Source organism: Bradyrhizobium sp. TM233 (genome assembly GCF_036247965.1).
GTDB lineage: Bacteria > Pseudomonadota > Alphaproteobacteria > Rhizobiales > Xanthobacteraceae > Bradyrhizobium > Bradyrhizobium ottawaense.
Genome location: NZ_BTIG01000007.1, coordinates 683,753 through 739,618 on the forward strand (window position 1 = coordinate 683,753; position 55,866 = coordinate 739,618).

A 55,866-nucleotide genomic window follows, 5' to 3' on the forward strand; every position below is an offset into this window, starting at 1 on the left:
GCCGCTCGGCATAGGTCAATTCGCGGGAATAGATCGCAAGGTCGATCAGCGCACCGTCGGCCTTGACGTGCTTCCAGGTGCGGCCGGCCTGCTCCTCGCCGGTCGGATCGGCGGTCCAGGGCGGCTCGCTGTCGAAGGCCTGCAGGGAGCGGATCTTCAGTCGCTCGAACTCGGCGCGGCTGTAGCCGTAATGCGCGATCGCGGCGTCGTTGACGCCGAGGATGCACTCGTCGTCCAGCGCGCAGACGATCATGGGCACGGGATTGCCATCGAACAGCAGGCGGAAAGAGGCCTCGCGCTGCTTCAGCTCGGTGATGTCGACGCGCAGGCCGACGACGCCACCATCGTCGGTCAGGCGCTCGTCGATCAGGATGACGCGGCCGTCCGACAGCTTCTGCTCGTGGCGGGCGCCGGGCTGATAGAGCCTTTGCAGCCGCTCGGCGATCCACTCGTCCTCGTGGCCCAGGGCTTCCGGATAGTCGCCGCGCGCAACGCCGATGCGCAGCGTGTCTTCGAGACGCGCGCCCTCTTCGAACAGATCGGCGGTCTTGCTGTAGATCTCGGCGTATTTCTTGTTCCAGAGGACGTAGCGGCCCTCGGCATCGAGAAACACGATGCCCTGCGGCAGGATGTCGACGGCCTGGCGCAGACGCTCATGGGATTTGCGCGCGTCCGCGATCGCAGCCTCCGCCTCGGCGCGGCTGCGCAGGACTTCATCGCGTTCCGAAAGAGCTCGCTGCGCGCGCGCGAAGCGTGGCTTGCGCGGCGATTGGCCAGCCCGGGCAAGCACGCTTTGCTTTCGTTTTCTTGTTTTTCGAGACCCCAAACCCAACTTCACTCGTCCCAGTCGCGCTCAACGACGCAAGTTTTGGGGCAAGTGTCTGAAAAAAAAGTAATCTTGAGTGCCCGCGCCTGCCAAGGCGCCGCCTCGCGAGCACCGAGAGCCCGGCTCTGATGCCTGTTTACGAGGCGCAAGCAGGCCGAGTGGCGCACCAGACCTGCGTCTTCGTCGCAATCGAAGAGAGCGGTGGTGCAAAAACGCGCGCTCTCCATGAATCAATTCCGGGCGCGGGTCCGATTGCATACGGGATGGAAACGAACCCGGTTCCGCGCACGAATTTTGGTCAATGCAGGATACGGTTATTGCACCATTAAGAATCCGGCTGGCCCCGCGAAAAAACTACGACTTTTGGACAACCTTGTTGGCTATGAGATCGTCATGCCCGGACGCGCCTTCGCGCGGGGGCTGCGGCCGTCAAGACGCCGTGAGGTCGTCCGCCGCAGCACAGCCCGATTCTTACCCCCGACGCCGTGTTGGGTTATAAGGGCTGCGCATGAGTCCCCGCCGCTTCGCCCCTCTCCTGCTCGTCATGACGCTCCTGGCCGCCGGCGGCGCGCTGGCCCAGGACAAGGGCAGCGTCAACCCGAAGCCGCTGCCGCCGCTCGCCAATCCGAACGACCCCGATCTCGCCGCCAAGGAGCTGTTCGCGCGAAAACTGCTGCCGGCGAAGGGGGCGGCCCATGTCATCGGCTCCTACACCAAGGGCTGCATCGGCGGCGCCGAGCAGATGCCGCTCAATGGCGACAATTGGCAGGTGATGCGGCTGTCGCGCAACCGCAGCTATGGCCACCCCGAGATGATCGCGCTGATCAAGCGGCTCGCGGCCAGGGCGCACAAGGACGCGGGATGGCCGGGCATCCTGGTCGGCGACATCGCCCAGCCGCGCGGCGGCCCGGCGCTGTCAGGCCATGCCAGTCACCAGATCGGCCTCGATGCCGACATCTGGCTGACGCCGATGCCGGACCGCCGCCTCTCGCGCGATGAGCGCGAGGACATGTCGGCGGTGATGATGGTGCGTCACGACCGGCTCGACATCGATCCGAAGGTGTTCACATCAGGCCATGTGCTGGTGCTGCGCGATGCGGCGCGGGAGCCGGCGGTGCAGCGCATCTTCGTCAATGCCGCGATCAAGAAGGCGCTGTGCCGCGAAGCCAAGGGCGACCGCGCCTGGCTGTCGAAGATCCGCCCCTGGTGGGGCCACGACTACCACTTCCACATCCGCATGAGCTGCCCGGCGGGCGCCGGGGAATGCGAGGGCCAGCCGTCACAGGCCGAGGACGAAGGCTGCAAGCCCGCCGATCTCGCCTATTGGTTCTCCGACGCGGTGCTGCACCCCAAGCCGCCGCCGGAGCCGCCAAAACCAAAGCCGCCGATGACGCTGGCGCAGATGCCTGCGGCGTGCAAGGCGGTGCTGCACGCGGCGGATGCGAAGCCGTAAGGTACGCCGTCGCCCCAGCCACCACTGTCGTCCCGGGGCGCGAAGCGAGCCCGGGATCCATAACCACAGGCCGTGGTTATAGCGGGAGATTGTCACTCCGAGTCTTCGCCAAATGCAATCCTGTGGCTATGGATCCCGGGCTCGCGCTACGCGCGCCCCGGGATGACGAACTCGTTGGTTGGTTCGTGTCGCGACAATGCGCTACGGTCGCCTCGCCGCTCAGCCGTAAGCCGCGGCATCCCGGGACGCGCCTCCCTTATCAACAAGACCTGACCGCAAGCCTCGCACTGGTCGCGTGGCCAATGATGGGATTTCACATGCGCGTCCTCGCCTTCCTTGCTGCGCTCTCGTTCAGCGCAACCTCCGCCCTCGCCGCTGAAGAGCCCAGCGGCTGCGACAAGTTCAAATGGCCGATCGAGCGGGAGCGCGCTGCGCTCACCGCGCCGGACCGCGCGACGCTCGCATCGGGCAGCGAGCAGGCGAGCTTGCCGTCCTCGGCCATCACGCTGGGGCTGGCGGCCTCGAGCGAGGCAAAACTGCCGACGCCGCCGGAGCGAGCGCCCAAGGACGGCACTTTTGCCGGCTTCACGAGCATCAAGTCCGCCAAGCCCGGGCTCTACACGATCAGCCTGTCCACCGGTGCCTGGATCGACGTGGTCCAGGATGGGCATGTCCTGAAGCCCTTGGCCTTCAGCGGCGCGACCGATTGCGGCGGCATTCGCAAGACCGTGAAATACGAGCTGTCGGCGCAGCCTTTCGTGCTCCAAATCAGCGGCGCCAAGGAGGATGCGGTCGCGATCGCGATCCTCCCGGTTCAATAGCGCTGTTTGCCGGACAAACGGCCACCCTTTGACCTCCGGCGCCAGCCTGCTATCTTCGCAATTGCGATATCCCTGCCGGCCGTAAGCCGCAGCCGGGCCCCGTGGAGCAGCGCTTCCACCCGTCGCGCTACCCCCACCAACGCCAGACCTGCGCGTACATCTTGTGCGCGCGGACTCGCACGGAGCGCTCCCATGTTACGCATTTCAGGACTTTTCACCGCCTTCGTGATTCTCGCGGGCGCAAGCCTTTCGCCGGCCGCCGCCGAGGACAAGACCATCACCGTGTTCGCCGCCGCGTCGATGAAGAACGCGCTCGACGAGATCGACGCCGCCTACACCGCCAAGACCGGCGTCAAGTTCTCGGTCAGCTATGCCGCGAGCTCGGTGCTCGCCAAGCAGATCGAGCAGGGCGCACCCGCCGACGTGTTCGTCTCGGCCGACACCGACTGGATGGACTATGCGATCTCCAGGAAGACCATCAACGAGCCTTCCAGAGTGAACCTGCTCGGCAACAGCATCGTGCTGATCGCGCCGAAGGATTCCAAAGTCGACAACGTCACGATCACGCAAGGTTTCGACCTCGCCAAGCTCGCCGGCGACGGCAGGATCGCGACCGGCGACGTCAAGTCGGTGCCCGTCGGCAAATACGCCAAGGCCGCGCTCGAGAAGCTCGGCGCGTGGCAAGCCGCAGAGCCGAAATTCGCGATGGCCGAGAGCGTGCGCGCGGCGCTGACGCTGGTGGCCCGCGGCGAGGCCAATCTCGGCATCGTCTATGCCACCGACGCCAAGGTCGAGCCCGGTGTCAAGATCGTCGGCACCTTCCCGGCGGAGTCGCATCCCGCGATCATCTATCCGGTCGCCGCGACCACGACGGCGAAGGACGGGACCAGCGACTATCTCGCCTTCCTGCGCTCCTCCGCCGCCAAGACCATTTTGGAAAAATACGGCTTCAAGTTCCTGGTCAGCCCGACAATCTGATATTCACCATTTGATGTTCGACATCTCTCCCGCCGAATGGACCGCGATCCTGCTCTCGCTCAGGGTCGCGATCATCGCAACGCTGGTCGCGACGCCGTTCGGCATCGCGCTGGCGTGGCTGCTGGCGCGGCGCGACTTCTGGGGCAAGTCGATGCTCGACGCGGTGGTGCACCTGCCGCTGGTGCTGCCGCCCGTCGTCACCGGCTATCTGCTCTTGCTGACGTTCGGCCGCCGCGGCCTCGTCGGCGGCTTCCTCGCCGACCATCTCGGCATCGTCTTCTCGTTCCGCTGGACCGGCGCGGCGCTGGCCTGCGGCGTGATGTCGTTTCCACTGCTGGTGCGGCCGATGCGGCTGTCGATCGAGGCGATCGACCGCCGGCTCGAGCAGGCCGCCGAGACGCTCGGCGCCGCGCCCTGGAAAGTGTTCTTCACGGTGACGCTGCCCCTGGCGCTGCCCGGCGTGCTCGCCGGCATGGTGCTCGGCTTTGCCAAGGCGATCGGCGAGTTCGGCGCCACCATCACCTTCGTCTCCAACATTCCCGGCGAGACCCAGACGATTTCCTCGGCGATCTATTCGCTGATCCAGACGCCGGACGGTGACGCCGCCGCCGGCCGCCTCGTGATCGTCTCAATCGTGCTGGCGCTGGGCGCACTGATCGCCGCCGAATGGTTCGCCCGCCGCGCTACGCAACGCCTGCACGGGAATTGACCATGCTGCGCGTCGATGTCGAAAAACAACTCGGTGAATTCTCGCTCTCCGCATCCTTCACGGGCGAAGGCCGCGTCATCGGCCTGTTCGGCGCCTCGGGCGCCGGCAAGACGTCACTGGTCAACATGATCGCGGGGCTGCTGCGGCCCGACCGCGGCACCATCGTGCTCGACGGCGAAACCGTCGACGACACCGCGGCCGGCATCCATGTCCCAGCCTGGCGCCGCCGCATCGGCTATGTGTTCCAGGATGCGCGGCTATTCCCGCATCTCAACGTCGCGCAGAATCTCGACTATGGACGGCAGATGAACCGCTTGGCGCCGGATCCGGCGCAGCACAAGCGCGTCATCGACCTGCTCGATATCGGCACCCTGCTCGGTCGCCGCCCCGGAAAACTCTCCGGCGGCGAGCGCCAGCGCGTCGCGCTCGGACGCGCGCTGCTGGCAAAACCGCGCCTGCTGCTGCTCGACGAGCCGCTCGGCGCGCTCGACGAGGGCCGCAAGCTCGAGATCCTGCCCTATCTGGTGCGGCTGCGCGACGAGGCCAACGTCCCCATGGTCTATGTCAGCCACGACGCCGCCGAGCTCCGCCAGCTCGCGACGCAGATCGTGATGCTGAAACAGGGGCGGGTGACGAGCTTTGGCGGGGTGAAGGTGCTGGCGTAGCGGATATGCAGCGCTTGTTTGGGCTGCGCTGGCGCAACACCCACCGCCGTCGTCCCGGCGAACGCCGGGACCCATACCGCGTGATCTGCCGAGGGAAAATACCGGCGAAGAAAGAGTAACTGCGAGCCTTCGCCAAATTCCTCCCTGTGGTTATGGGTCCCGGCGTTCGCCGGGACGACACGGGAGATTGTTGATCCGCCGGCAGCTCGCTTAGACCCCCGCCACCGACGTCCACACATCCGCGAGCTTCTTTCGCAACGCCTGCGCGCGCGTCGGCGTCGGCGGCGTCTCGTCTTCCTCCGGAAGGCGCAGGCCGACGACGTTGACGCGGCCGCCGGAGATGCTGCGCGCGACCAGCACGATCTCGTCCAGCGGCAGCTCAGCGCCCTCTTTCGGGGCGCGATCGAGATGGACGTCGAAATAATCGGCCAGCGTCAACTTGCTCTCGTCCTCGCCGACCTTGACGCCGTAGATCTCGGCGAGCTCGGCGAGCGTGTGCTCGCCGGAGACCATGAAGTCGCCGAGCAGGTGCGGATCGGGCGCCGAGCTCGGCTGCATGTCGACGAAGAAGCGATCGAGCGACTCGGCCTTTTCCGGCGGCGCCAGCAAATAGATGTAGTCGCCGGGCGCGATCGGGTCGGCCTCCGTCGGCGTCAAAATGTTCTCGTTGCGGATCACCAGCGTCGGCTTGGACCAGGACGGGATCAGGCCGCGGCGGAAATACAGGCTCTTGGGCCGCACCGGATAGCCGACCAGCTGCTGCTCGAGCTGCCCGGGCAGATCCAACTCGACACGGCGCGGACCGCGCTCGGCGCGCGGCAGAGCGACATGCAGCTTGCGCGCGGCGGGTGCCAGCGTCCAGCCTTGCAGCAACAGCGAGATGATGACGACGACGAAGGCGACGTCGAAATAGAGATAGGCCTTGGACAGGCCGACCAGCATCGGGATCGAGGCCAGGAAGATCGCAACCGCACCGCGCAGGCCAGTCCAGGCGATGAAGATCTTTTCGCGCCAGTTGAAGCGGAACGGCGCCAGGCACACGAATACCGCGATCGGCCGCGCCACCAGCATCAGCACGAAGGCGACCCCGACCGCCGGCAGCACGCTGGCCCCTAACCGGCTCGGCGAGACCAGGAGGCCGAGCAGCACGAACATCACGATCTGCGCCAGCCAGGTCGCCGCATCGAGGAAAGCCACTACCGAATTGTGCGCGCGGGTCGGCCGGTTGCCGATGATGATGCCGGCCAGATAGACCGCGAGGAAGCCGGAGGCGTGCATGATCTGCGAGCCGCCGAAGATCACCAGCGCAGCCGTGGTCACGAACGGCGCATGCAGGCCCTGCGGCAGCGCGACCTTGTTGAGCGCGACGACGACGAGCCGTCCGCCGAAGATGCCGACGACGGCGCCCAGCACCGCCTCCTGGATGAACTCCATCGCCACATGGCCCGCCGAGCTCGATCCCAGCGAGATGTATTCGACCAGCATCAGGGTCAGGAAGATCGCGAAAGGATCGTTGGTGCCGGATTCGGCCTCCAGCGTCGCACCGACGCGCGGGCGCAGGCGCAGGCCCTGGGTGTGCACCAGCAGGAACACCGCGGCGGCGTCGGTCGAAGCGACCACAGCGCCGACCAGCAGCGACTCCGTCCAGTTGAGGTCGAGCGCGTATTTGGCGAACGGCGCCGTGATCAGCGCGGTCAAGAGCACGCCGACGGTCGCGAGCACCACGGAGGGCGCAAGCACGGTGCGGATGCTGGCAAAGCGCGTCTTCAAGCCGCCGTCGAACAGGATCAGGGCCAGCGCGACAGAGCCGACCAGATAGGTGGTGCGGACGTCGTCGAACTGGAGCTGGCCGGGGCCGGAATCGCCGGCGAGCATGCCGATCAAAAGGAAGACGAGCAGCAAGGGCGCGCCGAAGCGCAGCGCAAGCAGGCTCGACAGGATACCGGCCATCACGAGGACGGCGCCGAGCAATATGGCGATGCTGACGGAGTCGAGAGAGGCCATCCACCTTCCGGTTCAAAACAGCTGGAATGGCATCCATATCGTCGCGGCACCGGCGCGCCAACTCATTTTCTCCGGCTCGCGGCAATCTGCCCGTATTTTGCGGGCTTAACGCACTTCACTTAGCGGTGTATCGATGGTCCGGCCGCGCCCTTTGTGGGATTCTGCGGCTCCCTCGAATCAATACCTCCCCCGCTTGCCGACGAGACCGATGGACATGGACCTCAAGGACTTCATGGAGTTCGTGCAGACCACCGCGCGCAGCGTCGGGGCGGAAGTCTCCTCGCCCTGGTTCTACCTGCAATTCGGTCTCATCCTGGCCGCGGCCGGCATCGCCTATGCCGCGGAGGCCGGCGTCCGCAACCGGGTCGACATGACCTCGCTGGCGATGCGCTGGCCGCTGCCGCTCCGGCACTTCGCCCGGGTGATGGTCTCCAGCGCCTCGACGGCGGTGTTCACGCTGCTCGTGATCGTCTCGCGTGTGGTGATGTACCATGCGACCTGGCCGAGCCGCTCCTATCTGCTGATGGTCGCCGCCAAGCTGGGCTTCGCCTGGCTCGTGATCCGGTTGGTGACCTCGGTGCTGCGCAATGCCTTCATCGTCCGCCTGGTGTCGATCACGGCGTGGTTCGTCGCCGCGCTCTCGATCCTCGGCCAGCTCGATACGACGGTCGACCTGCTCGATTCCTTCGCGATCGTGCTCGGTGGCCTCAGGCTGACCCCGCTGCTGGTCCTCAAGGCCGGCGCGCTGCTGCTGATCGCGCTGTGGCTCACCAACATCGCGAGCAATTTCGCCGAGAGCCGGATCAACGCAACCACCGATCTGACGCCGTCGGTGCAGGTGCTGCTGGTCAAGATCATCCGCATCGGGCTTCTTGCCGTCGCAATCGTCATTGCGCTCGGCGCGGTCGGCATCGACCTGTCGGCGCTCGCGGTGTTCTCCGGCGCGGTCGGCGTCGGCATCGGTATCGGCCTGCAGAAGATCGTGGCCAACTTCATTTCGGGCATCATCCTGCTCGCCGACAAATCGGTGAAGCCCGGCGACCTCGTCACCATCGGCGACAATACCGGCCGCATCAGCGCGATGAAGACGCGTTATATTTCCGTCGCCGCCGGCGACGGCCGCGAGTTTCTGGTGCCGAACGAGGATCTGGTGACGCAGAAGGTCGTCAACTGGACCTATACCGACAAGAACACGCTGGTGAAGATTCCCTTCGGCACCAATTACGACGCCGACCCCCGCCTGGTCACCAAGCTCGCCGCCGAGACCGCCGCCGCCCATCCGCGCGCAACCAAGGGCAAGCCGCCGAACGCCATCCTGACCGAGTTCGCAGAAGCCGGCATGAAGTTTTCGCTGACCTTCTGGATTGCGGACCCCGACGGCATGGACAACGTCAAGAGCGACGTGATGCTGGCGCTGTGGGACGCCTTCAAGCGCGAGGGCATCCGGGTTCCCTACCCCGTCCGCGAAATCCGGGTCCGCGGCGGCGCGCTGCCGGTGGAAACCACCGTAGAAGTCCCGAATTAGGCCCGCTTTCGGGCGCAAGAGGCGGTAAGATTCTTGTTTCGACGCGTTTTCCTCACACGAACCGGTAGCCACTTCGCTCGAAAACGCTCTGCCTTGGCTTGCACGAAGGCCCGCAATCCCTAAATTAGGGCCTGAAATCAAGCCTTTCCGCCGATATCGAGTTCAGCCCCGAAAAGACCTGACACGCATGAGCTACGTCGAAGCCACCGATACCTCGCTGCGCAAGACCGGACAGATCAAGCTGCATGGGCCGAGCGCCTTTGCCGGCATGCGCAAGGCGGGCGCGCTGGTAGCCAAGTGCCTCGACGAGCTTACCGACATCGTCGGGCCCGGCGTGCCGACCGAGCGCATCGACGAATTCGTCCGCGAATTCGCCTTCAGCAACAATGCCTTTCCGGCGACGCTGATGTATCGCGGCTATCGCTACTCGACCTGTACCTCGCTCAACCACGTGGTCTGCCACGGCATGCCCGGCGACCGTCCGCTGAAGGAAGGCGACATCGTCAACATCGACGTCACCTTCATCGTCGACGGCTGGTACGGCGATTCCAGCCGGATGTATGCGGTCGGCCCGATCGCCCGCAAGGCCGAGCGGCTGATCGAGGTGACCTATGAAGCGATGATGCGCGGCATCGCCGCGGTGAAGCCCGGCGCCACCACCGGCGACATCGGTCATGCCATCCAGAGCTTCGTCGAGCCGCAGGGCATGAGCGTGGTGCGCGATTTCTGCGGCCATGGCCTCGGGCGCATGTTCCACGACGAGCCGAACATCATCCATATCGGCCGGCCCGGCGAAGGCGTTCAGCTCAAGCCCGGCATGTTCTTCACCATCGAGCCGATGATCAATCTCGGCAAACCGCATGTGAAGATCCTCTCCGACGGCTGGACTGCCGTCACCCGCGACCGCTCGCTGTCGGCACAGTTCGAGCATTCCGTCGGCGTCACCGCTGATGGCGTCGAGATTTTCACGCTGTCGGAACGGCACGGCGAGAAGCAGATCGGGTGATTGCCGGTCGCGTCGCCTATCGCTTGCGGCGGAATGACGACGGCGCCCGCTTGTAGGTCGCAACGAAGGCGTCGTTGAAGCGGCGCACGCTGCCGAAGCCGGCAGCAAACGCAATCTCCGCCAAATTCATCCCGGTCTGGTCGATCAGGCGCTTGGCCTCCTGCACGCGCCGGGTTGCCGCGATCTCGCTGGGGCTGGCGCCGGCGTGGCGCATGAACAGGCGCAGCAGATGACGCGGCCCGACGCCAAGGGCCGCCGCAAGCTCCGTCATCGACGCCCGATCCAGGAAACCGTCATGGATCAGCCGCATGCCGCGCGCGACCGTCGTGGCCGTTCCCATCCAGGCCGGAGAGCCCGGCGCTGTCTCAGGCCGGCAGCGCAGGCACGGGCGAAAGCCGGCCCGCTCGGCGGCCGCCGCGGTTGCATAGAAGGTGACGTTCTCAGAGCGGGCGGGGCGAACCGGACAGACCGGCCGGCAATAGATCCGCGTCGAGCGCACCCCGGAGAAGAACAGCCCGTCGAAAGCGCGCGCACGCGCCAGACGCGCCCGATCGCAGGTGTCCCAGTCGAGATGCGGTGGCAGCGTTTGCCGGCGTGCCGAGCTTGTCGCCATGGCGGAAGACTAACGTTCGCATGGCGCGCCGAGTAGCTGAAATCGGACTCGACCGGGCGATGAGGTCCGAATTCAGCCAGCCTGCAGCGCCGCTCCGGATCATGGTGAGGATCGCTTCAGGAGCAGATGCATGAACACACCGGCGCAACAGACGACGTCACCGCAAACCGGTCTCGCCTTCGAGATCGGGCTCCTGCTGCTGCTCTCCCTGATCTGGGGCAGCTCGTTCACGCTCATCAAGATCGCGGTGCCGACGATCCCGCCCATCACGATGGTTGCCGTGCGGGTGACGATCGCGGCCGTTCTCCTGATCGTGATCGCAGCCTCGCAGGGACACGCCCTGCCCCGCCGCGGATCGGTCTGGGCCGCCCTCATCGTGCAAGGGCTGTTGCAGAGCGCGCTGCCCTTCGCCCTGATCAGTTGGGGCGAGGTGCATATCGCAAGCGGTCTCGCCGGCGTGCTCAATGCGACCCCGCCGATATTCGTGCTGATAATCGCGTTGACGACCGGGCGCGGACGTCAAGCGATCAGCGGCCGGAAGATCATCGGCGTTGCACTCGGCCTTGCCGGCGTTGCCGTGACGATGGGGGCCGACGCGCTATCGGAGATCGGCACCGCCGCCCCGCTGGCGCAGATGGCGGTGCTCGGCGCCAGCCTCTGCTACGCGCTTGCACCGATTTGGGGACAGCGGTTCGCGGGCCTCCCCGCGATCGTCACGGCGGCCGGGGCGATGAGCTGCGCGGCGCTTCTCATGCTCCCGACCGCCGCCGTTTTCGAACAGCCGTGGACGCTGGCACCGCCGCCCGCGCGGGCGATCGCGGCGGTGGTCGCTCTCGCGGTGGTCTGCACCGCCTTCGCGATGGTGATCTATTTCCGGCTGATCCACACGCTCGGCCCGCTCGGCACGACCAGCGGCAGCTATCTGCGCGCCGGCTTTGCCGTGGCGCTCGGCACCGCCATTCTCGGCGAGCACCTGACCTCGTCCAGTCTTGCCGGAATGGCGCTCATTCTCACCGGCGTGGTGGCGGTCACGGTGCCCGCTCTCAGGAAACCGACCGGCGCGCCGGCGCGCAATTGACGGTTGCAAAAACGTGGGTCCCCGGCAATGCTGGCGGCCGATGCCCGCCAAGCCGGACCACGACAAGAGCACGCCTGAGGACGCGCCGCACTATCACGGCCATCGCGAGCGGCTGCGCGAGCGCTTCTACAATGCCGGGGCGGATGCGCTGAGCGACTACGAACTCCTGGAGATGGCGCTGTTTCCGGCACTGCCGCGGCGCGACACCAAGCCGCTCGCGAAGGCACTGATCAAGACCTTCGGCTCGTTCGCCGAGGTCGTGCACGCGCCGGTGGCGCGCTTGCGCGAGGTTGACGGCATCGGCGAGGCCGCGATCAACCAGCTCAAGCTGATCGCGGCCGCCGCGAGCCGCGTGACCAAGGGCGAGGTCAACAGCCGCAACGCGCTGTCGTCCTGGAACGAGGTGATCGATTACTGCCGCTCCAGCATGGCCTTTGCCGACAAAGAGCAGTTTCGCCTGCTGTTTCTCGACAAGCGCAACCAGCTCATCGCCGACGAGGTGCAGCAGACCGGCACCGTGGACCACACCCCGGTCTATCCGCGCGAAGTGATCAAGCGCGCGCTGGAATTATCGGCGACCGCCTTGATCCTCGTGCACAACCATCCCTCCGGCGATCCCTCACCCTCGCAGGCCGACATCCAGATGACCAAAGCGATCATCGACATCGCAAAACCGCTGGGGATTGCCGTGCACGACCACATCATCGTCGGCAAGAGCGGCCACGCCAGCCTGCGCGGGATGCGGTTGATTTAGGGCAACGCGTGTCGAACCAGCCTGCACCGGCTCTCAAAACCTGACCGTCAATCCGCCGCCCGCATAATAGCTTGTCTCGGCCTGGTATTTGACCCCCGCTGGCGTGCTCGCGCCTCCAAAGCCGAACGGGAGCACGACAGCCGGGGCTGAAACGCCAGGGACCTTGTTATCGTAGTTGAGGCCGCCAAAGGCCCGCAACGCCCAGCTCGGCGCCAGCTTGATGTTGACGCTGGCTTCGGCATTGGCAACGAATGCGGTGGTCGTTGCACTGGACGTTGTGGCAGAGAAGGTCGGGGCGAAAAAGGGCACCCCGCCCACGAAGACGTTGACGGAGTCCGAGCCCGTCAGCGATACCCGCCGCACGGCGAGCCCGGCGTTGCCACCAGCCACAAATGTCAGCCAATCCGTCACAGGTACGGAACCAGACAAGCCGGCGCGGGCTCCCCAGTCCGTCCAATCGAGCTTGGTGTCCGCGTCATAGTGGACGGACGCAGTGCCGCCGAAAACGAGATTGGTTTCGGACAACGTCTGAGAGTTGCGGGACTTGCCGCCAAACACCGCAAGCGACGGTGTAATGATGACGCCGCTCACCTTGAAATCTGTCGCGTACCGCCCACTGACTTGCCAACTCGAATAGCTGGTACCGAGCGTGCTGGAAACGACACATGATGTTCCGGCGCCGCAAGCGACCGAGCCCGCGAAGTTTGTGATCCCGCCAACCTGCGGCAGCGAATATCCCGATCCCAACGTCGACACAGCCGTAGCGGCTTGCGAGGCGGTCGCGTTGACATAGGACCCGCTGAACTCGATCCGCCCATTGGTGCCGATATTCGACAGAGACACACCGGGAGGCAAAACGAAGCCCAATCCGCCGGAGATGCCATATCCGGTTGCCCGCGGGTCATATGTATTTGCCGCGGATATCCCCGATCCCGGGGCGACCGGCAACAGACGAGTGCCGATATCATAGGTCGGCAGGCGGATCGACTGCGCTGAGCCGTCAGCCCAGAAGTAGACTCCGCCAGCCGTGCTCGCGGTGGCCACCCCGGGCGCCTTGATCGGAATATCTGCGGCAAGTCCAGGCGCGGAAGTAGCCGCCACCAGTCCGGTTGCGATGATTGATAGCCGAATATGCCGATAAAGCACTGAAACCCCTCAGACGAACATGCCTTCGACGCCAAGGCATCATTTCGGCAAGATTCTAGGTGAGGTGCGGCGAGACTGTCGTCGCTTATGACGAACGGTGCTGTAGCGGTTTGCGTATTCTCGCCCCGCAATATCCATGAGCTGCACTGTTGAGGCTTCCGTGCAACATAACGGCGCGACACCGCACCGAAGTGCTCTTTTACGAACGGAATTGTTGCTTTTCGCGAATAGCGCTTGGCACCAAGTTCCAATATGCTCGATGTCGCCAGCCCTCACCGCGGACTCCCATGTAAAATGCAGAGAATCTCGTTTGACTCCGCCGATCTTCCCGGCGACGAGCGGCTGCGCAGAGAACGCTGGGTCGATTCACTGTCATCCGGTTATGTGCGTCTGCGCGCCGACGCCAGGCCCAACGTGCCCTTCGACGGCCAGCTCAAGATCATGCTGCTCGGCCAAGCCGCGATTGGTCGGATTTGCGGGACCGTGCAGACCATCTCGCGCGGAACGGCGGAAATCGCCATCGAGAACACCGACAACGCCGTGCTTCTGCTCAATAGCGGAACGGACGAAATGCTCGTTGAGCAAAGCGGCAAGAGCGTTGCCTGCACCGCCGGTGCTGCGGTGCTTATCGAACAGTGCGTGCCGTCGACCATCAATGTAAGTGCGCAGCATCTCTGCAATTTCATGGCAATTCAACTGCCGCGCCAGCAGCTGCGTGGCCAGACGTGCAACGTCGAAGATCGATTCATGACGCCGATTCCGGCATCAGCTTCGGCGCCGGCGCTGGCATACGCTTACGTCGAGACGCTGCTGAAACTATCCGGCGCGGCGGAGCAAGCCGACATCCCGCGTTTTGCCGCCGACCACATCGCCGATCTCGTCGTGGCTGCAGTGGCTCTCAAGACCTTGCATCAGGAGACGCAGGCGCCGAATTTGCGAGCGGCGCGGTTTGAGACCGTCCGGCGCGAGCTTGATCGCAATTTCATGATGCCCGGCTTTTCCTTGACGGCGCTCGCACGCCGCCTTCTGGTTTCGCCGCGCTATGTGCAGGCGCTCTTCTCCGAAGCCGGAACGTCGTTCACCGATGAACTGACCAATCGCCGGCTGATGCGGGCTCACGACATGCTGGCGTCGCCGCACTACGCACATATGAAGGTCATGGACGTCGCCTACGAGTGTGGATTCCCGACAGTATCGCACTTTCATCGCACTTTCCGGCGCCACTTCGATGCGACACCAGGCGAAGTGCGCGACAGAGCGATCAGATAAGTCGCGCTGGCCGGCTCAGTAGCAATAGCGCGGATCGACCGGGACGTAGCGGCCGTCGGGGCGTTGCATGTAGCAGCCGCGCTGATAGGCGTAGTAGCCGGAGCGGCGGCGCTCGCCTTCGGAGGCGATCGCGGCGCCCGTGCCGGCACCGACGACGGCACCGATGGCAGCCCCCCGGCCTCCGCCGAGCGCGCCACCGAGGATCGCCCCGCCGACGCCGCCGATGATCGCGCCGCCGATGGCATCCTGGGCCGCCGCCTCATGCACCGGCACCGCCATCGCAACCGTCAGACACACCGCCATTCCAACAGCTCGAAGCATCCCGAATCCTCCCGGTTGATGCCGCCAGTCATAGCGCTCGGAACGGCGCCGGACCAGACCAATTGTCGCAGCCAGCGCGGGGCCTCAGGCCGAAGGTTACGGTTCGACCCAGCGCTGCACGGCCTCGACGGTATCGGCGGGCGTGGTGTTGAAGCAGATCGCAGCGCCCGGCGCGAGGCGATGGACGAGGTTGAGCACCTTCTCAAACAGCACGAGGCGCTCCTTCGGCTCGCGCAGGCCGGCGCCGATCACGATGCAGTCGAAGCGCTCGTCGCCCAGCGCCGCCGTGACGCCGGCTTCCGCGGTGGCGTCGAGATCGATCAGGCAGCTCGTGACCTCGAAGCCGAGATCGCGCAGGCGCAACAGCTGCGCCTCGATGTAGGTTCGCACGAGCTCCGGCGTGAGCTGCGGGAATGCGCTGTAGTCGGCGCTGCCGGGTTCGATGCCGATCGCGAGGACGCGCTTGGCCATGCCGGATCTCCCAACGAAATCGCCTCTTCCGTCAACGAGATGCCCGGTCTGCAGGTTCCGCCTTCGCGTGGCGCCATTCGGCGGCAACGAATGTCGGGCCGCCTATTGCCGCAGCATGATCAGGGGATCGGCGGTATCGGGGACGCGCCGCCACTGCGCGTTGTCGTCGGCCTCGAACTGCCAGACGTTGCCCGATTTCGACATCAGGATGATCTGGCCGCGCTCCAGCCGCCATTGCGTCGGGTTGAACTGCGCGATGGCCGCGTCGCATTTCGGCTTGAGGAAGACCTGGAAATTGTCCTGGCCGGCTTCCGTGTTGGTCAGCGTGAGCCCGCAGACCGGCTGGCCGTTGCCGCGCACCATCGACCAGTCGCCGATCATCTGGTCCATCGACTTGGCCATCGAGCGGGCGGCGGCGAGATCCTGCAGGATGTAGACGCCCTCGCCCTGGCGCAGGCCTTCGAAGATGCCGGCCTCGACCTCGGTGAAGTCGATCACGGCTTCACCGGTCGCGTCCTGCAGGCGGACGATGTCGAGGCCCCTGACGCTCCAGGCGACGATGTCCTTGGTGAAGGGCAGCGCCGCCTTGCAGGCCGGCTCCAGCTCGAGCTTGAAGCCCTGCCCCGCGGCGTCGCCCTTCATCGTGACGACGCAGGTCTTGCTGCGTTCGGTGGTCGAGAGCTCCCACTGCCCGAGCATCTCCTTCTTCAGGGTCGTCGTATCCTGCGCATGCGCGATGCCGATCGCGGCCAAGGAGGCCGCGACGGCGCCGATCGCGGCCAAATGGGCCGCGACGGCGGATGCAACGACCCGAAGACTTCGCATCAGCGCCCCTTGAATGGCGTTTCGGCAACCGGCGTCAACGGCGCCTTGCCTGAGAACCATGACTTGAGGTTGTCGACCACGAGCTGGTCCATCGCGTTGCGCGTCACCACCGAGGCCGAGCCGATATGCGGCAGCAGCACGACGTTCTGCATGGCCTTGAGCTCGTCCGGCACGGTCGGCTCGGCCGCGAACACGTCGAGGCCGGCGGCAAGGATGGTGCCCGACTTGAGCGCCTGCACAAGCGCCGGTTCATCGACCACCGAGCCGCGCGCGACGTTGACCAGCACGCCGCGCGGGCCGAGCGCCTTGAACACCTCGGCATTGATCATCTTGTTGGTCGATGCGCCGCCGGGCACGATCACCATCAGCGTGTCCACCGCCTTCGCCATCTCGATCAGATCAGGATAGTGCTTGTAGGAGACGTCCTTGGACGGGTTGCGTGAGTGATAGACCACCGGCACCAGCGAGGCGTCGAGCCGGCGCGCGATGGCCTGGCCGATCCGGCCCATGCCGACGATGCCGACCTTGCGGTCGCGCAGCGAGCCGACGCTGAGCGGATAGTTCTGCGTCTGCCAGAGCCCGGAGCGCACGTAGCGGTCCGCCTTGATGAACTCGCGCAAGGTGGAGATCAGAAGGCCCATCGCGACGTCGGCGACCTCCTCGGTCAGCACGTCGGGCGTGTTGGTGACGATGATGTTGTGCTCGGCCGCGTATTTGGCGTCGATATGGTCGTAGCCGACGCCGAAGCTCGCCACCATCTCGATCTTGGGCAGCTGCGACAGCGACTCCTTGTCGGCACGGACGGTGTGATAGGTCACCGCGACGCCGCGGATTTTTTCGCGGATCGCCGGCGTCAGCCGTTCGAGGTCGCCGCGCGTCTCGGCCTTGTGCACGACGAAATGGTCGGAAAACCCGTTCTCGAGGATCGGCCGCACCGGCCCATAGATCAGAAGGTCGATCTTCTCGGACGAAATCGAACCGGCAGCCATCAGTTTTCCTTTCCAAGCGCGCTTTCATGCCAGCGCCGTAAAACAAGGTGGGAAACTACCGCCAGCACCCCATAGATGACAATCCCGGCGAGCGACAACAGCAGCAGCGCCGCGAACATGCGGGGTATGTTCAATCGATAGCCCGACTCGGCGATCCTGTAGGCAAGCCCGGAGCCGGCACCGGCCGTTCCGGCCGCGATCTCGGCCACGACCGCGCCGATCAGCGACAGGCCGCCGGCGATGCGCAGGCCCCCGAGAATGTAGGGCAGCGCCGCGGGCAGCTCGAGGAAGCGCAGCGTCTGCGGCTTTGAGGCGCCATAGAGCTGGAACAGGCCGGCAAGGTTGCGATCGACCGAGTTCAGCCCGAGCGTGGTGTTGGACAGCACCGGGAAGAAGGCGACGATGAAGGCACAAACTACGACCGCGGTCTGCTGCTCCAGATAGATCAGGAGCAGCGGCGCAATCGCGATCACCGGGGTCACCTGGAGCACGATGGCATAGGGGAACAGCGAATATTCCACCCATTTCGACTGGTTGAACAACAGCGCCAGCGCGATGCCGCCGATGCTGGCCGCGGCAAAGCCTTCGAGCGTGGTCAGAAGCGTGGTGGCGAGCGATTGTGACAGCACCGCCCAATCCCTGATCAGCGTCAGGACGATGACGGAGGGCGCCGGCAGCACGTAAGGCGGGATGTCCTTGATGCGGACCACGAGTTCCCAGGCGAGGATGCCGGCCGCGAACACGATGACGGGAAGCACGAAGCGCATCGCGCGTTGCGCGCCTGATGGTCTTTCGTTGACGGGCGCTTGCGCGTTCATAGCGTCGACTGCCCGGAATAGGATGGCGCCAGCGCGGCCGACACCTTCCGGCAGTAATCGGAATAGGCGGCGGAGGTGCGAAACGCCTCGCCGCGCGGCTCGACCGTCTCGATGCGGATGTCGGCCTGGATGCGACCGGGCCGTGCCGTCATCACCACCACGCGCTGCGACAGATAGACGGATTCGAACACCGAATGGGTGACGAAGATGACGGTCTTGCCGAGGCTGCGCCACAGCGCGAGCAGATCGTTGTTGAGGCGGAAGCGCGTGATCTCGTCGAGCGCGGCGAACGGCTCATCCATCAGAAGGATATCCGGATCGGTGACGAGCGCGCGCGCCAGCGACACCCGCATCTTCATGCCGCCGGAGAGCTCGCGCGGAAAGGCATCGGCGAAATCGGCGAGCCCGACGCTGGCCAGCGCCGCGTCGGCACGCCCGCGCGCCTCGGCCTTCGGCACGCCGGCGAGCTTGAGCGGCAACCGCACATTCTCGCGCACGCTGGTCCAGGGCATCAAGGTCGGCTCCTGGAACACGAAGCCGATACCGTGCCCCGGCTGTACCACGCCCTCGTGACGGGCCACCCGCACGATGCCTGACGACGGCGCGCTGAGCTCCGCGATCAACCGCAACACCGTCGACTTGCCGCAACCGGACGGACCCAGCAGCGAGATGAACTCGCCCTTGCGGACAGTGAGGTCGAACGGGCCGAGCGCCATGACGCCGTTGTCATAGGTCTTCGTCACGCCGCGCAGGCTGACGGCGAGATGCGTCAGGCCGGCGTCGGCCGCGGACGAGGTTTTGCCTGATGACATCGAGCTTGCGCTACGGCTTGCTCGGGCGCAGCTCGACGCCGACGCCCTTGTTGACGAAGCGCAGCGTGTAGGATTTGCGGAAGTCGAGTTCGGGCTTCACGACGCCGGCCTTGACCATCTTGTTGAAGAAGGAGGTGTAGCGCTCGTCGCTCATCGCGCCGATGCCGTTCTTCAGGCTGTCGCCGGAATCGACGATGCCATGCTCCTTCATCTTGGCGACGGAATAGGCGAGCAGATCGTCGGTCATTTCCGGATTGAGCTTCTTGATCATGGCGTTGCCGGCGGAATTGTCGCGGTAGATGTAGTTGTACCAGCCGACCATGGAGGCATCGACGAAACGCTGAACGAGGTCGGGCTTCTTCTCGACGACGTCGCGGCGCGTCTCGATCAGGGTCGAATAGGTGTTGAAGCCGTAATCGGCCAGCAGCAGCACGTTGGGCTTGAAGCCGGCGGCCTTCTCCACCGCAAACGGCTCGGAGGTGACGTAGCCCTGCATCGCGCTCTTGGGGTTGGCGATGAAGGGCTGCGGGTTGAAATTATAGGGCCGGACGTTCTTCTCGCTAAAACCGTATTCGGACTTCAGCCACTGGAAATAGCTGCCCATGCCCTCCTTGGAGACGAACAGCGTCAGCGGCTTGAGATCCTCGATCTTGCTGACCTTGGCGTCCGGCTGCGTCAGCATCACCTGCGGATCCTTCTGGAAGATCGCGGCGATGGTCACGACGGGAACGTTGTTGGCGACCGCGTCGAACGACATCAGCGTGTTCGCGGCCATGAAGAAGTCGATCTTGCCGGCGATCAGCAGCATCCGGTTGTTCTCGTTCGGGCCGCCGGGAACGATGGTGACGTCGAGGCCGTATTTCTTGTAGGTGCCATCAGCGACGGCCTGGAAGAAGCCGCCATGCTCGGCCTCGGCGACCCAATTGGTGCCGAAGGTAACCTTGTCCAGCGTCTCCGCCCGCACCGGGACGCTCCAGACCAGCGCGGTCATCAGGCCCGCAGTTAGCGCTCTGCGCAGATGAGAGGGGGTCATAATGGCACTCCGTCGATCGCTTCTGCGCCAATCGCTTCTGGCTCATGTGAACGCAACGCGATAAAACCGCATGACGTCAGGGGACGCGAGCCGGCCGGGCCCGCATCCCCTGATACCCCAAATTACGTGACAAATTCGGGCAATGAAACCTCCAAAGAAAACTCAATGATGCCACCCCGCGACTGGGCCGGGATCCGCTGGGCCGATGCGCCCCCCGGGGCGACGTCGCGCTGGATCGCGGTGCTGCCGCTGGCGGCAACGGAGCAGCACGGCCCGCATCTGCCGCTCACCACCGACGTGCTGATCGCGGACGCCTATCTCGCACGCGTGCGCGAGCTTCTGCCCGACAACGTTCCGGCCAGTTTTCTTCCCGTCGAACCGGTCGGGATTTCCACCGAGCATATCGACTATCCGGGCACGCAGACGCTGCCGACTGAAACCGCGCTGAAGCGGTGGACCGGGATCGGCGAGGAGGTCGCGCGGCGCGGCGTGAAGAAGCTCGTCATCATCACCAGCCATGGTGGCAACAGCGCGGCCATGATGCTGGTGGCGCAGGATCTGCGCGCGCATCAAAAACTGTTCGTGGTGACGACGTCGTGGTCGCGGCTGTCGGGCGCCGACACATTGTTCCCGGCCGACGAAGTGCGCCACGGCATTCATGGCGGCGCGGTCGAGACCTCGATCATGCTGGCGCGCTATCCCGATCAGGTGCGTAAGGATGCCGTCGCCGATTTTCCCGCGAGCAGCATCGCACTGGAACGGCAGTACCGCTGGCTGTCGACGCAGCGGCCCGCGCCGTTCGCCTGGCAGGCGCAGGATCTCAACGCCAGCGGCGCCGTCGGCAATGCGACATTGGCCGTGGCGGCGAAGGGCGAGCAGCTCGTCGATCAGGGCGCCCGTGCTTTTTGCGAACTGCTGAGCGAGGTCGATAACTTCGACGTGAACAGGCTCGCCAAGGGGCCTCTCGGCTAGCCAACATCCTCTTGGAATCATTCACGAAAACTTCCCGCTCCGGGAGCGGATTTGCCGCATTCGAACCGGACGCAGGGAGCCTCCGTCAAACTGGGCACGCGGGCCACAACGGACCGCCTCAACCCCGGATGGAGTTTCCCATGTCGATCAAGACCAAGATTGCCGCTCTCGCTCTCGCGACCCTCGCCGTCACCGGCAGCATCGTGTCCACCACCTCCTCGGCCGAAGCCAAGCAGCCCGGTTGGGTCTGGGGTGTCGGTGCCGGCATCGCCACCGCCGCCGTCGTCGGCTCCGCGATCGCCGCCAACAACGACCCCTATTACTACGGCTATCACCGCTGCGGCTGGGTCGCCCAGTACAACGCTTTCGGCCAGTACGTTGGCCGCGTTCGTAGCTGCTACTGATCTGAGTACCTGAGGCCGATCTTACGTGGATCCTGCGTCCGACACGGGCGCCTCATCCACCCCGTGTCGTGCCCCGACCCCGCCCGGCTGTCCCCCCGGGCGGGGTCATTCGTTTTGGGCCGCGATTTGTTGCAGTCCCGTCACACAGAGGTGCGAACCATCATCTGCGGCAATCCGCATCAGTTGCTATTGCGAATTAATCGCAATAAGGTTCGCAACAAGCTCAGGGGCTTGGGAAGAACCCGTGTCGAACCGAGATCATCTCGGCCGATTGCGCGGGCACCAGTACCTGATGACAGGATCGCCGCGAATCGGCAGGGATATCGCAGCGGGTGGGCAACATTCGCGTTTTGGGGGCGTGCGTTTTGACGTTGAGAGGTCACCGTTACAGGTACTTGCGGACGGCCGCGGCGATTGCCTCGGGCGTACTGGCTTTTCCCGCGATGGGCCGCGCGGCCGATCTGCCGCTCAAAGCGCCGGCGCTGAAGGCGGTCTACGACTGGACCGGCCTCTATATCGGCGCGCATGCCGGCTTCACCCACGGCACATCCGCCGCGACGCTGACCGATCCAACGCTCGCAACCGACAACAACGTGTTCACCGGCGCGACCGGCGGCGTCCAGGCCGGCTACAATTGGCGCCTCAACTCGGGCCTCCTGCTCGGCGTCGAGGGCGACATCTCCTTTCCGAACTACATGCCTTCCAACCACGTCGTGTCGTCGACGGCGACCGCGCTGTCGGCCGCGGAGGAACGCTGGGACTATGTTGCGAGCCTGCGCGCGCGGCTCGGCTACGCCCAAGGCAATTGGCTGCTCTACGCCACCGGCGGCGCGGCTTTCACCGGCGAGCGCTTTCTCTCGACGCCGAACGGCGGCGTCGAGGAGAAGGTGCTGCACACGCGGTTCGGCTGGACCGCAGGCGGCGGCGTCGAATACGCCTTCGCGCCGCACTGGAGCGCGCGGCTCGAATATCTCTACAGCAAATTCGAGAACGCCAGCGTCACCTTCCCCTCCGGCGCGCAATATTCGTCGTCGATGGATTTTCACAGCCTGCGGATCGGCCTCAACCGCAAGATCGACTGGCCGGGCGTGCCGACCTACAACCCGAAATCCGACGTCACCGACACCGAATCCAACCGCTGGGAGATCCACGGCCAGTCGACCGCGCTTGGGCAGGGCTACCCCGCGTTCCACGCGCCCTACACCGGAACGAACAGCCTGCTTCCGTCGCCCGATTTTCAGCAGACCTGGAGCAATTCGCTCTATCTGAATGCGCGGCTGTGGGACGGCGGCGAGGTCTATTTCAATCCCGAGCTGCTGCAGGGTTTCGGCTTCAACAACACCACCGGTGCCGCGGGCTTCCCCAACGGCGAAGCGCAGAAGTCCGGCTTCCCCTATCCGCATTTCAACGCCTCGCGGCTGTTCGTGCGCCACACCTTCGGCTTCGGCGGCGAGCAGGAGGAGCTTGCCAGCGGCCAGCTTCAGCTCGCCAGCAAGGTCGATGTCTCGCGTCTGACCTTGCAGGTCGGCAAATTCTCCGTGGTCGACGTGTTCGACGGCAATTCCTACGCGCACGATCCGCGCAAGGATTTCATGAACTGGTCGATCTGGGCCTCCGGCGCCTTCGACTATGCCGCCGACAAGCTCGGCCTCGGCTATGGCGCGACCGCCGAATTGAACCAGAAGCAATGGGCGCTGCGCGCCGGCTACTTCCTGATCGGCGCAGAATCGAACTCCAGCAATTTCGACATGAACGTTGGTCGACGCGGCGAATATGTGATGGAGCTCGAGACGCGCTATTCGCTGTTCGGCCTGCCCGGCAAGCTGCGCACGCTCGGCTTCTTCAACAGCGCCCATTCCGGCAGCTACCGTGAGACACTGGATAATCCCGCGTTCGGGGTCGATATCAGCCAGACTCGTCGCGGCCGTATCAAATACGGCTACGCGCTCAACGTCGAACAGGCGATCACGGACGACATCGGCGTGTTCGGCCGCTGGAGCTGGAACGACGGCCGCAACGAGATCATGGCCTTCACCGACATCGATCGCAGCCTGTCCGGCGGCGTCTCGGTCAAGGGAGCGAGATGGGGCCGGCCCGACGACGTCGTCGCCATCGCCGGCGCCATCAATGCCCTCTCGCAGGACCATCGCGACTTCATTGCCGCCGGCGGGCTCGGCCCCCTCATCGGCGACGGCCAGCTCAACTACCGCCGCGAGCGCGTATTGGAGACCTACTACGCCTACGCGCTGAACAAGGCGCTGACCTTCACCGCCGACTACCAGCTCATCGTCAATCCCGCCTACAACGCCGACCGCGGACCGGTGTCGGTGTTCTCGGGACGGCTGCACGGCGAGTTCTGATCGGTAGCTCAGCGCCTTGAAATAAGGTGGTGGCCGTTCACCTCTCCCGCAGGCGGGAGAGGGAGTGCACCTTCGTTGTAGCAACCAACCCTGATCTCGCTACGCTCTACGCCGCGCGGATCGCGTCCAGGAACTTTCCGACCTCGACCTTGAGACGGCTGCTCTCGCCCGACAGCGATCTGGCCGATGCGAGAACGTTGGAGGAGGCCGATCCGGTCTGGCTCGCGCCGCGCTGCACGTCGACGATGCTGGCGGAGACCTGCTGGGTGCCGCGCGCGGCCTGCTGCACGTTGCGGGAAATCTCCCGCGTCGCTGCGCCCTGCTCCTCGACCGCCGCGGCGATTGCGGACGCAATCTCGGACATGCGGGAGATGGTGTCGCTGATCGACCTGATGGCGCCGACGGAGTCCTCCGTCGCGGTCTGGATTCCCGTGATCTGCTGGCTGATCTCGCCGGTGGCCTTGGCGGTCTGCTCGGCCAGCGCCTTGACCTCGGAGGCGACCACCGCAAAGCCGCGCCCGGCCTCGCCGGCGCGCGCCGCCTCGATGGTGGCGTTGAGAGCCAGGAGATTGGTCTGGCCTGCGATCTGGCTGATGAGCTCGACGACGTCGCCGATCCGCCCCGCGGCCTTGGCGAGCTCGCCGACGTAATCGTTGGTCCGCCCCGCCTGCTGCACCGCCTCGCCGGCGATGCGCGCGGAATCCTGCACCTGCCGGCTGATCTCGTCGACCGACGAGGCCATCTCCTCGGCCGCCGCGGCAACGGTCTGCACGTTGGTGGAGGCCTGCTCGGACGCCGCCGCGACGGTCGCGGTGACCCTTTCCGATTGATCGGCCGTGCTCGTCAGCGTTCCCGCGGACACTTCCAGCTCCGAGGAAGCCGATGACACCGTGTTGATCACGTCGCCGATCATGGCTTCGAAATCGCGCGCGATCTGGTCCATGCGCTGGCTGCGCCGGAGCTTCGCGTCGGCTTCGACCGCGGCCGCCTCGTCGGCCGCCTTCTTGGCGAGCAGTGAATCCTTGAAGTGCTGCAGCGAGCCCGCCACCTGGCCGATCTCGTCATTGCGGCCCGTCGCGGGAATCTCGACGTCGTGCTGTCCGGCGGCAAGCGTTCCAATGACGTCCGCGAGCCGGCTGAGCGGCGTCACCACGCGCCTGCGCAGCATCATGGTCACGCCACCGAGCGTCCCAAGCAGCGCCAGCACCACCACTCCTGCGAGCGCGAGCATCGCCAGCGCGCCATCGCGCGCGGCCGAGGCACGATCGGCCGCTTCGGCCAATGCGGCATCACGCACGCCGTAGAACATCTGGATGGCCGGCACGATGACCTTCGCCAGCTCGTCGGCGTTGCTGCTGTACTTGCCGTCACTTCGGGCTGCGGGAATCTCCTTGTCCACGGCAGCCGCAGCTTTTCCAAAATACGATTCCGTTGCCGCCTTCAGCGCGGTCGCGATGCGGGGGGGATTTCCGAGTTGGTCGATGCCGGCCTCGATGCGCTCGCGGTCGGCCTCCACGCGGCCTTGCATGCGATCCATCAGCGACAATTCGGTCGCCGTGAGCGGGCGGCTCGCGGACAGCGCCGGGGACAGCGTGGCGGCTCGGCTGCCGGCCGCAACACGCAGGTCCTGGGCCGTCCGCGCCAGGCTCAACAGCGCCGCGAGCGAGGAATCGGCGTTGATGACTTTCGCTTCGAGCCGGTTCAGGACCGGTTCGATGTTGCCGATGACGTCGGCAACACCAGGCAGGAAGCCCTTGATCACAGCACCATCGCGCGCCGCCAGGGGGGCGCTCATCGCCCGGTCTGCGGCCGTGGTGACCTCCTTCAGCCGCCGTGCGGCACGGTCGAGATTCTCGACAATCGCTCCGCCGTCATCCAGCACCAGGATGGCGCGCCTTGCAGCCTCGAAGCCGGCCTCGGCGGCCTTCGCGGCCTTCCCGGCCGCTTCGATCTGGGCTGGCGTCGCCGCGGCTTCCTGGAAGATCGGACCGATATAGGGGGCGCGAAGGCCGGCGACGTGCTGGCTGACCATCAGGGTCGCGCCAAAGGCATCGACGGTCTTGATCGCGTCCGAGCGGTTCGTGAAGATGCGCGTCTGGGGTATCAGCACCTCGGCGCCGAGGATGACTGCGAAAACCGTCACCGTCAGCATCGACAGCGCGAAAAGTTTCCCGATGCGCATCTTGGGTCCCCCGAATAGATTTCTGCAATGTCGAAAACTAGCCGGCGGCCACTAAGAGCCCGTTAAACAACGGCGCTCCCGTAGTTCCACGGGTGCTGCGTCCGAACGCCAGCGGCCGCGAGGTTCCCTCGGGGTGGCAAATGCGGCAAAATTGCCGGCATTTCCTCGTCGAATACCTATATCAAGGCAGGTGCCATTCATCCGGCCACACTCCCTTACCTCGGAACGTCAATGCTCTCGGTCGAACTCGTCATCGTCGTCGTCCTGATCGTCATCAACGGCCTCTTGTCCATGTCGGAGCTGGCCGTGGTCTCGTCCCGCCCGGCCCGGTTGTCGCTGCTCGCCGCCAAGGGCGTGCGCGGCGCGGAGCGGGCGCTGACGCTGGCCGCCGATCCCGGCAAGTTCCTCTCCACGGTGCAGATCGGCATCACGCTGGTCGGCGTGCTCTCCGGTGCGTTCTCCGGCGCGACCCTCGGGCAGCGGCTGACGCTGTGGCTGCTCGAACTCGGCCTGTCCGCGGGAATTGCCGACATCGTCGGCGTCGGCATCGTCGTCACGCTGATCACCTACGCCACCCTGATCGTCGGCGAGCTGGTGCCGAAGCAGGTGGCGCTGCGCGACCCCGAAAGCATCGCGGTCAGGGTCGCGCCCGCCATGCATGTGCTTGCGAAGGTCTCGCTGCCGCTGGTCTTCCTGCTCGATCTCTCGGGCAAGCTGATCCTCACTCTGCTCGGCCGCGGCGGCAAGGCCGAGGAGAAGGTCTCCGAGGACGAGATCCATCACCTCGTCAGCGAGGCCGAAAGCGCAGGCGTGCTCGAGCCCGGTGAGAAGGAGATGATCGCCGGCGTGATGCGGCTCGGTGACCGGCCGGTCGGCGCGGTGATGACGCCGCGCACGGACGTCGACGAGATCGACCTCAACGACGATCCCGCCGTCATCCAGGAGATCATCGCCAAGAGCCCGCATTCGCGCTTTCCCGTCTCCGACGGCGACCGCGACAAGCCGATCGGCGTGCTCCAGGCCAAGGATCTGCTGGTTGCCTATATGAACGAACGGACGCCGGACCTGCGTGCGCTCGTGCGCGAGGCGCCCGGCATCCCGGCGTCGGCAGACGCGCGCGACGTGGTGACCATCCTCAGAGCTGCGCCGGTTCACGTCGGTTTCGTCTACGACGAATACGGCGGCTTCGAAGGCATGGTGACGGCCGCCGACATCCTCGAATCGATCGTCGGCGCCTTCCATTCGGAGGAGGGACCGCCGGAGCCGGCCTTCGTCAGGCGTGCCGACGACTCGCTGCTGATCGCCGGCTGGATGCCGGTCGACGAATTCGGCGAACTGCTCGGCGTCGAATTGCCGGCGCACCGCTACAACACGGTGGCGGGCCTGGTGCTGCAACAGTTCAACGCGCTGCCCGACACCGGCGATGCCTTCGACTTCGGCGGCTGGCACATCGAGGTGGTCGATCTCGACGGGCGGCGGATCGACAAGATTCTGGCGAGCCGGTTGAGTGAGGTCGAGACGGGGTAGTTCGAGCGCGCTTATGCGAGCGCCAACTCCATCCTCACCCGAACTTCACGCCGATCCGCTTCTCCTTGCGCCAGACCACTCTGCAGGCGAGATGCGTTCCGTCAGCCTGGACGAACAGGGTGAAATGGTCGGGGATGCCGACCGGGCTGGTGACGTCGAGCGCGGCGCCGGTGTCGGAGAGGTTGCGGACGGTGCAGTCGATCGCGCCGCCGCCGAACTCGATCGTTCCGGCCTTCAGCACGCGATGTCTCGCCTTGTCGCGCCGCTCGTCCATGGGCACAATCTACACCCAAAGTTGAACAAAACCTTAAATGCCAGCTCCGCTCGGTGCCGCCACGGGCCAAGCGACGCCTTACAGCGCCGGCTGGAACGTCTCCGCCTGCGCCATCCGCCAGGCGTCGCGGAAGCGCGGGTCGTCCGTGCCGTCGAGCAGCTCGCCCGGACGCAGCACCGGATAGAGCTGCGCGAAGGATTTCACATCGGTCGTCGAGGTGCGCTGGGTGAAGTGAATCGGGCGCAGCTGCTGCGGATGCTCGAGGCCCGCCGCGGCGATCAGCTCGGTCAGCGAATGCAGCGTCGCGTGATGATAATTGTGCACGCGGTCGAGCTTGAGCGGCACGTAAAGCGCACGCGCGCGCGTCGGGTCCTGCGTGGCCACCCCGGTCGGACAGCGGTCGGTGTGGCAGCTCAGCGACTGGATGCAGCCGAGCGAGAACATGAAGCCGCGCGCCGAGTTGCAATAGTCCGCGCCGATCGCCATCGCGCGCGCCATATCGAAGGCGGTGGCGATCTTGCCGGACGCACCGATCTTGATGCGGTCGCGCGCATTGATGCCGATCAGCGCGTTGTGGACGAAATTGACTCCCTCCCGCATCGGCATGCCCAGATGGTCCATGAACTCCAGCGGCGCCGCGCCGGTGCCGCCTTCGTTGCCGTCGACCACGATGAAATCCGGATAGATGCCGGTCTGGAGCATCGCCTTGCAGATCGCCAGGAATTCCCAGGGATGGCCGATGCACAGCTTGAATCCGGCCGGCTTGCCGCCGGACAGGCGCCGCATCTCGGCGATGAACTGCATCATGCCAACAGGCGTCGAGAACGCGCGGTGCGAGGCCGGCGAGATGCAGTCCTCGCCCATCGCGACGCCGCGGATCTTGGAGATCTCCTCCGAGACCTTTGCCGCGGGCAGCACGCCGCCATGACCGGGCTTGGCGCCCTGGCTGACCTTGAGCTCGACCATCTTGATCTGGTCGTCGCCGGCGACGCGCGCGAACGCCTCGGGATCGAAGCTGCCGTCGAGATGACGGCAGCCGAAATAGCCGGAGCCGATCTCCCAGATGATGTCGCCGCCCATCTCGCGGTGATAGGGGCTGACGCCGCCCTCGCCGGTGTCGTGCGCGAAGCCGCCCTTCCTGGCACCCGCATTGAGCGCGCGCACTGCGTTGGGGCTGAGCGCGCCAAAGCTCATCGCGGAAATGTTGAACACCGAGGCCGAATAGGGCTCCTTGCAGTCGGGACCACCAATGCTGATGCGGAACTTCTCCGCGGCATGCGCCTTCGGCGACACCGAGTGGTGCATCCACTCGTAGCCCTGGCGGTAGACGTCCTCCTGGGTGCCGAACGGACGCTTGTCGAGTTCCATCTTGGCGCGCTGATACACCACCGCGCGGGTGTCGCGCGAGAACGGCATGCCGTCCTTCTCGCTCTCGAAGAAATACTGCCGCATCTCGGGGCGTATCTCTTCGAGCAGGAAGCGGATATGCGCCGAAATCGGATAGTTGCGCAGCACCGCGTGGCTCTTCTGCAGGAGATCGCGGACGCCGAGCAGCGTCAGCGCGCCGAAGATCAGGATCGGCACCAGCAGGATGTCGAAGATCTTGCGGTCGGCGATGCCGATGCCGATCAGGAGCGCGGTGACGACCGCGCAGATCGTCAGGACGATGAAGCGCGGCGAGAATGGCAGCAGCAGGGTTTCCATGATCCCCTCCTCCGCCAGCGGCAGGCGCTTATGGGCGGAGTGTTGGGAGGAGTTCTGCGTCTTGGTGTCGTCGGCCACGATTCCCATCCTCTCGCCAGCATGAGGCGGTACGATACGCCCTTGCCTGTCATACGGATATGACGCGGCCCTTGTTTCAGGCTAGCGAATTCGGCCGAGATAAATCAATCAGCCCGATGGGCGGGTTTTGCAGTGCAGCAGAGGGGCGGCTGGGAAGAAGGGGCGGCGGCCACAGGGGCCTTGAATGGGCAGCGTGGGCCACATTGCATTCCACAAGTTAAACTGTCGTCCCGGGCAAGCGTAAGCGCAGACCCGGGACCCATAACCACAGGATTTCGTGGTGAGAGAAGACTGTCACTCCGACCCTTCGCATAACCACGGCCTGTGGCTATGGGTCCCGGATCAGCGCTCCGCTTCGCTGCGCTTGTCCGGGACGACGAGTTGAGTGTGGCGCGCGATTGCGCCGCTTCTTCAAAAGAGCCTACCGCTCGACGAACGCCTTCTCGATCACGAAATGGCCGGGCTTGTTGCCGCTGCCCTCGATGAAGTCGCGGCCTTCGAACATCACCTTCAGCTCTTCCAGCATGCCCGGGCTGCCGCACATCATGATGCGGTCGGTGGCGATGTCGAGGGGCGACTGTCCGATGTCGTTGAAGATCTGCTCGGAGCTGATGAGGTCGGTGATACGGCCGCGGTTGCGGAAGGGTTCGCGGGTCACGGTCGGGTAGTAGATCAGCTTGTCCGCGAGCAGCTCGCCGAACAGCTCGTCCTCGCGCAAGGAAGCGACCAGCTTCTCGCCATAGGCGAGCTCGGAGACCTGGCGGCAGCCGTGCACCAGCACGATGGACTCGAACTGGTCATAGACCTCGGGGTCCTTGATCAGGCTCGCGAACGGCGCGAGGCCCGTTCCGGTCGAGAGCAGCATCAGCCGCTTGCCGGGAAGCAGGTTATCGGTGATCAGGGTGCCGGTCGCCTTGCGGCCGACCAGGATGGTGTCGCCTTCCTTGATCTTCTGCAGGCGCGAGGTCAGCGGGCCGTCCTGCACCTTGATCGAGAAGAACTCGAGCTCTTCCTCGTGGTTGGCGCTCGCCATGCTGTAGGCGCGCAGCAGCGGACGGCCGTCGATCTCAAGGCCGATCATCGCGAACTGGCCGTTCTGGAAACGGAAGCCGGTATCGCGCGTGGCGCGGAAGCTGAACAGCGTGTCGGTCCAGTGCTGGACGGAAAGAACCTTCTCTCGGTAAAACGCGCTCATGATTTTCGATATTCCGAATAATTGCGGTTTTAGGGCAAAAGCGTTGCCCGGCCCTGAAACGGGGCGGACACCATTGCCATGGCGGAGGATTTCGCGTGTGTGATCTACGCCATTGAGACCAATAATCAACCTCGTTCCGGATGCAATTGATGCCGATCAAACCGGCATTTGCGGCGGAATTGGCCATATTGTTAACGAATCTGCTGCCGGGCGCGCGCGGCGGGCAATTTCTTTTCCCTGCAGCGTTAGAATGCAGCACTTAATTTCCGTCGCGCTCGCGAGAATTTCATTAAGAATAGCTCTGACTTTCACCCTGGTTCGGCGCCGTTTCCCGCATTTTTGCGGCTTTTGGCGTCAGGAACGTCTGAAACGCGACAGAAACACATGGCGGCAAGCGACGAGCGAATCTTCGTCCAGGCGATCAGGCGCTATTGCGCGGGGCATGGCATCGCCGTCGATGTCCGCGCCGACGGCTGGCTGATCGCGATGCGCCGGGGCGATGAGCGGCGCTTCGCCTTCGGCTACGACATCGGCCTCAACAGCGCCATCGCCCATCGCCTCGCCAACGACAAATCGGCGACATCAGAGGCGCTGGCGCTAGAGCGAGTGCCGTGCGTTCCGCATCACCTCTTCCTCAATCCGAAGCTGGGCAGGAACGTTGTTGGCCTCGGCTGGCGAGAGGCCATGCTTGGGCTGCTCCGGGATCATCCGCAAGGCGTGGTGGTGAAGCCGAACGAGGGGACATCGGGGCGATCGGTGTTCAAGGTGACGACGGAGGCGGAACTCGACCACGCAGCCAGCGAGGTTTTCTCGATGAGCGCCGGGCTCGTGATCTCGCCCTATGTCGCGATCGAGGACGAGGTCCGTGTGGTGCTGCTCGATGAGGCGCCCCTCGTCGTCTACAGCAAGCAGCGCGGCACGGATTGGCGACATAATCTCGATGCCGGCGCGAAGCCGGTATTGCTGGAGGACGGCGAGGTTCGAACGGCCTGCGTGAAGCTGGCAATCGATGCCGCGCGCGCCATCGGCATCACCTTCGCGTCGATCGACGTGGTGTGCGTTGACGGTGATTGGCGCGTGCTCGAGATCAATTCCGGCGTGATGATGGAGGCGCTGGGCAAGCTGTATCCGGCGCTGGTGCAGGCGACGTATGATGCGGCGCTGGATCGGGTGTTCGATCGAGTGCACAGCGAACGATGACCCATCACCGTCACCTCCAGCGCAACGGCAAGGCCGTTGCGCTGGAGGTGGCAGCTTCTTCAGCGGCCCTCGAAGGGCGACGGCCCGGCTGCCAGCTCGGCCGTTCATCCTTCGAGGCTTGCTCGGCGGTGCGCTTGCACCGCCGAGCGCGCGCCTCAGGATGACGGAGAGAGAGAGAGAGAGAGAGCGAACCGCCGTCTAATTATTCGCGCTCGCTGAATCGTCCATCGCCTTGAACGCCTCTTCCAACTGCAGCGAGATCGGCACGTTCAGGCGTTCGCCGGTGGGAAGCCTTGCGGTGAACCATTTGTTGTAGAGCGGGACGAGGTCGCGGTTGGAGCCGAGCTTGCGGAAGGTGCGCTCGACCAATGCGGCGAGTTGCGGTTCGCCCTTCCTGAACATGATGCCGTAGGGGTCGTAGGACAGATAATCGCCGGTGACGCGGAACTTGTCCTGCGCCTTGTGGCGCGCGATCAGGCCGAAGAGCAGGATGTCATCGGTTGCGAAGGCATCGGCCTTGCCATCGGCGAGCATCTGGTAGGATTGCTCGTGATCGGCGCCGACGGCGATGTTCAATCCCAACGAAAATTTCTTGTCCGCGGCCTGGATCGCCTGCTCGTTGGTGGTGCCCTTCGTCACCACGATGGTCTTGCCCTTCAGATCGGTGAGCGACTGCGCGCTGGATGTCTTCGGCACCATCAGCTTAGTGCCGGCGACGAACATCAGCGGCGAGAACGCGACGCGCTTGCCGCGCTCCGCATTGGCGGTGGTCGAGCCGCATTCCAGGTCGATCTTGTTCTGGAGCACGGCGTCGATGCGGTCGTCCGAGGTGACCTTGACGTAGTCGATCTTCAGATTGGGATCGTCGACCTCGACGCCGATCTCCTCGACGATGGCCTCGCAGAGCTCGAGGCTGTAGCCGATCGGACGGCCCGACTGGTCGAGGAAGGAGAACGGCGGCGAGCTCTCGCGATAGCCGAGCCGCACCGCGTGCGCCTTCTTGATGGCCGACAGCGTCGGGCTGAGCCCTTCGCCGCCGGTCTGCGCGGATGCCGAGGTCGCGAACAAGGACGTCGCGAGCAACGATGCTGCGAGCAACAACCCGCCTGAGGTCAGTGACCTCGCCAGTGTCTGGCCCATGGTTCGCTCCTACCCATGGCCGGCCATCGCGGGCACTTCGCCCGGCACCATGTCCTCGGGCACGACGTCGCCGGGTCCGAGCTCGTGCTCGGGCCCGAGCTCGCCTTCCCATTTGGCCACGACCGAGGTCGCGAGCGTGTTGCCGATCACGTTGGTGGCGCTGCGGCCCATGTCCAGGAAGGTGTCGATGCCCATGATCATCAAGAGGCCCGCCTCGGGGATGTTGAACTGCGCCAGCGTCGAGGCGATCACCACCAGCGAGGCGCGCGGCACGCCGGCGACGCCCTTCGAGGTGATCATCAGCGTCGCCAGCATCGCAAGCTGGGTGCCGAGCGGCATGTCGATGTGGTAGCTCTGCGCGATGAAGACACTGGCGAAGGTGCAGTACATCATCGTGCCGTCGAGATTGAAGGAATAGCCCAGCGGCAGCACGAAGCTCGAGATCCGCGACGAGGCGCCGAACCGGTTGAGCCCCTCCAGCGTCTTCGGGTAGGCCGCCTCCGAGCTCGCGGTCGAGAACGCGATCATCAGAGGCTCGCGGATCAGCTTCAACAGATGGCTGTATCGCGGCCCGATCACGATGAAGCCGACGATGATCAGGATGCTCCACAGGATCATCAGCGAGAGATAGAAGCCGCCCATGAAGACGACGAGCTTCCAGAGCACCAGCAGGCCGTTCTTCGCCACCGTCGCGGTGATGGCGGCCCACACCGCGAGCGGCGCAAACAGCATCACGTAGCTCGTCACCTTCAGCATGATGTGGCCGATGTCGTCGATCAGCGCCAGGATCGGCTTGGAGCGCTCGGGCATCGCGCCCATCGCCACGGAGAAGAACACCGCGAAGATCACGATCTGCAGGATCTCGTTCTGCGCCATCGCGTCCGCGATCGAGGTCGGGATCAGATGGGTCAGGAATTTCTCGATCGAGAAGGCCGAGACCGGCAGGCCGGTCGATTGGCCCGCCGCGGGCAGCGTGCCGGGGAAATTCGCGCCGGGCTGCAGCAGATTGACCATGATGAGTCCCAGCAGCAGCGACACGAAGGAGGCGCTGACGAACCAGCCCATGGTCTTGGCGAAGATGCGGCCGAGCTTGGAGCCCGAGCCCATATGCGCGATGCCGCCGACCAGGGTCGCGAACACCAAGGGCGCGATGATCATCTTGATCAGGCGCAGGAACATCATGGCGATCAGGTTGATGGAGGAGGCCCAGTCGGCGCGTGTGTCGGGCAGGAAGTTGTAGATTGCCGACCCCATGATGATGCCGAGCACCATCGCGGCCAGAATGTATTGCGTGAACCTGTTCGCCATCGCTTACCCCCACGTACACCGGCGCTTCATGATGTCGCAGATATCACAGCGACGCAACACGCTTTGCGTGTGATCGCGTTGTCAGGATGTTCCCGTTGTGAAATGGAACGCCGCGATCTAGCCTTCATGCAGCGCACAACGCATGCGGCCTGCACGTTTTGCTTGCGGCGGCTGCATCAATAATCGTCAAGACGATCAAAAAGGGAAACGCCATGAGCGGCAACATCAATCGCCAGATTCTGCTGGTCGAAAAACCCAGCGGCAAGCTCGGCCCCGAGCATTTCAAGATGGTGGAGAGCACAGTGCCGGAGCCGAAGGACGGCGAAGCCCTGCTGCGCGTGCGATACATCTCGCTCGACGCCGCCAACCGCGCCTGGATGCACGGCGCGACCTATCGCTCCGCGGTCGAGGCCAACAGCGTGATGGCCGGCGGAGCCATCGCCGAGGTCGTCAGCTCGAAAGCCGAGGGGCTTGCGGCGGGCGACATCGTGTTCGGCGACACCGGCTGGCAGGAGTTTGCCGCGGTGCCCGCAAAGCATCTCACCAAGATGCCGAAGCTCGAGCCGATGACGCATCTGCTCAGCGTGTTCGGCATCGCCGGCCTCACCGCCTATTTCGGCCTGCTGGAGGTCGGCAAGCCGAAAGACGGAGAGACGGTCGTGGTCTCGGCGGCCGCAGGCTCGGTCGGCTCGATCGTCGGGCAGATCGCCAAGATCAAGGGATGCCGCGTGATCGGCATCGCCGGCGGCGCGGACAAGTGCAACTGGCTGACCTCCGAGCTCGGCTTCGATGCGGCCGTGGACTACAAGGACGGCGCCGTGTTCAAGGCGCTGCGGGCAGCCGCTCCGAAAGGCATCGACGTTTATTTCGACAATGTCGGCGGCGACATTCTGGAAGCCTGCCTGCCACAGATGAACAATTACGGCCGCATCGCCTGCTGCGGCGCGATCTCGCAATATGATGGCGCGCCCTCCGCGCACGGCCCGCGCGGCGTGCCGGGGCTGATCGTGGTGAAGCGGCTCGTCATGCAGGGCTTCATCGTGATGGATTACATGAAGGACAGCCCGCGCGCGCTCGCCGATCTCCAGGCCTGGGTCAAATCCGGCAGACTGAAGGTGCAGGAGGACATCATCGAGGGCCTTGCGAACACGCCGAAGGCGCTGATCGGATTGCTTGCGGGCGAGAACCGCGGCAAGCGGATGGTCAAGCTCTAGCGACGTATTGTTTGAGCATGATCTTTTCGGAAAACCGCTGCACACTTTTCCGGATCATGCTCTAGTTACGTCGCAATTGCGCCGGCAATATTGACTTGCGGTAGAAACAGAAGCGGCCAAAGATGCCGCTTCGCGCGCCACCGCTCGCGACGATTGTTTGCATCACTTTTGATAAAGCTTCGGCGTTACCGACAGGGCAGGAATTCACTCAAATGTTCAACACGTTGAAACATGCATCAACGCGCGCCGCGTTGCTGGCGGCCACGCTCTTCGCAACTGCAACAGGCGCATTCGCGCAAGCGCCGACCGAGGCTCAGAAGAGCGCCATCCGGTCCGCATGCCGCTCGGACTTCATGGCACATTGCGCAAGCGTCACGCCCGGCGGCGTGGAGGCTTATCAATGCCTGAAGAAGAACATGTCGAGCCTGTCATCGGGATGCCAGACCGCTGTTCGCGCGGTCGAGCCTGCTGCGGCTCCGAAGACCGAAGCCGCTCCCGCCGCGCCGAAGACCGAGGCGGCTCCTGCCGCGCCGAAGGCTGAATCCGCGCCCGCTGCAAAGCCCGCCGCCGCACCGGCGCCGAAGGCGGCTGCGGCGAAGCAACCGAGCAGCGCGGAGATTGCGGCGGTCAAGAGTGCGTGCCGCGCCGATTATCCCAAAGTGTGCGCCAGCGTGCCGCCGGGCGGCGCGGCGGCACTCGAATGCCTGGAGAAGAACAAGGCCAGGGTTTCACCGGCCTGCGAGAAGGCCGTCAGCGCTGCAGCCGGGGGCGGCGCGGCAGCAACGGCGGCACCCGCGGGCGCAGCGCCTGCGGCGGCAGCTGCACCGGCGGCCGCGCCAGCCGTGATCGTCCTGCGACCGCTATTGCCGCGCGAGGAGTTGTTCATCGCGCGCTCGGCCTGCGGCGCCGATATCCGCACGGTCTGTGCCGGCGTGGCGCCCGGCGGCGGCCGCATCATACAATGCCTTTCCAACAGGGCGGCATCGCTCTCGCCGGCCTGCAGGGACGTGCTCGCGCCCTTCGCCGCGAGATGATGCAGCGCACGCGCGAAGGCGCGCGACAATGACGTAGGGCGTGCGCATGAATTTCCCGCACGCCTGCAACGACAAAGCTTTTGCAGATATCCGATTTCGATCACGACAAGACCGGGAGGACAACATGCGTTCATTGCTGCTGGTTGCTTCTGCGCTCCTCGCCTTCGGAGCGACGATGACGTTCGAGGCCACTGACGCCAATGCGGTGGTGTGCGCCCGCGGGGTCTATCGCGCCGGCTGCGCCGGGCCGAACGCCGCCGTCGTGGTCCGCAAGCCGGTTCCGGTCGTGCGCTGCACCCGGGTGCTGGTGAACGGGGTTTACGTGAAGCGCTGCGTCTGACGGTGCGGATGGCCAAGCCGGCGCGGTTTGGCTATGATTCGGACCTGACGGTTTCGGACGCGCGTAGAACGTGTGTCCGAAGATGCGCTTCGGCGCGCCTGCGCTTGGCCGATAATTCTGCTGGCGCGGGACACCGGAGCACATTAGTCTATCCCTAGATAGTAAGTATACTGTCAATTAGGGAGGCAGACGTTGCAGATCGCCGTGATTGGCGGAGGGCCCGGTGGGCTCTACTTCGCCTATCTCTGGAAGAAGCGTCACCCCGAGGATCAGGTCGACCTGTTCGAACAGAACCCGGCCGACGCGACCTGGGGCTTTGGCGTCGTGTTCTCCGACCAGGCGCTGGAATTCCTGCGCGCCGACGACCCCGAGACGGTCGACGCGATCGGGCCGCACATGGAGAGCTGGGAGAACATCACGCTGAACCTCGGCGGCGACAGCGTCGCCATCGACGGGGTCGGCTTCTCCTCGATCGGGCGGCTCGAGCTGCTGCGATTCCTGCAGCAGCGCGCACTCGACGTTGGCGTCACGCCGCGCTTCGATACGCCGATTCATGCCATCGACCAGCTCAATGGCCACGATCTGATCGTTGCCGCCGACGGCCTGAACTCGCTGGTGCGCCGCGCCTTCGAAGGCGATTTCGGCACCTCGCTGTCCTACTCCTCCAACAAGTTCGTCTGGTACGGCACCTCGAAGCGCTTCGACACGCTGTCGCAGACCTTCGTCAAGACCGATCGCGGCGCCTTCAACGCCCATCACTACCGCTACTCGCCGGCCATGAGCACCTTCCTGGTCGAATGCGATCACGCGACCTGGCAGGCCTATGGCTTCGCCTACAAGGACGTCGAGCAGTCCAAAGGCGTCTGCGAAGAGGTGTTCGCGGACACGCTCGGCGGCCATTGCCTGGTCTCCAACAAATCGGTCTGGCGCAACTTCCCCTGGGTCTGGAACGAGCACTGGTCGTTCAAGAACATGGTGCTGATCGGCGATGCCCTGCATTCAGCGCACTTCTCGATCGGCTCGGGCACGCGGCTTGCGATCGAGGATGCCATTGCGCTTGTCAAGGCGCTGGAATCGGATGCGCATCTTGCGACCGCCCTGCACCGCTATCAGGCCGCGCGAAAGCCCGTGGTGCAGAAGCTCGTCAACGCCGCGCGCACCAGCGCCTTCTGGTACGAGCATTTTGCCCAGCACATGCAGCAGGACCTGATGGACTTTGCCTATAGCTACATCACCCGCTCCGGCCGCATCGACGATGCACGCCTGCGCCATATGTCGCCGGCCTTCATGGCGCGTTACGAGGCTGCCAAGAACGGCGGGGACGAGGCATGAGCAACGAGATTTTCGACCAGGTGCCCGCCGACAGCGAGGGGGCGCGCGAGATCGGCTTTGCCGTTCCTGAAATCTACAACGCCAGCCGCGTGCTGTTCGACAATCTCGCCAAGGGGCGCGGCGACAGGGTCGCCCTCATGGGTCCGGCAGGCACGCGGACCTATTCGGAGCTCTGCGACGAGGCCTGCCGCTGGGGCAGCGGTTTTGCCTCGCTCGGTCTGAAGCGCGGCGACCGCGTGCTCTTGTTTCTCGACGATACCCCGGCCTACCCGGCCGCGTTCTTCGGCGCGGTGCGCGCCGGCTTCGTGCCGCTCCTGATCAACACGCTGACGCCGCCGGATTTGCTGCAATTCTACCTCGCCGATTCCGGCGCCAGCGTCGCGGTCGCGGAGTCGGAGTTCTGTGCGCGCTTCAACGTTGAAGCCTGCAAGGACACTGGTCTGCGCACGCTCATCGTCGTCAATGGCGAGGTACGCAACCACGCCGCGCCGAGCGCGGTCGTGGCTGACGGCTGGCTGGCGCAATTTTCGACGGAGTTGGCGGAAGCCTCGACGCATCGCGACGAGATGGCGTTCTGGATGTACTCGTCCGGCTCGACCGGCCGGCCCAAGGGCATCGTGCATCTCCAGCACGACATGGCCTATAGCGAGCTCGCCTTTGCGCAGAACGTGCTGAAGCTGACGCCTGACGACATCTGCTTCTCGGTGCCGAAGATCTTCTTCGCCTACGGCTTCGGCAACTCCGTCACCTTCCCGTTCTCGGCGGGCGCGGCAACGCTGCTGCTGCCGGGCCAGCCGAAGCCGGCCACGATCTTCGCGGCGATCGAGCAGTACAAGCCGACGGTCTTCTTCGGCCTGCCGACGCTCTACACGTCCCTGACCAAGGCCGAAGGCGCGCAACAGACCAACTTCTCGTCGCTGCGCATGTCGCTCTCCGCGGCCGAAGTGCTCTCGGCCGAAGTCTTCAACGGCTGGAAGACGCTCACGGGCCTTGAGATCGTCGAAGGCCTCGGCTCGACCGAGGTGCTGCACATCTATCTCTCCAACCGCCCCGAGCAGAAGAAGCTCGGCGCCGCCGGCTTGCGCGTGCCCGGCTACGAGGTCGCGCTGCGCGACAAGGACGGACGCGACGTCGCCGACAACGAGGAAGGCATTTTGTGGGTGCGCGGCGATTCCAATACGCCGCTGTACTGGAACCGGCCGGACAAATCCGCCGAGACGATTCGGCAGGGCGGCTGGATCTACACCGGCGACCGCTTCGTTAGGGATGCGGACGGCTTCCACTTCTTCCGCGGCCGCGCCGACGATCTCATCAAGATCTCGGGACAGTGGGTCTACCCGCTCGAGGTCGAGCTGTGCCTCGCCAACCATCCCGACATCCGCGAATGCGCGGTGTTCGCCGCCGAGCTGCCGGACCGCCGCATGACGCTGAAGGCCGTGGTGGTGATGAACAGTCGTACGGCCGATCAGCGTGACGCGACGCGGCGGCTGCAGGACTATGTGAAGGGCAAGCTGCTTCCTTACAAATATCCGCGCGAGGTGATCTTCACCGACGAGCTGCCGAAGACGGGGACGGGGAAGATCGACCGGCAGGCGTTGCTCAGGATGTGAGGCACAGCTGCAGCCACATTCTCGGTGTCGTCCCCGCGAACGCGGGGACCCATAACCACAGGGAATGGTGATGGGGCGAGCTGGCAACTCCGAGTCTTCGCCAAATTGCTCCCTGGGGTTATGGGTCCCGGGTCAGCGCTCCGCTTCGCTGCGCTTGTCCGGGACGACGGCGGAGTTCTCGGAACGACCTCAACACCCTCACCCCGCCTTCCCCAGATGCTCCAGCGCATCCTCGGCGCGCAGCGGCACGCGCGAGGCCTCGTTGTTGAGATCGACGAGCTGCACCAGGAGCCCCATCAGCTGCTTGCGGTCGGCGGGCTTGAGCGGCTCCAGCATCCGCGCCTGGGCGCGTTCGACGGCGGGAATGATCTCGCGCAGGATCGCCGCGCCCGATTTGGTCAGATGGAGCAGCTTGATCCGCTTGTCCTCGGGGGCCGGCCTGCGCTCGACATAGTCCTTGGCCTGCAGACGCTCGATCACGCTGCCGAGCGTGGAGCGGTCGAAGGCGATCACCGCCGACAGCCGCGTCGCGTCAATGCCGGGATGGGTGTGGATCGCGATCAGCGCCGCATATTGCACCGGGGTGAGGTCGAACGCCTTGCACTCCTCCATGAAAATCGAGACCGCGATCTGCTGCATGCGCCGGAACAGATACCCCGGCGCGGCATAAACCGCGTCGATCGTGATCGGAGGGGGAGGCTTACTCGGCATCGGGCTGCTTCTCCGGTGCGGCATTGGCGAACGCGGGGAGCGCTTTTGCGGCCGCCTCTGCCGCGAGCAGGCGCGGATAGGCCGAGACATCGACGCCGAAACGGCGGGCGTTGGCGAGCTGCGGCACCAGGCAGAGATCGGCGAGCGTCGGCGCATCGCCGAAGCAGAACGGCCCGGGCTTGTCCCGGATCAGCGTCTCGCAGGCCGACAGCCCCTCGCGGTTGACCCACGCCGCCCAGTCCTGGACCTTCTCCTCGGGCAGGCCGAGCTCGCGCAGCCGCGCCAGCACCTTCAAATTCTGCACCGGATGGGTGTCACAGGCGATCGCCAGCGCGAACGCCCTCACCTTGGCGCGCCGCAGCGGATCCTTCGGCAGCAGCGGCGGATTGGGGTGGGTCTCGTCGAGCCATTCGATGATCGCGACCGATTGGGTCAGCACTGCCCCCGCATCATCCTCCAGCGCCGGCACGAGCCCCTGCGGGTTGATGGCAAGATAAGCGGGCGCGCATTGCTCGCCTTTGCGTAAGTGATGCGGGAGATGCGCAGCCTTGAGGCCCTTCAGGTTCAGCGCGATCCGTACCCGATAGGCGGCGCTGGAGCGGAAATAGCCGTGCAGCTTCATTGGGACCCTCCCTTATATTCTTTTGTCATTCCGGGGCTCGCGAAGCGAGAGCCCGGAATCCATACCCCGATCGTGGTTATGGATTCCGGGCTCGACGCTAGCGCGTCGCCCCGGAATGACGACAACCTTGTATGCCGTCCGTCACATTGACGCTACCTAGATCGTCAGTATACTGTCAATCAACAAAACGAACGAGAGCGCCGCCATGGAAGCCGTGACCAAGACGCCGGAACGCGAGGCGTTCTACAAGAAGATCGACGGCGAAAACCTCACCGCGCTGTGGACGGTGATGAGCGATCTGATCACGCCGGAGCCGAAGAGCGCCTGCCGGCCGCACCTCTGGAAATTCGACGTCATCCGCGACTACATGACGGAGGCCGGCAAGCTGATTACCGCCAAGGAAGCCGAGCGGCGCGTGCTGGTGCTGGAGAACCCCGGCCTGCGCGGGCAGTCCAAGATCACGACCTCGCTGTATGCCGGGGTGCAGATGGTGGTGCCCGGCGACGTCGCGCCGGCGCACCGGCACAGCCAGTCGGCGCTGCGCTTCGTGCTCGAAGGCAGGGGCGCCCATACCGCCGTCGACGGCGAGCGCACCGCGATGGAGCCCGGCGATTTCATCATCACGCCGTCGATGACCTGGCACGATCATTCCAACGAGACCGATCAGCCGATGTTCTGGCTGGATGGCCTCGACATTCCGCTGGTGCAGTTCTTCGACTGCTCCTTTGCGGAAGGGTCGAAAGAGGACCAGCAAAGGATCACAAAACCCGCTGGCGACAGCTTTGCGCGCTACGGCCACAATCTGCTCCCGGTCGACGTCAAGCGGAGTTCGAAGACCTCGCCGATCTTCAGCTATCCCTACGCCTACACGCGCGAGGCGCTGGAGAAAGCCCGGACGAGCCAGGAGTGGGACGCCTGCCACGGCCTCAAGCTGAAGTTCAGCAACCCCGAGACCGGCGATTTCGCGATGCCGACCATCGGCACTTTCATCCAGCTTCTGCCCAAGGGTTTCAAGACCGCGCGCTATCGTTCGACCGATGCCACCGTGTTCTGCCCGATCGAAGGCCGCGGCCGCAGCCGCATCGGCGATGCCGTCTTCGAATGGGGCCCGCGCGATCTGTTCGTGGTGCCGAGCTGGCAATGGGTGACGCACGAGGCGGAGGACGATGCCGTGCTGTTCAGCTTCTCGGACCGGCCGGTGCAGCAGAAGCTGGATCTGTTTCGCGAGGATCGCGGGAACGCGTGAGGTGCTCTGCTGGCCATACATTCGGTGTCGTCCCGGCGAAGGCCGGGACCCATACCGCGTGATCTATCAATTGCGGAAGGTAGACGTACCGAACGCCTGATCTTTGCCAAACTCCTCCTTGGGGTTATGGGTCCCGGCTTTCGCCGGGACGACGACGGAGGTTGTAGCGCGCGCTTCCAGCCACATTGCGACTGGGGCTACCGCCAGTGCAAGAGCCGCGTCTCCAGCCAGCCGATCACCTTCCCCACCGCCAGCCCGAACACCGAGAGGATCACCACACCGGCCAGCAGCTGATCCGTCTGCATCAGATTGCCAGCCTGGAGCACGAAGGCGCCGATGCCGTACTGGGCGCCGATCATCTCGGCGCTGACGACGAGCAGCAGCGCGACGGATGAGGTGATGCGGAAGCCGGCGAGGATCGCGGGCAGCGCGCCGGGCCAGATCACCTTGCGCACGATGGTCGCGAACGGCACGTTGAAGCTCTGCGCCATGCGGATGAGGTTGCGCGGCACCGCATCGACGCCGCTATAGACCGAGATCGCGGTCGAGAAGAACACGCCCAGCGCAATGGTCGCGATCTTCGGCTCTTCGCCGATGCCGAGCCAGAGGATCAACAGCGGCAGCAGCGCGATCTTCGGGATCGGGAACAGCGCCGAGATGAAGGTGATGCCGACGCTGCGCGCGAGCCGCGACAGGCCGATGGCAAAGCCGACGGCAACGCCGGCCGCCGTCCCCAGCAGCCAGCCGACGCCGATGCGCAGCAGCGAGGCCGACAGATGCTGCCAGAGCGCGCCGGAGACCGCGAGCTGGTAGATCGCGCGGACGATCGCAGCGGGCGTCGGCAGAAATAGCGCATTGACGAGGCCGGTGCTGCCCGCCGCCTGCCAGATCGCGATGACGAGGGCCAGCGCGATCCAGCCGCCGAAACGGCTGCTGGCGGGGACGAAGCCGGCGCCGCGAAAGCGGACGCTCCGCGTCGCGCCGTCCTTCGCAGTGTCAGCCGCCGCACGATCAAGCATGCTGGACCTCGCGCTCGGCATCGATGGCCTCGTTGCGGATCAGCGACCAGATCTGGTTCTGCAGCGCCAGCAGCTTCTCGCGCGCCGCCGTCTCACCGCGTTCGGTGCGCGTCATCGGCACGGCCACGACCTCGCGGATGCGGCCGGGCCGCCGCGATAGCACCACGATGCGATCGGCCAGCCGCGCAGCCTCTTCGAGATTATGGGTGACATAGACCGCGCCCATGCCGCCATCGGCGAGCAGGCGGACGAAATCCTCCATCAGGAGTTCGCGGGTCTGCGAATCCAGCGCGGAGAGCGGCTCGTCCATCAGGAGGATCGCGGGCTTCACCGCCAGCGCGCGCGAGATGCCGACACGCTGGCGCATGCCGCCGGAGAGCTGCTTGGGATAGGTTTTGCGAAAATCAGTCAGCCCCGTGCGGCGCAAGGCATCCTCGACCAGCTCACGGCGTTGCGTGGCCGAGAGCTGGGTGTGCAGCAAAGGGAATTCGACATTCTCCTCCACGCTCGCCCAGGGCAGCAGCGCAAAATCCTGGAACACGAAGGTGAGCGGATTGAGGCTGTCCGCCGGCGGTGCGCCGCGCAGCTCGGGCGCGCCTGAGGTCGGCTGCAGCAGGCCGCCAAGGATGGACAGCAGCGTGCTCTTGCCGCAGCCGGAGGGCCCGACGACAGCCACCACCTCGCCGGCGCCGACGGTGAAGGAGACATCGTCGAGCACGGCGAGGTCGCCGAAGCGGTGGGAGATGTGGTTGGCGATCAGGTCCATGCGGCGATCCTTCTCACTCCTGGCCCGTCATCCCTGCGCAACGGCGAAGCCGTTGTCGCTGGAGGTGCTCGACTTGCGGCTTGCCGCAAGTCGAGCCTCGAAGGATGTGCAGCCCGGCTCGGCCGTGCATCCTTCGAGGCTCGCAGCGCAGTGCGGATGCACTGCGCTACTCGCACCTCAGGATGACGGGGATAGAGGAGAGCTTGCATCAATCAATCCGCCTTCACAAATTCCTTGGCGATGATCGCATTCGCATCAAAGCCCTTGTCGGCAAAGCCCTGCTCCTGCAGCCATTTGATCTGGTTGTCGACGTTCTTCACGTCGAGCTTGCCGTCGGGATCGATATAGGCGCAATTGCCGACCACCTGCTCCACCGGCAGATTGGTGTACTTTGCTATGATCTCCAGCAGCGGTTTTGTCTGCTCGTTGATCGGCGCGACACCGTCCTTCATCGCGGCGAGGATGACGTCGTGATATTCGCGGTCGGCCTTGGCGAGCGCGCCGAGCAGCTTCGTCACCAGCGCCTTGTTGGTCAGCGTCTTCGGCGAGGCGAACACCGCACCCAGCTGCCACGGCGTCTCGTCGCCGACCCACCCTAAGAATTTCGCACCGCCTTCGTCCGTGAGCTTTCGCGCGGTCGAGATCGGCAGCAGCGCCGCATCGACGGTCTCGCCCTTGAGCGCCGCGGCGGCGTTCGACAGCGATTGCAACGGCACGATCTTCACCTCAGAGAGCTTGAAGCCGTATTTGTCGGCGAGCAGGCCGAGCGAATAGTGAAAGCTCGATCCGACCTGCGTCATCGCCACGCGCTTGCCCGCGAGATCCTTCGGCGTCTTCAGCCCGGCTGCGTAAGCGTTGTTGCTGGCGAAATAGCCGATCAAGGGATAGCCGGCCTTCTCGCGGCTCATGCCGCCGATCACCTTCAGCGTGCCCTTGCCGGCGAGATTGTAGAGGCCCGCGGTGAAGGCGGTGATGCCGAAATCGACGTCGCCCGAGGTCGTGGCGACCGCGATCGGCTGGGCCGCGTCGAAGAACTTCAGCTCGACCTCCAAGCCGGCCTCGCGAAAATAGCCCTTGTCCTGCGCGATGAAGACGGGCGCGGAGGAGGACAGACGAAGCACGCCGATCCTGGCCTTCAGCACGTCCTCGGCTGTCGCACCGCCCATCGCCGTGATCGCCAGAAGGCCCGCAAGCGCGAGCCGCATGATCCCGATCATCCCGTTTCCTCCACCGTCGTTCTATTGCAACCCGTCACAATCCTTCCGGCACCGGCTGGTCCCGTCCGATGAAGGCGCCCTGTTGTTTCAACGTTTCCTGCAACTTTTCAATGGGGATTTCGCGCGGAATCCGGTTTCCGGAGAGCGCCAGCGCGGCGGCGGAACCGGCCGCCTCGCCCATCACGAAACAGGCACCGGAGACCCGTGCCGCCGACTGGCCCTCATGGGTCATCGAGGCGCAGCGGCCGGCGACCAGCAGATTGTCGATGCCTTGTGGCACCAGCATCCGGTAGGGCAGTTCGTTATAGCCGCGCGATTCCGGGATCGGCGGGAAGGTGAAGACGACGTCGCCGGGCACATGGGCCTCGATCGGCCAGCCATTGACGCCAATGGAATCCTCGAACGAGGCGCAACCCAGCACGTCCTCGCCGCTGAGCTGGTAGCCGCCCTTGATGCGGCGGGTCTCGCGGATGCCGAGCTGCGGCGGCAGATCGACGATGTAGGATTTTTCAAAGCCCGGCACGGTGCGCAGGAATTCGAACGCGGCGAGCGCCTGCTTGCGGCCCTCGATCTCGCCGCGGGTGAGATCGTCGGGCTCGACGCCGTTGATGGCATGGCCGTCCTCGCGCGCCACTTGCGTAAAGTTCACCCGCCATTCGATGCCGGATTTCTGCGGCCGCACGATGGCGCTTTTGCGCGGGAATGTGTGGGTGCCGGCCGCGATGGCTCTCTCCATCAATTGCGGAATGGTGCGCCAGGCATCGCCGGCCTTGTCGGGATCGATGCCGTTGAGGCGGAGCATCATCGAGGGGTACATCGGATGGCCGTGCTCATCGCCGATCTCGAACGGCGCGCCGGCCCACACGGCGAGGTCGCCGTCACCGGAGCAATCGATGAAGATCTCCGATCGCACCGCCTGCCGTCCGGCCTTGGTCTCGACAATCAGCGCGTCGATGCGGCTGTTGTCACCCATCACGACGCCGGCGCCGAGCGCGTGGAAGAGGATGTGCACCTTGTGGCTCGCGAGCAACTGATCGGCCGCGATCTTATAGGCCGCGGTGTCGTAGGCCTGCGCAAAGACCTTGCCGAGGATCAGATGCGGCGTGTTCAGCCCGTTGAGCCGATCGATCCGCGCCAGCAGCTCGGACGCCATGCCCTGCACGAGGCGATGGGCCTGGCCGTAGACATTGCCATGCAGACCGCAAAAATTTGTGACACCGGCAGCGGTGCCCATGCCGCCGAGAAAGCCATAGCGCTCGATCAGAAGCGTCTTCCGCCCCGCGCGTGCTGCAGACGCCGCCGCCACGATGCCGGCCGGGCCGCCGCCAAGCACGACGACTTCATATTCGCCATAGAGCGGCACCTGTCGTGCCGGTTCTTCGATCGTCATGGCCCGCATGGCGCGTCCCTTCCCAAATCTCTTGCTTGGGGTCGACTATGAATTAACGCGAGGCAGGCTACAATCCACCGAAATACGCGATCAGCTTTCGCAAATCGAGAAAGGTCGACATGGACATCCTGGTGAACCTGCAGGCCTTCCTGGCGACCGCCGACGCCACCGGCTTCTCGGCCGCGGCGCGAAAGCTCGGCGTCTCGACCTCGGTGGTGGCAAAACGCGTCACGCAGCTGGAGGCGCGGATCGGCACGGCACTGTTTCACCGCTCGACCCGGCAATTGCGGCTGACCGAAGCCGGACAGCGCTATGTGCATCGCGCACGCGGCGTGGTGACCGACGCAACTGATCTGCTCTCGCGCATGGGCGAGAAGGGCCACGACCTCGTCGATCACCTGCGCATCAAGGCACCGACGTCGCTGACGGTGGCGCGGCTTGCGGATGCCTTCAGCGCGTTCCAGACCCAGAACCCGAAGCTGAAGCTCGATATCGTGTTGATCGACCGCCCGGTCGATCCCGTCACCGAAGGTTTTGACATCGCCATCGGCGCTTTCCCGCATTCGTTCGGCGGCGTGGTCGACGAGCCGCTCTGCGCGCTGAAGCGGCTGCTCTGCGCCTCGCCGGCCTATTTGAAAAGACATGGCACGCCAAAACATCCGCGCGACCTCGTCGAGCATCGCTGCCTCAGCTTCATGCCGACGGGACCTGAATGGATCTTCGACGGACCACGCGGCCGCATCAGCATCCAGGTCAGCCCGCTGCTCTCCACCAATGAGGGACACGTGCTGGCGCGCAGCGCGATCGCCGGCAACGGCATCGCGCTGATCTCGCATTATCTCGTCACGGACGCCTTGCGCGACGGCACGCTCAAGCCGGTGCTGCGCGACTTTCCGATTCCGGAGCTGTGGGTGAAAGCCACGATCCCCGAGCGGCGGCGCAATGCCGCCGCGGTGCAGGCGCTGCTGACGTTGCTGAAAACGTCACTGGCGCCGTCGCTGTGAAGTGCGGTGCCGTAGCCCGCCACAAGACGGTTGCCCGGGAACGACAGACCTGACAGAAGTGCCCGCATGGATTCGACGCTCTTGAAATTCGCCCTGCCCGCCCTGATCGCTCTCGCGATCTCCGCCGCTCCCGCCGCAGCCGTGGAGCAAAACTGCCGCTTCATCCAGGCCAAGCCCGAGCGCGAGGCCTGCTACAAGCGGCAGGAGGACGAACTCGCCGCGAAGCGCAAGCCCGTTGCGCCTGCCAATGACGGCCAGACACTCGAAACGCTGCGGCAGATGCGGCAGGACGACGACGCTGTCTATCGCAGCATCAACAACATCTGCCGCGGCTGCTGACGCTCAACCTCTCCCGCCGCCCCAATTCCCCGCCCGCTTCTCCGCGAACGACGCCAATCCCTCGGCCGCCTCCGCACTCTGGCGCTTGAGCGAATGCAGCTGGACGAGCCGCGCGTACGCCGCATCATCGACGGCCATACCGCCGAACGAGCTCTCCAGCGCGAGCTTCTTGGTCTCTGCCATCGCCTCCGGCCCATTGGCAAGCAATTGCTCGACCACCTTGGCGCCGGCGGCTTCGAGATCAGCGAGCGGCACCACCTCATGGACAAGGCCGATGCGGCGGGCGTCCTCGGCGCCGAAGCGCTCGCCGGTGAGCGCGTAGCGGCGGACCTGGCGCACGCCGACGGCGTCGCAGAGCTGCGGGATGATGATCGCCGCGGTCAGGCCCCAGCGCACCTCGGTGATCGAGAACAGGGCGTTGTCCGCGGCGATCACGACATCACATGCCGCGATCACGCCGGTGCCGCCGCCAAAACAGCCGCCCTGCACCAGCGCCACCGTCGGGATCGGCAGCGTGTTGAGCCGCTGCACGGCTTCGAAGGTCGCGCGCGAGGCCGCCTCGTTCGCATCAGCCGATTGCGGCCGCACGCCGTTGATCCATTTCAGGTCGGCGCCGGCCTGGAAATGCTTGCCATTACCCTTGAGCACGACGACGCGAAGATTCGGCTTTTTGCCGAGATCGTCCATCGCCGCGAGCACTCCTGCGATCAGCGCGCCGTCATAGGCGTTGTTGACCTCCGGCCGGTTCAACGTGACGGTCGCAACCCCACGCTCATCGAGGGTCCACAGCACGGGGCTGGCAGTCATCGGCGATCCTCCGGTCATTGGTTTGCCGTGCACTATGGCCGAGGCAACGCATCCCGATCCATATCTTTCCAGCGTGGGGCGGTCGCGCCCATCGCATGGCGGCTTGTGTCATGGTGGCGCAGGGCGGCAGTTTGGGACCAGGAACGGAATCATCATGCGCATCTGCATTTTCGGCGCGGGCGCCGTCGGTAGCCACATCGCGGTCCGGCTGGCGCGCGCTGGTCATGACGTTTCGTGCGTGATGCGAGGGGCGCATCTGGAGGCAGTCCGGGCGGGTGGCCTCAAACTGCGTGTCGGCGATTCCGAGGTCTCCGCCAAGGTGAACGCCTCGGGCGACCCAGCCCAGCTCGGCACGCAGGACGTCGTGATCTCGACGCTGAAGGCCACTGCGCTCCCGGGGCTGGTCGCCAGCATCAAGCCGCTGCTTCAGGACGACACCGCCATCGTCTTTGCGCAGAACGGTATTCCCTGGTGGTACGGGATCGGCCTGCCGCCGCGGCACCCGACACCTCCGGACATTTCCTTCCTCGACCCCGGCGGACGCTTGCGCGCCTGCATCCCGAAGGAGCGGATCATCGGCGGCGTCGTCTTCTCCTCCAACGAGGTGACCGCGCCAGGCGTGGTGCACAACCTCACCCCGGACCGCAACCGCCTGCTGATCGGCGAATGCGACGACCGCAATTGCGAGCGCATCACCAAGCTGCGCGGCGTCTTCAACGACGCGCGGCTGGAATCACCGCCGGTGGCGGAAATCCGCGAGGCGATCTGGTCAAAACTGCTGACCAACATGTCGCTGTCGGTGCTGTGCCTGCTCACCGGCCAGACCGCACGCGGCGTGCGCGACGACGCCGCCTTTGCGGACGTCATCCCGCGCATGCTGAACGAGGCCAACGACATCGCGCAGCATTTCATCCCCGAGGTCAAGCGGGTGACGCGCAGTGGACCCGCCCCCAATCACAAACCCTCGCTGCTGCAGGACTACGAGCTTGGCCGCGCCATGGAGATCGACGTTCTGGTGAAGGCGCCCGCCGCCTTCGCGCGCACGGCAGGCCTGTCGACACCGACGCTCGACCTGATCGCCGCGCTCGCGATCCAGAAGGCCCGCGACAAGGGGCTTTATTCCGCCTGAGCCTCAGGCGAGCGTGTCGATCCAGGCTACGAGCGCGTTCAATACCTCAGTGAGCGCCTCGTCATTGCTACGGCCGGATTTCTTCAGCACCGCGAACGAGTGATCGCCGCCCTCGATCTCATGCAGCGTCGCCTTCTTCGGACCGAGTTTCTCGACGACAGGCTTGAGGTAGCCGAGATCAGCAAGCCCATCGCGCGTGCCTTGCAGGAACAGCATGGGGATGGTGACGCCGGCGAGGTGCTCGGCGCGCTCGGATGACGGCTTCTTGTCGGCGTGCAGGGGAAAGCCGAGGAAGGCGAGCCCTTTGACACCAGGCAACGGCGTCTTGGACTGCGCCTGCGAGGTCATGCGTCCGCCGAATGATTTGCCGCCTGCGACGAGCGTCACCCCGGGGCACAGCCGCGCCGCCTCCGCGACTGCCGCGCGGATCGCCGCGTGCGCGACCGCCGGCTGGTCGGGACGTCCCTTCTTCTCTTCCATGCAGGGGAAATTGAAGCGCAAGGTCGCGATGCCGCGCTCGGCAAGGCCGGCCGAGACCTTCTCCATGAACGCATGCCGCATATCTGCGCCCGCGCCATGCGCCAGCACGTAACAGGCACGCGCATTGTCCGGCTGCGTCAGGATCGCCGAGACCGTGCCGATGCGCTCGATGTCGAGCTTGAGCTCTTGTGTTTTGACAGCCACAATCAACCATCCCGACAGAAGCTGTTACGGTCGCCTTGGTAGCGTCCCCGGCGCAGCCTGAAAACACAATAATTGCCGCGGCCGACTGGCCTACCTAGCCGGAAAGCCGCATCAACCGAGGTAATCATGTCCTACCGCTCCTCCTGGATGACCGAAGAACTCGATGTCTTCCGCGACCAGTTCCGGAAATACCTCGCCAAGGACCTGGCGCCGCACGCCGAAAAATGGCGCGAGCAGAAGATGGTCGACCGCTTCGCCTGGCGCGGTCTCGGCGAGATGGGCGCGCTGCTGGCGAGCGTGCCGGAGGAATATGGCGGGCTGGGCGCCACCTTCGCCTATGACGCGGCGGTGCTGGACGATCTCGAAAGCACGGTGCCGGAGCTGACGACCGGCGTCTCCGTGCACAGCGCCATCGTCGCGCATTACATCCTCAACTACGGCTCGGAGGAGCAGAAGAAGCGCTGGCTGCCGAAGATGGCCTCGGGCGAGATGGTCGGCGCCATCGCCATGACCGAGCCCGGTACCGGCTCGGATCTGCAAGCCGTCAAGACCACGGCGAAGAAGCAGGGCAATTCCTACGTCATCAACGGCCAGAAGACCTTCATCACCAACGGCCAGGCCGCCGATCTCGTCATCGTGGTCGCGCGCACCGGAGACGTCGGCGCCAAGGGCATTTCGCTGATCGTGGTCGAGACCGCGGGCGCGGACGGCTACAAGCGTGGGCGCAACCTCGACAAGATCGGCCTGCACGCCTCCGACACCTCGGAACTGTTCTTCGACAACGTCACCGTGCCGCCCGAGAACCTGCTCGGCAAGGAGGAAGGCCAGGGTTTTGTGCAACTGATGCAGCAATTGCCGCAGGAGCGGCTTGCGCTCGCGGTCGGCGCCGTCGCCGCGATGGAGCGCGCGATCAAGCTCACCACCGACTACACCAAGGAGCGCAAAGCCTTCGGCAAGCCGCTGATGGATTTCCAGAACACCGCCTTCAAGCTCGCCGAGCGCAAGACCGAGGCGATGATCGCCCGCGTCTTCGTCGACTGGTGCATCGAGCGCCTGGTCGCCGGGGATCTCGACACCGTCACGGCGTCGATGGCGAAATACTGGTGCTCGGAGAAGCAGGTCGAGACCGCCGACGAATGCCTCCAGCTGTTCGGCGGCTACGGCTACATGCAGGAATACCCGATCTCGCGCATCTTCATCGATTCCCGCATCCAGAAAATCTACGGCGGCACCAACGAGATCATGAAGCTGCTGATCGCCAGATCGCTGTGATCCGGTTGCTGTGAGCAGCTACTTCATCCGTTTGTCGGCGGCGATGAAGTCGATGAAGGTCCTGACCTTCGCGGAGAGATATTTGCGGCTCGGATAGACCGCGAACAGCTTTCCGGCGAAGATGATGTGGCCGGGCATGACGTGCTCCAGACGACCGCTGGCGATGTCCTCGGCGACCAGCCATTTCGGCAGGAAGGCGAGGCCCATGCCTTCGATTGCTGCCATGTGCAGCAGCGTTTCGTTGCCGCTGCGCAGCACCGGCTTGAGCTTGACGGTCTCGGGGCCGTGCTCGCCCGTGAAGGAGAAGCTCTCGCCCGGGTAAAGCGCGTAGTGCAGCAGCGGCTGGCCGGCGAGATCGGCGAAGGTCGATGGACGGCCCGCGCGTTTGAGGAAGGCGGGAGCCGCCACCATGTAGAACGGGACGCTGGTGATCGGACGCGCGATCAGCGCCTCGTCCGGCGTGCCGGTTGCGCGCAGGGCGAGGTCGAATCCCTCCTCGACCAGATTGACCAGCCGTCCGCTGAGATCGACGTCGAGACGTACCTCGGGATAGCGCGCCTGATAGTCCGCCAGCACGCCCGCAAAAATCGCGTTCGCCATCCACACCGGTGCGGTCAGGCGCAGCGTGCCGTGCGGAACAACGGTGGCATTGCTGACGGCCGCTTCGACCTCGTCGAGCGAATCCAGCATCTGCCGCGCCTGCTCGAAATAGAGCGCGCCGCTTTCGCTCAGGCTGACCCGCCGGCTGGTCCGGTTCAGCAGCCGCGTGCCCAGCCGCTTCTCGAGCTGCATCACGTGCTTGCTCACCATGGCCGGGGAGATGCGCAGGCGCTGTGCCGCGGTCGCGAAGCTCTTCAGCTCGGCGACCAGGCAAAACACCCTCATGCTGACCAGAGAATCCATGAGATCATCAACATCCAGGAAATGAACTAATCCCGAAGCCGATAATGATCAAAAACGGTGAAACTATCAAATGGTGGTAACCCTCACATTCTGGAGAACCACCATGTCCACCGCCACCTTCGAGACCCCCGCCCCCGGCCGCGCCCTCCGCATCGGCCTCTGGGCCGCGCAGGTCCTCCTCGCCTTCGTCTTCATCTCGGCGGGGCTGGTAAAGCTGACCACGCCGATTCCCCAGCTGGCCGCGATGATGCCCTGGGCCGGCCAGTATTCGGAGACCTTCGTCCGCTCCATTGCCTTGGTCGACCTCGCCGGCGGCATCGGCATCCTGCTGCCGGCCCTGACGCGGATCCTGCCGCGGCTGACGGTGCTGGCCGCGCTCGGCTGCGCGGTGTTGCAGGTCATTGCGCTGGTCTTCCATCTCTCGCGCGGCGAGGCCGCGGTGACGCCGCTCAACGTCGTCCTGCTGGCGCTCAGCCTGTTCGTGCTGTGGGGTCGCAACGGCAAGGCGCCGATCGCGCCGCGTCAATTCTGATCGACGGGAACGCCGCACCATGATCTCTGCCAATGGATGGTCTCGCAGGGGGCTGCTGGCGGGCGCATCGATCCTCACGGCCGCCGGCACCGCCGCGGCCAAGGAGGATCGTCTCACCGAGGGCGTCGTGATCCTCATCGACAGCAACGAGCCCTATGTCATGGGCCACGCGATCAGCTACTCGGCCAATCTCGCCAGGCACTTTGCCGACAAGGGCGCGAAAATGCTGATCGAGGTCGTCGCCAACGGCAAGGGCATCGACATCTTCCGCGCCGACAAGACGCCACTGATCGAGCCGCTGGCGACGCTGCGGCAATCGCTGCCGAGCCTCAGTTACAGCATGTGCGCCTCGTCCAAGGTGATCGCGGAAGCCAAGGAGCAGGTCTCGATCCCGCTGATTGCGGGCGCGAACCTCGTCCCGTTCGGCATCGGACGCGTGGTCGACCTGCAACTCAAAGGCTGGGCCTATATTCATGCGTGAGAAGCCTCGCGCGTTGTCGCGGCGATCGCTCCTGATCGCCGCGCCGGCCTATCTCACTGTCCTGCGCACCGCCGACGCGCAGGACAGCTGGCCGCCGGTGTTCGAAGCTGGCCGCAGCCAGTTTACAGTGGTGCGGCCGCACGCGTTGATGCCACAACTTCGGCTTCAGGACCCGCGCGGCAAGGACATCATCGTGGCTGCCAAGCCGGGCCGCATCACATTGGTGAACTTCTGGGCGACCTGGTGCGCCGCCTGCAAGCTCGACCTGCCCATGCTGGCAAGCCTTGCGGCCTCGCGGCCCGACCGGCTCGACATCGTCGCGATCTGCACCGACACCAAAGACCTGCGCAAGATCCGCACCTTTCTCGGCGGCCTCTCGTTGCAGAACCTCGCCTGCTATGTCGATGCTTATGGCGCGGCGGCCCAGGCCTCCACCGAGATGTTCTCGATCGTCGGCATGCCCATCACCTATCTCGTCGGAACGGGCGGGCGCGTCGAAGGCTACATCACCGGTGCGCCCGACTGGCTGTCGCCAGCGGGCACGCGCCTGCTGCAATACTATCGCGAGCAGAGCTAGCGCCGACTCAATTCGGATGCCACCAGCGGCCGCCGATGACGACACCTTCGGACACGATCTTGCGGTCGCCAATCAGGTGCTCGCCGACGACGTCCTCGTAGTCGAACTGGCCCTGTTTGACCGAGATCAGCGTGGCGTCGCCGACGCAGCCCGGCTTGAGGCTGCCGAGCTCGGGGCGACGCAGCGCCATTGCCGCATTCACCGTTGAGGCCGCGATCACGTCGGACAGCTCCATGCCCATGCACAGGAACTTCGACATGGTCGTGACCTGGTCGTAGGCCGGGCCGTCGATGCAGAGCTGGTGGATATCCGAGGAAATCGTGTCCGGATAGAAGCCGTTGGCAAGCATCGCGCGCGCGGTCTTGAACGCGAACGAGCCCTTGCCATGGCCGATATCGAACAGCACGCCGCGCTCGCGCGCGTCCAGCACCGCCTTCTTCACCGTGCCCTGCGCGGTCGCCGGCGTGTTCGGGAAGGGGCGGAACGCATGGGTCAGCACGTCGCCGGGCCGCAGACGTGCCAGCACCTCCTCATAGCTCGGCGGCGGATGGTCGATATGCGCCATCAACGGCATGCCGACCTCGTTCGCGACCTCGAGCGCGATGTCGAGCGGCACGACCCCCGACGTGCCCGAGGAATGCAGGCCGACGCGCACCTTAATGCCGACGATGAGGTCGCGGTTGGCATCGGCCACCTTGGCCGCCTCGATCGGGTTCATCAGCCGCAGCTCCTCGCTCTCGCCGACCATGATCCGGTGCGAGAAACCGAAGATGCCGGCGTGCGAGACGTGCAAATAGGCGAGGATCCGGACCTGGCTCGGCTCGATCACATGCTTGCGGAAGCCGGCGAAATTGCCGGGGCCGGCGCTGCCGGTATCGACCGCCGTAGTGACGCCGGAGAGGCGGCAGAATTCCTCGGCATCGATGCCGAGCGAGGTGCCGCCCCAATAGACATGGGTGTGGAGATCGATCAGTCCCGGCGTCACGATGAGCTGCGAGGCGTCGCGCACCTCTGTGCCCGGATCGGCCTTGAGGGCGCCGCCGACCGCCGCCACCTTGCCGCCGGCAAAGGCGACGTCGGTCACGGCGTCGAGCTTCTGGGAGGGGTCGATCACCCGCCCCCCGCGCAGGATCAAGTCGAAAGGCATCGTCGTCTCCGGATGAGGCAGCGAGGTGCG

At 65.1% G+C, this 55,866-nt stretch carries 55 protein-coding genes (1 of these 55 running past the window's edge); 28 read left to right on the top strand and 27 right to left on the bottom strand.

Features of this window, described 5'->3' with window-relative positions; translation table 11 throughout:
* Positions 1-790 carry the beginning of a putative bifunctional diguanylate cyclase/phosphodiesterase gene (locus tag AABA86_RS17765; RefSeq protein WP_338307688.1) on the bottom strand. Its footprint begins 1,373 nt before the window's first position, so 790 of the gene's 2,163 nt are visible here — the first part of the coding sequence; it begins with the start codon at positions 788-790; its stop codon lies off the left edge, out of view.
* A gap of 544 nt (positions 791-1,334) precedes the next feature.
* Between AABA86_RS17765 and mepA the strand changes: the two genes are divergently transcribed.
* From mepA to modC, 5 genes are all read left to right on the top strand, one after another.
* Positions 1,335-2,279, top strand: a complete 945-nt coding sequence (gene mepA, locus AABA86_RS17770; RefSeq protein ID WP_338307689.1) for a penicillin-insensitive murein endopeptidase — start codon at positions 1,335-1,337, stop codon at positions 2,277-2,279.
* A 317-nt stretch (positions 2,280-2,596) separates the two neighbouring features.
* Complete coding sequence (locus tag AABA86_RS17775) at positions 2,597-3,100, top strand: hypothetical protein (RefSeq protein ID WP_038950707.1); 504 nt, start codon at positions 2,597-2,599, stop codon at positions 3,098-3,100.
* A gap of 192 nt (positions 3,101-3,292) precedes the next feature.
* Entirely contained in the window at positions 3,293-4,078 is a 786-nt protein-coding gene (modA, locus tag AABA86_RS17780) for a molybdate ABC transporter substrate-binding protein (RefSeq protein ID WP_338307690.1), read from the top strand.
* A 13-nt stretch (positions 4,079-4,091) separates the two neighbouring features.
* Positions 4,092-4,787, top strand: coding sequence for a molybdate ABC transporter permease subunit (modB, locus tag AABA86_RS17785; protein WP_212247426.1), 696 nt, complete (start codon positions 4,092-4,094; stop codon positions 4,785-4,787).
* A 2-nt stretch (positions 4,788-4,789) separates the two neighbouring features.
* Entirely contained in the window at positions 4,790-5,452 is a 663-nt protein-coding gene (modC, locus tag AABA86_RS17790) for a molybdenum ABC transporter ATP-binding protein (protein ID WP_038973544.1), read from the top strand.
* A gap of 210 nt (positions 5,453-5,662) precedes the next feature.
* Here the strand turns inward: modC and AABA86_RS17795 are convergent, their stop codons facing one another.
* Entirely contained in the window at positions 5,663-7,456 is a 1,794-nt protein-coding gene (locus AABA86_RS17795; protein ID WP_338307691.1) for a potassium/proton antiporter, read from the bottom strand.
* Positions 7,457-7,664: 208 nt separating this feature from the next.
* On the opposite strand from AABA86_RS17795, the gene AABA86_RS17800 reads away from it, so the two are divergent.
* Both AABA86_RS17800 and map read left to right on the top strand, forming a co-directional pair.
* Entirely contained in the window at positions 7,665-8,981 is a 1,317-nt protein-coding gene (locus AABA86_RS17800) for a mechanosensitive ion channel family protein (RefSeq protein ID WP_338307692.1), read from the top strand.
* Between the two features lie 187 nt (positions 8,982-9,168).
* Positions 9,169-9,987, top strand: a complete 819-nt coding sequence (map, locus tag AABA86_RS17805) for a type I methionyl aminopeptidase (protein WP_212247456.1) — start codon at positions 9,169-9,171, stop codon at positions 9,985-9,987.
* Positions 9,988-10,003: 16 nt separating this feature from the next.
* On the opposite strand, the gene AABA86_RS17810 is transcribed toward map, so the two are convergent.
* Positions 10,004-10,600, bottom strand: a complete 597-nt coding sequence (locus AABA86_RS17810) for a bifunctional transcriptional activator/DNA repair enzyme AdaA (RefSeq protein WP_338307693.1) — start codon at positions 10,598-10,600, stop codon at positions 10,004-10,006.
* Positions 10,601-10,730: 130 nt separating this feature from the next.
* Between AABA86_RS17810 and AABA86_RS17815 the strand changes: the two genes are divergently transcribed.
* Both AABA86_RS17815 and radC read left to right on the top strand, forming a co-directional pair.
* Positions 10,731-11,678, top strand: a complete 948-nt coding sequence (locus AABA86_RS17815; RefSeq protein WP_338307694.1) for a DMT family transporter — start codon at positions 10,731-10,733, stop codon at positions 11,676-11,678.
* Between the two features lie 40 nt (positions 11,679-11,718).
* Positions 11,719-12,432 carry a RadC family protein gene (gene radC / locus AABA86_RS17820; RefSeq protein WP_338307695.1) on the top strand — a complete coding sequence of 238 codons (714 nt, stop codon included), beginning with the start codon at positions 11,719-11,721 and terminating at the stop codon, positions 12,430-12,432.
* A gap of 33 nt (positions 12,433-12,465) precedes the next feature.
* Here the strand turns inward: radC and AABA86_RS17825 are convergent, their stop codons facing one another.
* Complete coding sequence (locus AABA86_RS17825) at positions 12,466-13,578, bottom strand: hypothetical protein (RefSeq protein WP_338307696.1); 1,113 nt, start codon at positions 13,576-13,578, stop codon at positions 12,466-12,468.
* A gap of 294 nt (positions 13,579-13,872) precedes the next feature.
* On the opposite strand from AABA86_RS17825, the gene AABA86_RS17830 reads away from it, so the two are divergent.
* On the top strand, positions 13,873-14,847 hold the full coding sequence (locus AABA86_RS17830) for a helix-turn-helix transcriptional regulator (RefSeq protein WP_338307697.1): 975 nt from the start codon (positions 13,873-13,875) through the stop codon (positions 14,845-14,847).
* 15 nt (positions 14,848-14,862) lie between these two features.
* On the opposite strand, the gene AABA86_RS17835 is transcribed toward AABA86_RS17830, so the two are convergent.
* The 7 genes from AABA86_RS17835 to AABA86_RS17865 form a co-directional block, all read right to left on the bottom strand.
* Complete coding sequence (locus AABA86_RS17835; RefSeq protein WP_212247479.1) at positions 14,863-15,168, bottom strand: hypothetical protein; 306 nt, start codon at positions 15,166-15,168, stop codon at positions 14,863-14,865.
* Positions 15,169-15,264: 96 nt separating this feature from the next.
* Positions 15,265-15,639 (bottom strand): hypothetical protein, encoded by a 375-nt coding sequence (locus AABA86_RS17840; RefSeq protein WP_338307698.1) that lies wholly within the window; start codon positions 15,637-15,639, stop codon positions 15,265-15,267.
* Positions 15,640-15,741: 102 nt separating this feature from the next.
* A complete protein-coding gene (locus tag AABA86_RS17845; protein WP_338307699.1) occupies positions 15,742-16,464 on the bottom strand; it encodes an AprI/Inh family metalloprotease inhibitor in 723 nt (240 codons plus the stop codon).
* Positions 16,464-17,453, bottom strand: a complete 990-nt coding sequence (locus AABA86_RS17850) for a 2-hydroxyacid dehydrogenase (RefSeq protein ID WP_028143812.1) — start codon at positions 17,451-17,453, stop codon at positions 16,464-16,466. Before AABA86_RS17850 ends, AABA86_RS17845 begins: the two co-directional genes overlap by 1 nt.
* Entirely contained in the window at positions 17,453-18,271 is an 819-nt protein-coding gene (locus AABA86_RS17855; RefSeq protein WP_338307700.1) for an ABC transporter permease, read from the bottom strand. The genes AABA86_RS17850 and AABA86_RS17855 overlap by 1 nt, the downstream gene beginning before the upstream one ends.
* A complete protein-coding gene (locus tag AABA86_RS17860) occupies positions 18,268-19,083 on the bottom strand; it encodes an ABC transporter ATP-binding protein (protein ID WP_212247492.1) in 816 nt (271 codons plus the stop codon). The genes AABA86_RS17855 and AABA86_RS17860 overlap by 4 nt, the downstream gene beginning before the upstream one ends.
* 10 nt (positions 19,084-19,093) lie before the next feature.
* Positions 19,094-20,116 (bottom strand): ABC transporter substrate-binding protein, encoded by a 1,023-nt coding sequence (locus AABA86_RS17865; protein ID WP_212247494.1) that lies wholly within the window; start codon positions 20,114-20,116, stop codon positions 19,094-19,096.
* Between the two features lie 165 nt (positions 20,117-20,281).
* Between AABA86_RS17865 and AABA86_RS17870 the strand changes: the two genes are divergently transcribed.
* The 3 genes from AABA86_RS17870 to AABA86_RS17880 all read left to right on the top strand — a co-directional run bounded on the left by AABA86_RS17870 (position 20,282) and on the right by AABA86_RS17880 (position 23,852).
* The gene (locus AABA86_RS17870; protein WP_212247496.1) at positions 20,282-21,088 is read left to right on the top strand and encodes a creatininase family protein; all 807 of its coding nucleotides are present in this window, start codon (positions 20,282-20,284) and stop codon (positions 21,086-21,088) included.
* A gap of 140 nt (positions 21,089-21,228) precedes the next feature.
* Positions 21,229-21,492: a hypothetical protein gene (locus AABA86_RS17875; RefSeq protein WP_028143817.1), complete on the top strand. Its 264-nt coding sequence runs from the start codon at positions 21,229-21,231 to the stop codon at positions 21,490-21,492.
* Positions 21,493-21,887: 395 nt separating this feature from the next.
* Complete coding sequence (locus tag AABA86_RS17880) at positions 21,888-23,852, top strand: carbohydrate porin (protein ID WP_212247500.1); 1,965 nt, start codon at positions 21,888-21,890, stop codon at positions 23,850-23,852.
* Between the two features lie 106 nt (positions 23,853-23,958).
* Here AABA86_RS17880 and AABA86_RS17885 read toward each other — a convergent pair whose 3' ends face one another.
* Positions 23,959-26,034, bottom strand: coding sequence for a methyl-accepting chemotaxis protein (locus AABA86_RS17885; RefSeq protein WP_338307701.1), 2,076 nt, complete (start codon positions 26,032-26,034; stop codon positions 23,959-23,961).
* A 231-nt stretch (positions 26,035-26,265) separates the two neighbouring features.
* On the opposite strand from AABA86_RS17885, the gene AABA86_RS17890 reads away from it, so the two are divergent.
* Entirely contained in the window at positions 26,266-27,561 is a 1,296-nt protein-coding gene (locus AABA86_RS17890; protein ID WP_212247503.1) for a hemolysin family protein, read from the top strand.
* Positions 27,562-27,595: 34 nt separating this feature from the next.
* On the opposite strand, the gene AABA86_RS17895 is transcribed toward AABA86_RS17890, so the two are convergent.
* The 3 genes from AABA86_RS17895 to AABA86_RS17905 all read right to left on the bottom strand — a co-directional run bounded on the left by AABA86_RS17895 (position 27,596) and on the right by AABA86_RS17905 (position 30,812).
* Positions 27,596-27,835 carry a PilZ domain-containing protein gene (locus tag AABA86_RS17895; RefSeq protein ID WP_212247505.1) on the bottom strand — a complete coding sequence of 80 codons (240 nt, stop codon included), beginning with the start codon at positions 27,833-27,835 and terminating at the stop codon, positions 27,596-27,598.
* A gap of 78 nt (positions 27,836-27,913) precedes the next feature.
* On the bottom strand, positions 27,914-29,626 hold the full coding sequence (locus AABA86_RS17900; RefSeq protein WP_338307702.1) for an FMN-binding glutamate synthase family protein: 1,713 nt from the start codon (positions 29,624-29,626) through the stop codon (positions 27,914-27,916).
* A 412-nt stretch (positions 29,627-30,038) separates the two neighbouring features.
* Positions 30,039-30,812 carry a ferredoxin--NADP reductase gene (locus tag AABA86_RS17905; RefSeq protein WP_212247508.1) on the bottom strand — a complete coding sequence of 258 codons (774 nt, stop codon included), beginning with the start codon at positions 30,810-30,812 and terminating at the stop codon, positions 30,039-30,041.
* Positions 30,813-31,196: 384 nt separating this feature from the next.
* Between AABA86_RS17905 and AABA86_RS17910 the strand changes: the two genes are divergently transcribed.
* Positions 31,197-32,012, top strand: coding sequence for an ATP-grasp domain-containing protein (locus AABA86_RS17910; RefSeq protein ID WP_338307703.1), 816 nt, complete (start codon positions 31,197-31,199; stop codon positions 32,010-32,012).
* 198 nt (positions 32,013-32,210) lie between these two features.
* On the opposite strand, the gene AABA86_RS17915 is transcribed toward AABA86_RS17910, so the two are convergent.
* A complete protein-coding gene (locus AABA86_RS17915) occupies positions 32,211-33,152 on the bottom strand; it encodes an amino acid ABC transporter substrate-binding protein (protein ID WP_338307704.1) in 942 nt (313 codons plus the stop codon).
* Positions 33,153-33,161: 9 nt separating this feature from the next.
* On the bottom strand, positions 33,162-34,460 hold the full coding sequence (locus AABA86_RS17920) for a dicarboxylate/amino acid:cation symporter (RefSeq protein WP_338307705.1): 1,299 nt from the start codon (positions 34,458-34,460) through the stop codon (positions 33,162-33,164).
* A gap of 212 nt (positions 34,461-34,672) precedes the next feature.
* On the opposite strand from AABA86_RS17920, the gene AABA86_RS17925 reads away from it, so the two are divergent.
* From AABA86_RS17925 to AABA86_RS17945, 5 genes are all read left to right on the top strand, one after another.
* A complete protein-coding gene (locus AABA86_RS17925) occupies positions 34,673-35,674 on the top strand; it encodes an NADP-dependent oxidoreductase (RefSeq protein ID WP_212247518.1) in 1,002 nt (333 codons plus the stop codon).
* 212 nt (positions 35,675-35,886) lie between these two features.
* Positions 35,887-36,708 carry a cysteine rich repeat-containing protein gene (locus AABA86_RS17930; RefSeq protein WP_338307706.1) on the top strand — a complete coding sequence of 274 codons (822 nt, stop codon included), beginning with the start codon at positions 35,887-35,889 and terminating at the stop codon, positions 36,706-36,708.
* Positions 36,709-36,832: 124 nt separating this feature from the next.
* Complete coding sequence (locus AABA86_RS17935; RefSeq protein ID WP_028175115.1) at positions 36,833-37,048, top strand: hypothetical protein; 216 nt, start codon at positions 36,833-36,835, stop codon at positions 37,046-37,048.
* A gap of 192 nt (positions 37,049-37,240) precedes the next feature.
* Positions 37,241-38,380 carry an FAD-dependent monooxygenase gene (locus tag AABA86_RS17940; protein WP_338307707.1) on the top strand — a complete coding sequence of 380 codons (1,140 nt, stop codon included), beginning with the start codon at positions 37,241-37,243 and terminating at the stop codon, positions 38,378-38,380.
* Positions 38,377-39,990 (top strand): benzoate-CoA ligase family protein, encoded by a 1,614-nt coding sequence (locus AABA86_RS17945; RefSeq protein WP_338307708.1) that lies wholly within the window; start codon positions 38,377-38,379, stop codon positions 39,988-39,990. The genes AABA86_RS17940 and AABA86_RS17945 overlap by 4 nt, the downstream gene beginning before the upstream one ends.
* 198 nt (positions 39,991-40,188) lie before the next feature.
* Here AABA86_RS17945 and AABA86_RS17950 read toward each other — a convergent pair whose 3' ends face one another.
* Positions 40,189-40,701, bottom strand: a complete 513-nt coding sequence (locus tag AABA86_RS17950) for a MarR family winged helix-turn-helix transcriptional regulator (protein WP_338307709.1) — start codon at positions 40,699-40,701, stop codon at positions 40,189-40,191.
* The gene (gene maiA / locus AABA86_RS17955) at positions 40,691-41,323 is read right to left on the bottom strand and encodes a maleylacetoacetate isomerase (protein WP_338307710.1); all 633 of its coding nucleotides are present in this window, start codon (positions 41,321-41,323) and stop codon (positions 40,691-40,693) included. The genes AABA86_RS17950 and maiA overlap by 11 nt, the downstream gene beginning before the upstream one ends.
* Positions 41,324-41,528: 205 nt before the next feature.
* Here maiA and gtdA point away from each other — a divergent pair, with 205 nt between their 5' ends.
* Complete coding sequence (gene gtdA / locus AABA86_RS17960) at positions 41,529-42,569, top strand: gentisate 1,2-dioxygenase (protein WP_338307711.1); 1,041 nt, start codon at positions 41,529-41,531, stop codon at positions 42,567-42,569.
* A 197-nt stretch (positions 42,570-42,766) separates the two neighbouring features.
* On the opposite strand, the gene AABA86_RS17965 is transcribed toward gtdA, so the two are convergent.
* The 4 genes from AABA86_RS17965 to AABA86_RS17980 form a co-directional block, all read right to left on the bottom strand.
* Complete coding sequence (locus AABA86_RS17965; protein WP_212247527.1) at positions 42,767-43,588, bottom strand: ABC transporter permease; 822 nt, start codon at positions 43,586-43,588, stop codon at positions 42,767-42,769.
* Positions 43,581-44,354 (bottom strand): ABC transporter ATP-binding protein, encoded by a 774-nt coding sequence (locus AABA86_RS17970; protein ID WP_212247529.1) that lies wholly within the window; start codon positions 44,352-44,354, stop codon positions 43,581-43,583. Before AABA86_RS17970 ends, AABA86_RS17965 begins: the two co-directional genes overlap by 8 nt.
* Positions 44,355-44,566: 212 nt before the next feature.
* A complete protein-coding gene (locus AABA86_RS17975; protein WP_338307712.1) occupies positions 44,567-45,571 on the bottom strand; it encodes an ABC transporter substrate-binding protein in 1,005 nt (334 codons plus the stop codon).
* A gap of 34 nt (positions 45,572-45,605) precedes the next feature.
* The gene (locus AABA86_RS17980) at positions 45,606-46,970 is read right to left on the bottom strand and encodes an FAD-dependent oxidoreductase (protein WP_338307713.1); all 1,365 of its coding nucleotides are present in this window, start codon (positions 46,968-46,970) and stop codon (positions 45,606-45,608) included.
* A 110-nt stretch (positions 46,971-47,080) separates the two neighbouring features.
* Between AABA86_RS17980 and AABA86_RS17985 the strand changes: the two genes are divergently transcribed.
* A complete protein-coding gene (locus AABA86_RS17985; protein WP_338307714.1) occupies positions 47,081-47,965 on the top strand; it encodes a LysR family transcriptional regulator in 885 nt (294 codons plus the stop codon).
* Between the two features lie 66 nt (positions 47,966-48,031).
* Complete coding sequence (locus tag AABA86_RS17990; protein ID WP_212247537.1) at positions 48,032-48,304, top strand: hypothetical protein; 273 nt, start codon at positions 48,032-48,034, stop codon at positions 48,302-48,304.
* Positions 48,305-48,307: 3 nt separating this feature from the next.
* Here AABA86_RS17990 and AABA86_RS17995 read toward each other — a convergent pair whose 3' ends face one another.
* Entirely contained in the window at positions 48,308-49,111 is an 804-nt protein-coding gene (locus AABA86_RS17995) for an enoyl-CoA hydratase-related protein (protein WP_212247539.1), read from the bottom strand.
* A gap of 154 nt (positions 49,112-49,265) precedes the next feature.
* Between AABA86_RS17995 and AABA86_RS18000 the strand changes: the two genes are divergently transcribed.
* A complete protein-coding gene (locus AABA86_RS18000) occupies positions 49,266-50,240 on the top strand; it encodes a ketopantoate reductase family protein (RefSeq protein ID WP_212247541.1) in 975 nt (324 codons plus the stop codon).
* A 3-nt stretch (positions 50,241-50,243) separates the two neighbouring features.
* Here AABA86_RS18000 and AABA86_RS18005 read toward each other — a convergent pair whose 3' ends face one another.
* Positions 50,244-50,924, bottom strand: coding sequence for an alpha/beta hydrolase family protein (locus tag AABA86_RS18005; RefSeq protein ID WP_338307715.1), 681 nt, complete (start codon positions 50,922-50,924; stop codon positions 50,244-50,246).
* 126 nt (positions 50,925-51,050) lie between these two features.
* Between AABA86_RS18005 and AABA86_RS18010 the strand changes: the two genes are divergently transcribed.
* Positions 51,051-52,196: an acyl-CoA dehydrogenase family protein gene (locus AABA86_RS18010; protein WP_338307716.1), complete on the top strand. Its 1,146-nt coding sequence runs from the start codon at positions 51,051-51,053 to the stop codon at positions 52,194-52,196.
* An 18-nt stretch (positions 52,197-52,214) separates the two neighbouring features.
* On the opposite strand, the gene AABA86_RS18015 is transcribed toward AABA86_RS18010, so the two are convergent.
* Positions 52,215-53,099 (bottom strand): LysR family transcriptional regulator, encoded by an 885-nt coding sequence (locus AABA86_RS18015; RefSeq protein ID WP_338307717.1) that lies wholly within the window; start codon positions 53,097-53,099, stop codon positions 52,215-52,217.
* Positions 53,100-53,202: 103 nt separating this feature from the next.
* Here AABA86_RS18015 and AABA86_RS18020 point away from each other — a divergent pair, with 103 nt between their 5' ends.
* From AABA86_RS18020 to AABA86_RS18030, 3 genes are read left to right on the top strand one after another with little or no spacing between them, the layout of a single operon-like run.
* Positions 53,203-53,631 (top strand): DoxX family protein, encoded by a 429-nt coding sequence (locus AABA86_RS18020; protein WP_212247549.1) that lies wholly within the window; start codon positions 53,203-53,205, stop codon positions 53,629-53,631.
* Between the two features lie 19 nt (positions 53,632-53,650).
* A complete protein-coding gene (locus tag AABA86_RS18025) occupies positions 53,651-54,112 on the top strand; it encodes a DsrE family protein (protein WP_338307718.1) in 462 nt (153 codons plus the stop codon).
* Positions 54,105-54,689 (top strand): TlpA family protein disulfide reductase, encoded by a 585-nt coding sequence (locus tag AABA86_RS18030; RefSeq protein ID WP_338307719.1) that lies wholly within the window; start codon positions 54,105-54,107, stop codon positions 54,687-54,689. Before AABA86_RS18025 ends, AABA86_RS18030 begins: the two co-directional genes overlap by 8 nt.
* A 7-nt stretch (positions 54,690-54,696) precedes the next feature.
* Here the strand turns inward: AABA86_RS18030 and AABA86_RS18035 are convergent, their stop codons facing one another.
* Complete coding sequence (locus tag AABA86_RS18035) at positions 54,697-55,836, bottom strand: amidohydrolase/deacetylase family metallohydrolase (RefSeq protein ID WP_212247561.1); 1,140 nt, start codon at positions 55,834-55,836, stop codon at positions 54,697-54,699.
* Positions 55,837-55,866: the final 30 nt, after the last annotated feature.

Coding starts and splice junctions, on each gene's coding strand:
- mepA (WP_338307689.1), top strand. CDS start 1,335: ATGAGTCCCCGCCGCTTCGCCCCTCTCCTGCTCGTCATGACGCTCCTG.
- AABA86_RS17775 (WP_038950707.1), top strand. CDS start 2,597: ATGCGCGTCCTCGCCTTCCTTGCTGCGCTCTCGTTCAGCGCAACCTCC.
- modA (WP_338307690.1), top strand. CDS start 3,293: ATGTTACGCATTTCAGGACTTTTCACCGCCTTCGTGATTCTCGCGGGC.
- modB (WP_212247426.1), top strand. CDS start 4,092: ATGTTCGACATCTCTCCCGCCGAATGGACCGCGATCCTGCTCTCGCTC.
- modC (WP_038973544.1), top strand. CDS start 4,790: ATGCTGCGCGTCGATGTCGAAAAACAACTCGGTGAATTCTCGCTCTCC.
- AABA86_RS17795 (WP_338307691.1), bottom strand. CDS start 7,456: ATGGCCTCTCTCGACTCCGTCAGCATCGCCATATTGCTCGGCGCCGTC.
- AABA86_RS17800 (WP_338307692.1), top strand. CDS start 7,665: ATGGACATGGACCTCAAGGACTTCATGGAGTTCGTGCAGACCACCGCG.
- map (WP_212247456.1), top strand. CDS start 9,169: ATGAGCTACGTCGAAGCCACCGATACCTCGCTGCGCAAGACCGGACAG.
- AABA86_RS17810 (WP_338307693.1), bottom strand. CDS start 10,600: ATGGCGACAAGCTCGGCACGCCGGCAAACGCTGCCACCGCATCTCGAC.
- AABA86_RS17815 (WP_338307694.1), top strand. CDS start 10,731: ATGAACACACCGGCGCAACAGACGACGTCACCGCAAACCGGTCTCGCC.
- radC (WP_338307695.1), top strand. CDS start 11,719: ATGCCCGCCAAGCCGGACCACGACAAGAGCACGCCTGAGGACGCGCCG.
- AABA86_RS17830 (WP_338307697.1), top strand. CDS start 13,873: ATGCAGAGAATCTCGTTTGACTCCGCCGATCTTCCCGGCGACGAGCGG.
- AABA86_RS17835 (WP_212247479.1), bottom strand. CDS start 15,168: ATGCTTCGAGCTGTTGGAATGGCGGTGTGTCTGACGGTTGCGATGGCG.
- AABA86_RS17840 (WP_338307698.1), bottom strand. CDS start 15,639: ATGGCCAAGCGCGTCCTCGCGATCGGCATCGAACCCGGCAGCGCCGAC.
- AABA86_RS17845 (WP_338307699.1), bottom strand. CDS start 16,464: ATGCGAAGTCTTCGGGTCGTTGCATCCGCCGTCGCGGCCCATTTGGCC.
- AABA86_RS17850 (WP_028143812.1), bottom strand. CDS start 17,453: ATGGCTGCCGGTTCGATTTCGTCCGAGAAGATCGACCTTCTGATCTAT.
- AABA86_RS17855 (WP_338307700.1), bottom strand. CDS start 18,271: ATGAACGCGCAAGCGCCCGTCAACGAAAGACCATCAGGCGCGCAACGC.
- AABA86_RS17860 (WP_212247492.1), bottom strand. CDS start 19,083: ATGTCATCAGGCAAAACCTCGTCCGCGGCCGACGCCGGCCTGACGCAT.
- AABA86_RS17865 (WP_212247494.1), bottom strand. CDS start 20,116: ATGACCCCCTCTCATCTGCGCAGAGCGCTAACTGCGGGCCTGATGACC.
- AABA86_RS17870 (WP_212247496.1), top strand. CDS start 20,282: ATGATGCCACCCCGCGACTGGGCCGGGATCCGCTGGGCCGATGCGCCC.
- AABA86_RS17875 (WP_028143817.1), top strand. CDS start 21,229: ATGTCGATCAAGACCAAGATTGCCGCTCTCGCTCTCGCGACCCTCGCC.
- AABA86_RS17885 (WP_338307701.1), bottom strand. CDS start 26,034: ATGCGCATCGGGAAACTTTTCGCGCTGTCGATGCTGACGGTGACGGTT.
- AABA86_RS17890 (WP_212247503.1), top strand. CDS start 26,266: ATGCTCTCGGTCGAACTCGTCATCGTCGTCGTCCTGATCGTCATCAAC.
- AABA86_RS17895 (WP_212247505.1), bottom strand. CDS start 27,835: ATGGACGAGCGGCGCGACAAGGCGAGACATCGCGTGCTGAAGGCCGGA.
- AABA86_RS17900 (WP_338307702.1), bottom strand. CDS start 29,626: ATGGGAATCGTGGCCGACGACACCAAGACGCAGAACTCCTCCCAACAC.
- AABA86_RS17905 (WP_212247508.1), bottom strand. CDS start 30,812: ATGAGCGCGTTTTACCGAGAGAAGGTTCTTTCCGTCCAGCACTGGACC.
- AABA86_RS17910 (WP_338307703.1), top strand. CDS start 31,197: ATGGCGGCAAGCGACGAGCGAATCTTCGTCCAGGCGATCAGGCGCTAT.
- AABA86_RS17915 (WP_338307704.1), bottom strand. CDS start 33,152: ATGGGCCAGACACTGGCGAGGTCACTGACCTCAGGCGGGTTGTTGCTC.
- AABA86_RS17920 (WP_338307705.1), bottom strand. CDS start 34,460: ATGGCGAACAGGTTCACGCAATACATTCTGGCCGCGATGGTGCTCGGC.
- AABA86_RS17925 (WP_212247518.1), top strand. CDS start 34,673: ATGAGCGGCAACATCAATCGCCAGATTCTGCTGGTCGAAAAACCCAGC.
- AABA86_RS17930 (WP_338307706.1), top strand. CDS start 35,887: ATGTTCAACACGTTGAAACATGCATCAACGCGCGCCGCGTTGCTGGCG.
- AABA86_RS17935 (WP_028175115.1), top strand. CDS start 36,833: ATGCGTTCATTGCTGCTGGTTGCTTCTGCGCTCCTCGCCTTCGGAGCG.
- AABA86_RS17945 (WP_338307708.1), top strand. CDS start 38,377: ATGAGCAACGAGATTTTCGACCAGGTGCCCGCCGACAGCGAGGGGGCG.
- AABA86_RS17950 (WP_338307709.1), bottom strand. CDS start 40,701: ATGCCGAGTAAGCCTCCCCCTCCGATCACGATCGACGCGGTTTATGCC.
- maiA (WP_338307710.1), bottom strand. CDS start 41,323: ATGAAGCTGCACGGCTATTTCCGCTCCAGCGCCGCCTATCGGGTACGG.
- gtdA (WP_338307711.1), top strand. CDS start 41,529: ATGGAAGCCGTGACCAAGACGCCGGAACGCGAGGCGTTCTACAAGAAG.
- AABA86_RS17965 (WP_212247527.1), bottom strand. CDS start 43,588: ATGCTTGATCGTGCGGCGGCTGACACTGCGAAGGACGGCGCGACGCGG.
- AABA86_RS17970 (WP_212247529.1), bottom strand. CDS start 44,354: ATGGACCTGATCGCCAACCACATCTCCCACCGCTTCGGCGACCTCGCC.
- AABA86_RS17975 (WP_338307712.1), bottom strand. CDS start 45,571: ATGATCGGGATCATGCGGCTCGCGCTTGCGGGCCTTCTGGCGATCACG.
- AABA86_RS17980 (WP_338307713.1), bottom strand. CDS start 46,970: ATGCGGGCCATGACGATCGAAGAACCGGCACGACAGGTGCCGCTCTAT.
- AABA86_RS17985 (WP_338307714.1), top strand. CDS start 47,081: ATGGACATCCTGGTGAACCTGCAGGCCTTCCTGGCGACCGCCGACGCC.
- AABA86_RS17990 (WP_212247537.1), top strand. CDS start 48,032: ATGGATTCGACGCTCTTGAAATTCGCCCTGCCCGCCCTGATCGCTCTC.
- AABA86_RS17995 (WP_212247539.1), bottom strand. CDS start 49,111: ATGACTGCCAGCCCCGTGCTGTGGACCCTCGATGAGCGTGGGGTTGCG.
- AABA86_RS18000 (WP_212247541.1), top strand. CDS start 49,266: ATGCGCATCTGCATTTTCGGCGCGGGCGCCGTCGGTAGCCACATCGCG.
- AABA86_RS18010 (WP_338307716.1), top strand. CDS start 51,051: ATGTCCTACCGCTCCTCCTGGATGACCGAAGAACTCGATGTCTTCCGC.
- AABA86_RS18015 (WP_338307717.1), bottom strand. CDS start 53,099: ATGGATTCTCTGGTCAGCATGAGGGTGTTTTGCCTGGTCGCCGAGCTG.
- AABA86_RS18020 (WP_212247549.1), top strand. CDS start 53,203: ATGTCCACCGCCACCTTCGAGACCCCCGCCCCCGGCCGCGCCCTCCGC.
- AABA86_RS18025 (WP_338307718.1), top strand. CDS start 53,651: ATGATCTCTGCCAATGGATGGTCTCGCAGGGGGCTGCTGGCGGGCGCA.
- AABA86_RS18030 (WP_338307719.1), top strand. CDS start 54,105: ATGCGTGAGAAGCCTCGCGCGTTGTCGCGGCGATCGCTCCTGATCGCC.
- AABA86_RS18035 (WP_212247561.1), bottom strand. CDS start 55,836: ATGCCTTTCGACTTGATCCTGCGCGGGGGGCGGGTGATCGACCCCTCC.